Raw genomic sequence first — 56256 nt, 5'->3', positions numbered from 1 at the left:
TTCTGGACGTCTACCCGGCCCGCGAGGACCCCATCCCGGGCGTGACGAGCGAGCTGATCATCGCGGCGGCCCGGGCGGCGGGCGCCGACGTGCAGGCCGTCCACGACAAGGCGGAGGTCCCCGAGGCGGTGGCGGGAATGGTGAAGCCGGGCGACCTGGTTCTCACCATGGGAGCGGGCGATGTCACCGACCTCGGCCCGCACATCCTGGATCGTCTGTCGAAGTAAGGGGCTGACACAGCATGGCGTACGACGTCGAGAAGCCGGACGAGCAGTGGCGCGCGGAGCTCAACCCGTCCGAGTACGCGGTCTTGCGTCAGGCCGCGACGGAGCCCGCCTTCACCGGTGAGTACACCGACACCAAGACCAAGGGCGTCTACTCCTGCCGGGCCTGCGGTGCCGAACTCTTCACCTCGGGCACGAAGTTCGAGTCCCACTGCGGCTGGCCGTCCTTCTACGACCCGAAGGACACCGACGCGGTGGAACTGATCGAGGACCGCTCGCACGGGATGGTCCGCACCGAGGTGCGCTGCGCCCGCTGCGGATCGCACCTCGGGCATGTCTTCGAGGGCGAGGGCTATCCGACTCCGACGGATCAGCGGTACTGCATCAACTCGATCTCGCTGCGGCTGCAGCCCGACGAGGGCTGACACCGGACGGCTCGCGGCTCCCCCGGACACCGGGAGCCGCAGTCGTATCTGCGAGGCAGAAGGCCCTTCCCCTCTCGCAGGGGCCAGGGCCTTCCCGCTTCTCGGCGGGCGGATGCGTTTGTGGAGGGTCACCGCGTGGGTAGCGTTGCCCACGGAGGTGGTGACCCGTGAGCCCGTCCCCCGTGGGGCCGGCCGTCGGCACCGGACCGGCGGCGCAGCTCGCGCTGACCGGGGACCTCGCGCGTCCGGTCCGGCTGACCGTGCGCGACCTCGGCGCCTGGCCCCAGCACCGGGTAGGGGTGACCTTCGAGTGCGCCACCAGCGGCGTACGGCGACACCGGTTCACCGGCCCGCTGCTGTACGACGTGCTGTCCGCCGCGGGCCCCGGCTTCGACCCCGCGCGGCGCAAGGACCGGCTCCGCTTCCTGATCGCGGTGACCGGCGCGGACGGTCATCATGTGCTGTTGTCCTGGGCCGAGATCGACCCCGACTTCGGGCGTGCGCCCGTGCTGCTCGCGGGCAGCATCGACGACACCCCGCTCGACCGGGCGGGGCCCCAACTCGTGCTGCCCCAGGACCGCTGCGGGGCGCGGTACGTCAGTGGCGTGAACGCGATCCGGGTGGACGGCGCCTTCAGGGTGTGGGCCTGACGGTGACGGCGACGGCGGCCTTCCCGGCGTAGGGCTCGGGCCGACCGTCAGGTCACCCGCCATAGGGCCGCAACACTCGCCGTCTACACTCTCCCCGCAACGGTCCGTGCGACATCGGCCGGGGATCGGGCCGCTCCTGCCACACCCGAAGGGTATTCGGCGCTTTGATACGGATAGATTCAGTCACCAAGCGGTACCCGGACGGCACGGTGGCGGTCGACCGGCTGTCCCTGGAGATACCGGACCGCTCGATCACCGTTCTCGTCGGTCCCTCCGGCTGCGGCAAGACCACGACCCTCCGCATGATCAACCGGATGGTCGAGCCGAGCGAGGGCACGATCACCATCGACGGCGTCGACATCGGCCGGCAACCCGTGAACTCGCTGCGCCGATCCATGGGTTACGTCATCCAGAACGCGGGCCTCTTCCAGCACCGCACCATCGTCGACAACATCGCGACCGTGCCCCGGCTGCTCGGCTGGAGCAAGGACCGCGCCCGCACGCGCGCCCGGGAGCTGATGGAACGGGTCGGCCTCGACGCCTCGCTCGCCAAGCGGTACCCCTATCAGCTCTCCGGCGGGCAGCAGCAGCGTGTCGGCGTGGCGCGGGCGCTCGCCGCGGACCCGCCGGTGCTGCTGATGGACGAGCCGTTCTCCGCCGTCGACCCGATCGTGCGCAAGGGCCTCCAGGAGGAACTCCTCCGGATTCAGGACGAATTGGGCAAGACCATCGTCTTCGTCACCCATGACATCGACGAGGCGATCCGGCTCGGCACGATGGTCGCCGTGCTGCGGACCGGTGGCCGGCTCGCGCAGTTCGCTCCGCCCGCCGAACTGCTCTCCGCCCCGGCCGACTCCTTCGTGGAGGACTTCCTCGGCACGGACCGGGGCATCCGGCGGCTGTCCTTCTTCACCTCCGGCGAACTGGAGTTGACGAAGAACCCGATCGTCGCCGTCGACTCCACCGCCGAGCAGATCGCCTCCCGCGCCACCTCGCAGGCGCCGTACCTTCTCGTCACCGACCTCGACGGCAGGCCGCTCGGCTGGAGCGAGCCGGAGAAGCTGGTCGCGGGGGACATCGCGCCCGAGCGACTGCTGCCGTACGGGCGGCCGTTCGTCCATGGCAGGGACTCGCTGCGCGCCGCGCTCGACGGCGCCGTGCTCTCGCCCACCGGCTGGGCGGTCGCCGTGGACGGCGAGGGCCGGGTGGCCGGGGTCGTCTCGCAGCAGACCGTCGGCGAGGCCATCCGCAGCGCCCACGCCGCGGGCGCGCCGGTGGACGAGCGTGACGACGAGCGGGAGGACACGCGGAAGGAGAAGGCCGCCGGATGAACCGGTTCTTCGACATCCCGAGCGACCTCCAGCACAGCTGGCTCGGCCTGATCGGGCTGCATCTGCGCGAGGCCCTGCTGCCCGTCCTGGCCGGTCTGGTCGCGGCCCTCCCGATCGCCCAGCTCTGCGTACGGTTCCGCTGGCTGTACCCGCCGGTGCTCGGCGTGACGACCGTGCTGTACGCCATCCCGTCGCTGGCGTTCTTCGTCGTCCTCATCGACTACACCGGCCAGACCGAGCTGACCGTCATGATCCCGCTGGCCGTCTACAGCCTGGTCGTGCTGGTCCCGGCGATCGTCGACGGCGTGCGCTCGGTGCCGCAGGAGACCCTCGACGCGGCCGCCGCCATGGGCTTCGGGCCGCTGCGCCGCTATGTCCAGGTGCAGTTGCCGATCGCCGTGCCCGCCATCCTCGCGGGCCTCAGGGTGGCGACCGTGTCCAGCATCAGCCTGGTCAGCGTCGGCATGCTGATCGGCAACCAGGGCGCGCTGGGCAACCTGCTGAACGACGCGAACATCTACCACCGGCCCGAGCTGGCCTGGAACTCCGTGCTCACCACGGCGGTCCTCGCCATCCTCGCCGACGGCCTGCTGGTCCTCGTACGCGTCCTGCTGACCCCCTGGATGCCGCGGGGCACGGGCCGCGGGCGGGCGAAGGGCGCCGAGGCCCGGCCCGAACCGGCCCTGCCCGCCCTGGAGGGGACCGTCCGGTGAACGTACTCCACTTCGTCAACGCCTTCTTCAGCGACAGCGCCCACTGGCACGGCTACGACGGCATCCCGCACCGTCTGCTCGAACACGTCCGGTACTCGCTCATCGCGCTCGCCATCGCGGCCGCGATCGGGCTGCCGATCGGCCTGATCACCGGCCACACGGGACGCGGCGGCAACACGCTGGCCCTGATCGCCACCGCCGCCCGGGCGCTCCCCAGCTTCGGCCTGCTGGTGCTGATGTTCATCCTGCTCGGGTTCGGGCTGCTGCCCGTGATGATCCCGCTGGTCGTGCTCGCCGTGCCGCCGATCCTGGTGACCACCTACGAGGCCGTGCGCTCCGTCGACCCGTCGCCCGTGGACGCCGCGCGGGGCATGGGGATGACCGAACCGCGGATCCTCTTCCAGGTCGAGGTGCCCGTCGCGCTGCCGCTGATCCTGAGCGGTCTGCGCTCGGCGGCCATCCAGATCGTCTCCACGGCCACCATCGCCGCGTACGTCAGCCTCGGCGGCCTCGGCCGGTACATCGTGGACGGGCTCTACCAGCGCGACTACGAGAAGGTCGTGGGCGGCGCCACGCTGGTGGCCGTACTGGCGCTGGTGACCCTCGGTGGGTTCTGGGCCGTGGCGCGGACCGCAGTGTCGCCCGGGGTGCGCAGAGGCGCCTGACGACGCGCGCGTGGGCCCGGCGGGGACACCCCCCGGGCCCTCGTCCGTCCTGCTCAGGCGTCCGTGAGGGCCAGTGCCCGTTCCAGTACGACGAGCAGCGCGTCCCGCACCGAGCCGCGCTCCCGGGCGTCGAAGACGACGACCGGCACGTGCGCGGCGACGTCCAGCGCCCAGCGGACCTCGTCCACGTCGTACTCCACCTTGCCGTCGAAGGCGTTGAGGGCGACCGCGAACGGGATCTGCCGGTGCTCGAAGTAGTCCACGGCCGCGTAGCAGTCGTCGAGGCGGCGGGTGTCGACGATGACGAGCGCGCCGACCGCGCCCTCCACGATGTCGTCCCACATGAACCCGAACCGCTCCTGGCCGGGCGTGCCGAACAGATACAGCTTCAGGGTCGGGTCGACGGTGATGCAGCCGAAGTCCATCGCGACCGTGGTCGTGGTCTTGCGCGGGGTGTGCGTGAGGTCGTCCACGCCCGCGGCGACCTCGGTGATCGCCGCCTCGGTGGTGAGCGGCTCGATCTCGGAGATCGACCCGACGGCGGTGGTCTTGCCCACCCCGAATCCGCCCGCTATCACCATCTTGACCGGGAGCGGCGGCCGTACGGCGGTCTGCGTCCCGGCACCGCGGGTGACGGGTTCAGTCGGTGTCACGGAGTACCCCCCGGGAGTCGGGAACGGCCCGGAGGCCATCGATAACCCTGCGCAGAACGGATGCGTGGTGGATGACGTCGGCCTGCGGCACATGCACCGTCAACTGCCCGGCGGCGCGCAGGTCCTCGGCCAGCACCCGGACCACGTTCAGATGCAGCCGCAGCCGGGACGCGATCTCCGCGATGGACTGCGGCTGTCTGCACGCGGCCACGATGTCGTGCTGCTCGAACGACAGTCCATCGAGTGCCTCAAGGCCGGCGGCGGTGGCCACCACCTGGGTCTCGAGGGGGACCGGCCGGCCGGACACCGTGGGCGCCACCCGGCCGGCGGTGACCAGGAACGGCCGTACGGCGGGGGCGGGACCGACGGGCCCCGGCTCGCCTTCCGCGCCGGCACCGTGCGCAGTGCGGCCGTCCGCCATGGGCGCTACTTCCTTCCTCGACCGGGCGCAGACCGGTCACCCCGTCGACGCGGCGCCGACGCTGTTCTTCAGTTCCAGCACGAGCTGGGGGCTGAGCGCGGCACCGGCCCGGTTGGCGAACAGGGTCATCTCGTAGGCGACGTTGCCCAGCTTGGCCTCCTTGTCGGTGACCACGCCGAGCACGGCGCCGCTGCCGATGGCGGAGACCAGCACATGGCCGCCCTCCAGATCGATGATGACCTTGTTGAGACCGCCCAGACCGTAGTTGCCGGAGGCACCGGCGGCCAGGCTGGTGATGCCGGAGACGATGGCGGCGAGCCGCTCCGAGTCGGCCGGCTCGCGCAGTTCGGAGACGGCGATGAGCAGTCCGTCCGAGGACACCGCGATGGCGTCGACGACGCCCGCGGTCTCGGTGGCGAAACGGTTGAGCAGCCAGGTGAAGTCGGCTGCGGCGGCCTGGAGGTCGGCCGGCGTGGTGCCTCCTACGGGGGTGTCACCTGTCGACTCGCTCACTGCTCCGCTCCTTCCGGGAGGTGGTTCTCATCGTGCGGGTCCTGCGTGTGGTGCATGTCCTGCGTGCCGTGCGCACGGGCCGGGGCGGGGCTGTCGCGGTGCGCGCGTTCCACCGCGGCCTCGAACTCCTCCAGCGCGGCGCGGACGGCCTCCGCGTCGGTGGGCCGGGAGACCTGCCGTGCGGCCCGCTCGACGGCATCGGCCGTGGTCCGCAGCGTCGCACCCCGGACGCGACGGCGCAGCGGCCGGGGCGTGCCCGGGCCCGGGTCGGCGTCGCGGCGGGGGACCCTCCGGGGCAGGGACCCCGTCCCGTCCACGACGGCGGGCTCGGATCCCGGCGCTGTGGCGTCCCCGGCGACGATGCCGGTCCGTCGCGCGGGCGTCGCGTCCTTCGCGATCGCGGCCCGCGCGGGCACCGGCCCCGACACGGCGGACGCGGGCACCGGTGCGGAGGTGGGAGCGGCCGTCGGGGCGCTCACCGGGCTCATCCTCAGCAGCAGCGACGAGGGGATCTCGACCGTCGCCGTGACACCGCCGCCGGGCGTACGGGACAGCACGACCCCGACCTCCCAGCGGCGCGCCAGCGTACCCACCACGAACAGGCCGAGCACCTTGGTCGGGACGACGTCCAGGCGCTCGCGACGGATCAGCCGGGCGTTCTCCTCGGCCAGCCGCTCGGCGCTCATGCCCAGGCCGTGGTCGGCGACCGAGACCACCGCGCCCTCGGCGCCCGCGGCCACCGTGACCTCGACGGGGCTGCCCGCGGGCGAGAACGAGACGGCGTTCTCCAGGAGTTCGGCGACCATCAGGGTCAGATCGCCGATGATGTCGGGCTCCACCATGACATCGGTCCCGGCCCGCAGCCGCACCCGCTGGAAGCCCTCGATCTGGCCGAGAGCGGCGCGCACGACATTGGTGAGCGCCGTGGGGCCGGAGTCCAGGACCGTCTCGCGGATGCCGGCGAGCAGCATCAGGCTGTCGGCGTTGCGGCGCAGGCGCACGGCGATGTGGTCGATGGAGTAGAGGCGTTCCAGGAGCGCGGGATCGGTCTCGCCGCGCTCCACCGCGTCGATCAGGGACAGCTGGCGGGTCGTCAGGTTGCTGACGCGGCGGCCGACGCTGCCGAACATCTCGGCGACGTTGCGGCGGCTGAGCACCTGGCGTTCCAGCAGCGCGGCGGCGGTGGTCTGCACATGGTTGAACGCCTCGGCGAGTTCGCCGATCTCGTCGTGCGCGGTGACGGGCATCTCCCGCAGCCGGGACGGGCCGTCGTCCTCGGCGTCGTCGTCGGCCACCCGGGCGAGTTCGCGGCCGGCGACCTCCGCGACCTGATGCGCTGCGGCGGTGAGGGCCTGCACCGGGCGGACCACCGAGCGGCGTACCGTCACGGAGAAGGCGATCCAGACGACGAAGCCGATCAGCGCGAGGTCGAGCAGCAGTCCCGCCCGCCACTGCGCGGTGTTCGAGGCGGTCTCGGCCCGGTCGGCGATCTGCTCGATGAGCGAGGCGGTGATCCTGAGCCGGCTGTCGGCCTGCTTCGGAAAGGCGGGGTAGTCGGCCAGCGCGTTCTGGAACGTCTGCCGGACCTGCGCCGTCGTGCCGGCCTGCAGCCCGCTGGGGTCGATCTGGAGCTCGGCGTAGGCCTGCGTGATCTCCCGCTGGGCCGCGTTGTGTTCCATGCCGGACAGCTCGTCCGTCTGGTCGTCGGCGGCGAACCGGTCGAAGCGGTCGGCCTGGTAGGTGTACAGCTCGTGGGAGCCGACCGCGCCCGTGAACTCGATGAGCGCGTTGGCGTCCCCGGTCGTCGCCGAGAACACGCCGGTCTCGAAGGCCGCGTGGGCGGCATCGGCGCGCAGCAGGGAGTCGAGCAGATTGCCGGTGAAGCTCGTCGCGAGATCCGCGTTGCGCTCCAGGGCGAGTCCGTCGATCAGGCCCTTGGCGGCGTTGGTGTAGGCCGGGTCGATGCTGTCGGCGGCCAGATAGCTCTGCTCGACGCTCTCCCGCAGGCTGGTGAGGCCCTCGACCTGCCTCAGGGCCTGGTCCTCCGTCGCCGGCAGCCGGTCGCCGAAGGTGCTGCGCACGGTACGGATCTGGGCGTCGACGGCCCGCTGGGCGTCGCGGTAGGCGGACAGGGAGGGGGTGCCGCCGTCGAAGGTGGCCTCGTAGCGCACGGAGAGCAGGACGGCCTGCTGGTGCTCGGCCTCCACCCGGTCGACGAGCCGTGCGACCTGGGTGCTGTCCCGGACGAGCCGGGCCGCCGACTCGGCGCTGCTCGACTGCTGCAGCAGGTCGGTGATGAGGTAGGCGAGCAGTACGGCGACCACCGCGAGCGGGACGCCGACGAGGACGTTGAGCTTGCGCCGGAAGGGCCATCGGTCGGCGAAGGCGCGGATGCCGGTCCGCGGCGACGACGGCGCCGGCCGGGCCGGCGCGTCCACCTCGTTCGTGGACACCAAGCCTCCTTCGAAGGCCGCTCAGGCGCGCGAGGATTGCACAGGAAAGTGACAGTGATCGGTCGACCCGGGTCACCATCGGACCGGACGTGGTCGACACGGAACGGTATGCGGCGGCCTGGAACGCCGATGCCGGCCCGCACCGCAGCCCGTCGCCGACGTCCGGAGACTACCGTCTCCACAGGCCACGCAGCCGATCGCCCTACGTCAAGAATCCATTACAAAGAGCGCCTGGTTCCGTTCCGGTGCGTGCGTCACTCCTTCACAACCGGTCATTCACAACTGGCCCCGCTTCGAGGCCAATCGGTGACCAGAATGAGCTTGACTGACCGAGAACCGGCTGGATTGGATCGATGGGTGCGGTGCCCGCATCTCCGCACAGCTCTGCCATGCCCTGTCTCAACCCCCGAGCCCGGAACGGGAATCGTGACTTCTACCGCGAACGCCAGCACGTCCAGCAGGAGACTCCCCGGCGCGGCCGCCGTCGCCCTCGCCGCCACGGCGGCACTGCTCGCGGGGTGTTCCTCGTCCTCCGACAAGTCCGGCGACCCGCTCGGGGGCGGCCAGGCGGGCGGCGACAGTGTCGTCGTCGGCTCCAACAACTTCGCCGAGAGCATCCTGCTCGCCGACATCTACGGCGAGGCACTCAAGGCCAAGGGCGTCAAGGTCAGCTACAAGCCCAACATCGGCAGTCGCGAGACCACCTACGGCCTGCTCAAGAACGGCTCCCTCACGGTCCTTCCCGAGTACAACGGCGCCCTGCTGGCCTACCTCGACAAGAACGCCGCCCCGAAGACGGTCGCCGCCACCACGGCCGCGATCAACGCCAAGCTCGACTCCAAGCTGACGCTGCTCGACCCGGCGCCCGCGCAGGACAAGGACTCGGTCACCGTCAACGCGGCCACCGCACAGAAGTACCACCTCACCGGCAAGTCCAGCATCACGGACCTGAAGGGCGTCGCCAAGGACCTGGTCATGGGCGCCTCGCCGGAGTTCCAGACCCGGCACCAGGGCCTGGTCGGCCTGAAGGACGTCTACCGGCTGGAGTTCAAGTCCTTCAAGGCGCTCGACGCGGGCGGCCCGCTGACCCAGGCCGCGCTGCAGAAGAACACCGTGCAGGCCGCGGACCTCTTCACCACGGACCCGACCATCTCCAAGGAGAAGTTCGTCGTCCTGCAGGACACGGAGAACCTCTTCGGGTTCGAGAACGTGCAGCCGCTGGTCTACAAGTCGGGGCTGTCCCAGAAGGGCGTCGAGGCACTCAACGCGGTCTCGGCCAAGCTCGACACCGCGGCCCTGCTCGACCTGGACAGCCAGGTGCAGCTCGACAACAAGGACCCGCTCGACGTCGCCAAGGCCTGGCTGAAGTCGGCCGGCCTGGACTGACCGCACCGCCGTGGACACTGCCGCGGACGGACCGACGCGGGTGCCCCCGCCCCCCGGGGACACCGTCCCTCGCGTCGTCCTGGAGGGCAGTGGCCTCGACGTCGGCGGGGTGGTCCGCCTCGCCGACGGCACGGCCCAGCCCGTCGTGCCCCCCGAGGCGGACTGACCGCACCGCCGTGGACACTGCCGCGGACGGACCGACGCGGGTGCCCCCGCCCCCCGGGGACACCGTCCCTCGCGTCGTCCTGGACGGCAGTGGCCTCGACGTCGGCGGGGTGGTCCGCCTCGCCGACGCACGGCCCAGCCCGTCGTGCCCCCCCAGGCGCTGGAGCGCGCCCGCCGCTCCTGGCGCACGGCCCAGCGGCTCGCCGCCACGGGCCGGCTGTACGGCCGGGGCACCGGAGTCGGCGCTCACCGCTCGGTGACCGTCGCGGCACACGACGAGGCCGGCCATGGCCTTCGGGTGCTGCGCAGCCACGCGGGCGGGGCGGGTGCCCTGCTCCCGGCCCGTGAGGTGCGGGCCATGCTCGCCGTGCGCGCCAACCAGCTGCTGGCGGGCGGCTCCGGCATACAGCCCGCCTTCGTCGGCGCGCTCACCGAGGCGCTGCGTCTCGGTGTGCACCCCGCCGTCAACGAGTACGGCGGCATCGGCACCGGCGATCTGACGGCGCTCGCCCAGACCGGGCTGACCCTGATCGGCGAACGCCCCTGGCTCGGCGACCTGGCCGGCGGCCTGCCCGTCCCCGTGACCCCGGGGCCCGGCGACGCGCTCGCCCTGCTCAGCGGCAACGCCCTGGCGCTCGGCCAGTCCGCGCTGGCCTGCCACGAGCTGACGGTGCTGCTGCGTGCCACGCACGCGGTGGCCGCCCTGTCGCTGGCAGCGGTCTCCGGCTCCCTGGAGGCGTACGCGGCTCCCGTGCACGCCCTGCGCCCCTACCCGGGGGCGGTCCGTGTCGCCGCGGAGGTGCGCCGGCTGCTCGCCGCCCCCGACCGGCCGGGACGGGCGCCGGGGCGCATCCAGGACCCGTACGGCTTCCGGGCCTTTCCCCAGGTGCACGGCCCGGCCCTGGAGGCCGCGGACCGGCTGGCGGGATCCTCGAGGTCGAGATCAACTGCCCCTCGGAGAACCCGCTGATCGGCGAGGACGGCACCGCCCACCACCACGGCGGCTTCTTCGTGGCGCCGCTGGGTCTCGCCCTGGACGGGCTGTGCCTCGCCCTCCTGGTCACCGCCAGGCTGTCCATCGCACGGCTCACCGCGCTCGGCCGGCCGGGCCTCACCGGGCTGCCCGCGTTCCTCGCCTCGGGGCCCGCGAGCAGCTCGGGCACGATGATCCTCGAATACACCGCCAACTCGGCGCTCGCCGAACTGCGCGCCTGCGCGGCACCGGCTTCCGCGGGCCACGCGGTCCTCTCGCACGGCCTGGAGGAGGCGGCCAGCTTCGCCTCCCAGGCCGCTCGCCAGACCCTGCGGGCGGTCGATGCCTATCGCACCGTCCTGGCCTGCGAACTGGTCGTGGCCGTACGGGCGTTGCGCCTGCACCCCGGCCCGCCGGACGTCCCCGCGTTCACATCCGCCGCGGCGGCGCTCCCCGACGACACGGAGGACCGGCCCCTGACGGCGGATGTGACGGCGGCCGCGGATCTCCTGTCTGAGCTGGCGGAGTTGTAGCGGCCGCCGCGGAACTCACGGCTTGCGGGCGATCGCTCCGTACATCGCGATGTCCTCGTCGCGGATGCCCTGCTCGCCCGTGCCGTCCGGATGCCACTTGTGCACCTGCACGATGCCGGGCTCCATCAACTCCAGTCCCTCGAAGAACTCATGGGCCTCGTCGATCGTCCGCAGCCGCATCGGCATGTTGCGCGCCGCGTACTCGCGGGCGACCCGCCCCACCTCCTGGGGCGCGAACTCGGCCGTGCCGATGGTCATCGCCAGATGGCTGCCGGACGGCAGCGGATCCAGCAACCGCCGTACGATCCCCACCGAGTCGTCCTCGTCCAGCATGAAGTGGACGATGGCGATGACCGTGAGGGCGACCGGCCGGGTGAGGTCGAGGGTCTCGCGGAACTCCGGGGCCCCGAGGATCGCCTCCGGGTCACGGAAGTCGGCCTCGATGTACGCGGTCCTTCCCTCGGGCGCGCTGGCCAGCAGGCCCTGGGAGAGGGTGAGCACGATCGGGTCGTTGTCGACGTAGACCACCCGGGACTCGGGGGCCACCGACTGGGCGATCTCGTGGAGGTTGGGGGAGGTGGGGATGCCGGTGCCGATGTCCAGGAACTGGCGGATCCCCTCCCGCTCCGCGAGCCGGCGCACCGCCCGGTTCATCCAGTCGCGGTTGGCCCGCATATGGACGGGCAACGCGGGCCACTCCCGGGTCATGGCGTCGCCCGCCTCCCGGTCGGCCGGGTAGTAGTCCTTACCGCCCAGGATGTAGTCGTAGATACGCGCCGAATGGGCGCTCTCGGTGTCGATGCGGTCGGCCGGCCATCCGTTGTCGGACAACGCTGCCTCCTGTGTCGGGGGTGGTGGGGGTCAAGGGCGCCGGGCGCGTGGCAGGGCACACTGCTGCGTAGGGCTGCTGCACCTCACCACTCCTTGCGGATCGCGCCGAGGACGGCCTCGGTCTTCTTCGCGGGCGCTGCCTGCGCGCCCAGCCGGTCCAGGGCCTCGCGGTGGACGACGACATCGTCGGTCTTGTCGAGGTAGATCGCGCCCACGAGGCCGCTCAGATACACGACGTCCGGCAGCTCGGGCGCCCTGAACCGGAAGAGGTGGAACGCACCGGAGCGCAGGGCCGGGTGCGGGCCGTTGCCGAACGGCATGATCTGCACGGTGACATGGGGGAGTGCGTTCACCGCGCTCAGACGGTCGATCTGACCGCGCATCACCTCCGCGCCGCCGACCGGCCAGCGCAGCACCGTCTCGTCCAGCACGACCCACACACGCGGCGGCGCGGGCCGTGCCAGCAGCTCCTGGCGCCGCACGCGCAGCGCCACCCGCCGCTCGGTCGCCTCGGCCGGGGCATGCGGATCGGCGGCGCTCAGCTGGGCACGCGCGTAGTCCTCGGTCTGCAGCAGATCGGGCACGAACTCCGGCTCGTACGCCCGGATCTGCAGCGCCGCCTGCTCCAGGCTCAGATACGCGTCGAACCAGTCCGGGAGCACATCGCGGTAGGTGTGCCACCAGCCGCGTTTGTTGGCCTCGCGGGCCGACCTCAGAAAGGTGTCGATCTCCCGCCGGTCCGTGACGCCGTACGTCTGCAGCAGCTTCTCGGCGTCGGCGAGCCGCAGCCGGGCCACCCTGGCGGCCTCCATGCGGCGAATCGTGGAGTGGCTGACGCCGATCGCCTCGCCGGCCTGCTCGTAGCTCAGCCCGGCCCGGATCCGCAGCTCCTCCAGCTGCCGGCCGAGGATCATGCGCAGGACGGTGGGGGCGCCGCCCCAGTCGGTCTCCGCCGTCATGCCTACCCCCTCGTACGGGATGCACGGTCGCCGTCCGTCACGATCAGCCGCCGACCGAAGCAGCATGCACCTCTTGAATTGCAATTTTCAACTTGCCGGTTGCGAGCCGCTGTTGGCGGATGCCAGAGTGTTCCCGTCGCCGGAGACCGCTGAACGGAGCGGCTGAGCAGCCCAGTCGGGGGAGACGGGGCTGTGCGTCGGTATATGCGGAGCGAGGGACACGGGGCACGCGTCCGGGCGTCCGGCGGCGAGGCACCGGCCAGGGTGCCCAGGCAGACGAAAGGCGTACGGCGATGGCTCCGCCCTCCCTCCCCCAGTCCTCCGCCCGCCTTCCCGCGGGCGCATCCCCCCGTAGACCGGGTGTCTTCGACCTTCCGGCCGTCCCGTCCGCGGTCGGCGCGGCCCGCAGCAGTGTCCGCGGGCTGCTCCGCCGGTGGGGCACCGGCGCGGGCACGGGCGACAACGCGGTCCTGGTGGTCTCCGAACTCGTCACCAACGTGGTGCTGCACACCGCGAGCGAACGTGTCCTGTGCCGGGTGAGCACCGACGGCCACCGGCTGCGCATCGAGGTCGAGGACCAGAGCCTCAGCGGCACCGTGCCCGCCCGGAGCTGCCCCGGTCCCGACGACCAGGGCGGCCGTGGGCTGGTCCTGGTCGGCGCGCTGAGCGGCGACTGGGGCGTGCGGGACGCCCCGCACGGGTCCGGGCGCGTCGTCTGGGCCGAGCTGGCCCCGGAACCCGGCGAGGTGATCACGACCGACCCGCAGCCCTAGGGGGTCTGACAATTCCCGCCGTGCGTGCGACTCCCCCAGCCTGGCGGCTGGGAGGTGCCCCCTGCGCCAGACGCCGCGCGCTGATCCGGCGCGAATTGCCCGACACCCCCAGGCCCGTCCCCCACCCGGCCGACCGAGCCGACGGGGCGCACCGGTGGGGAGAGGGGAGCAGGCCCGGACCCCTCCACCCCGGCGCACCGCCCCGGAGGCGTACGAGCACCAAGGATTCCCCCCGATGAACCGACTGCACGCCTGCGATCTGCCGCCGCATCCGTCCCCCGACCGGCCGTCCGCCCCCTCCGGGCGGCTCGTCCTGCCCGATGCGCTGACCGCCGCCCTGGGCTACGACGCCGTGGGCATCCCCCGGGAACACGGCGAGAAGATCATGAACTCGCTGCCCCGCGTCGGCTGTGTCTTCGCCGACGACCTCCGCTGGTGGTGGATCGTCCCGGCGGGCTCGGACATCGGAGTCACCTGGCCGCCGTCGACGTCCTACGCGGTCGGAGCGCGCCTCGGGCCCTCCGCCGGCCCGGCGGCGGACGCGCCGCTCACCGACCCCTCCTGGAGCGGCCCCCGGCCGGGCCGGCCGCTGCTGATCCACCACCCGGGCGATGACTCTCCGTACACACCGCCCATCCCCTTGTACTTCCTTGCCTGCCGCCTGACCGGCTGCGTCCCGCACTGGTCCTCGGGGGTCGGCGCCTGAGGCGGTTCCGGGCCTCAGGCGCCCCGCCCGGTCCCCTCCGGATGACGTCCGGCCGCCGGTGGCGCATCCTTGCAGGGGCGCGAGGGTACCCGGATGCCCTGAGCGAGCGACGGGAGAGGTGGCCGGCGCCTCCCCCTCGAAACCGGGCGGTGTGTGGGCATGGCCAAGAACGAGACGAGCGGCAAGGGGGGAGTCTCCGGCAACACGGTCTTCGGCGCGCCGTGCTGGGTCAGTCTGACCACGCGCGACGTCGAGACCACGGAGGAGTTCTACCGGGCCGTGTTCGGCTGGGAGTGGCGGCCGAACAGCCTCGGCGACCGGTTCCGGGTCGCGCAGGTGGACGGCGTGCCCGTCGCCGGGATCGCGGCCGTGGCCTCGATGTGGCAGATGGCCGTGGCCTGGACCGTGTACTTCGCGGTCCAGAGCGCCGACGAGGTGGCTGCCCGCTGCCGAGAACGCGGCGGCACGACGGCCGTCGGCCCGCTCTCCCTGCCGCCGGGCCGGGCGGCCCTCCTCGCGGACCGCGACGGGGCCGTCTTCGGCATCTGGGAGGGGCGGCTCGTGACGGACTGGGAGAAGTGGCACGAGGCCGCCCCCACCTTCATAAGGCTGCACACCCGCAACGCCTTCGACGCCGCCATCTTCTACGGGGAGGTCCTCGACTGGGCCACCTCGCGCCAGGGCTGCTGCGAGGTGCAGTACGACGGTGACGAGGTCGTGCTGCGCAGCGGGGAAGTGGTGGTGGCGCGGATCCACTCGGGGGCGGTGGAGTCGGCGCCGGACCCCACCATCCGCCCGCACTGGCAGGTGAACTTCACGGTCGCCGACGTCGCCGCGTGTGTACGGACCGCCCGCACGCACGGCGGCGAGGTACTTCAGTGGGAGGCGGGCGCGGAGGAGGCGGTGCTCGCGGACCCGGACGGCGCCCGTTTCACGGTGACCTCCAGGGTCGAACGCTGAAGGGCTCGTCCCCGAGCGCATGCGCGGAACTCGGGCCTGGCTCCCCGGGGCCCCGGCGGGTGTGAACCGGCGTGGCCCCGTGGGGGGAGGGGGCTCAGGACGCGGCCGAGTCGGCGGTGGGGGACACCGACCGGCGGCGGCGCAGCACGCGCCGACGTGGCTCCTGGTCCGGCAGCCAGCCGAACGCCAGACAGCTGCCCGCCGCGCCCAGCAGCAGCCCGATCAGAAACCCGCCGAGGTTGGACGTGAGCCAGGTGCCGAGGGACACCAGGATGCCGACGAGCGAGTAGAAGAGCCGCTGGGCGGGGTTGAAGAGGACCAGCAGTCCGCACAGCAGCATCACCGTCGGCAGCAGATAGCCCGCCAGACCCTGGATGCCGATGTGCGTGATCACCTTCAACGGCGCCTTCTCGGTGAGGAGTATCTCCGCGCCGCCCAGCGCGAGCAGAAACCCACCCCAGAAGGGGCGGTTCCCCCGCCAGTGCCGGAAGGCGGACCTCGCCCGGCCGGACATCAGCACCCCGTGTCGTGGAAGCTGAGGTGGAGGTTGGGCAGCTTGAACACACCGGCCGTGGTGGCGTAGTTGTTCTGCCGCAGGTTGTCTATGTGCACGGTGTCGGCCTGCTGGCCGAAGACGCCCTTGGCACCCTGCACGCCGCCCTTGTCCAGGGTGCTCGCGTCGTTGCCGATCTCGATGCTGTGGAACTCGGCGTTGCCGGACATCGCGGTGGAGTCGGTGGTCAGATCGGTGGCGGTCACCTTCTCCTTGCCGTCGCCCGCGGTGATGTACAGGTTGGTCCCGCCCAGGTCGACGCTCTGGCACAGCTTGGCGAGGGTCGCGTTCTTCACCACGGAGGTGACGACCAGCACCTGACCGCCGGTGTCGCCGGCGTTGGGGCTGTCATCCGCCATGTAGTCGAGTTTGCCGAACTGCTCGAAGCCGGTGCCGTCCAGGCTGTCGGCGGTGACCGTGAAGGGCATGCCGGAGATCGAGAGCTGCACGCCCAGCGCCCCCTGGGCGGTCATGATCGCGAGACCCGCCGCGAGCGCGGTCGCAGGCACCGCCATCACCGCGGCGCGGCGCAGGCGGACCCGCCCGTGTCTTGCGGGAGACCCGGTGGCGGAACCGCTTTCCGGGTGCTCCGGGGTGGAATCGGGGGACGCCGTGGCATCCGGGGACGAGGCCATGTCTGCTCCTGGGCATAGGCAATGCGGGGAAGACTTCACCGGCGCGATGTCCTGGCGCGGACAGCGGCTGCCGCGCGACGCCTCCTCACACATCCCGTCGTGTGCAAGGGCTTTCTCGTGGCGCGGCAGTTACCGGCGAGAAAGTTACCCGGGGTTACATGAAGGGTCAAGGGAGTTGTGGCAGAAGAGTGCCGATTGTGTGACGCCTGCGCGGGAGGGGTTTCCAGACCTTGCCCCGGCCCACCCGTCCTCACCTGGCCCGTAACCGCGTGGCACGCCAACTCCCGTACTTCCTATTGACGTTGACGCCTCATCAGGTCTAAAACTTCGACTGTTTCCTACGGGTCCGTGGCGCCGGATCCGTGGCACCGCGCATGTCGCTCTCCCGGCCCCGTCCGCCCGGAACGTCCGCGACACCCCCATCCGTGTGCGGTGCGACGCGCGGATCCCTTCGCCTTCCGGCCGCGATCCGTTCTTTCTCCCCCGCGACACCGGCACGGCCGCTCACCCCTGCCGCGGTCCGTGCCGGTGGCCGACGGTCGCTGCCGGCCCGGCACGTACGGAGAAGGCGTACCGGGCCGGCAACGGCACCCATCACCCGCACACCTCCCCGTTTCGGAGAAGAGGCACCCCCCATGCGTACGACTCGATCCCTCCTCGCCCTCACCGGCGCCGCCGCGGCGCTCGCCGTGGTCGCGGCATCCCCCGCCTCCGCGGACAGCGCGGTGCTCACCGCCGGGGGCAACGCCGTCGCCGTCGGCGACGTGCTCAACGCCTCGCTGGCCAACGGCACCACCGCCACGCTCTACTCCAGCGCCACCGGCACCAGCGGCGTCTCCTGCACCTCGTCCGCGTTCACCGCCACCGTCACCGACAACCCCGCCGCGCCCGGCACCGCCACGGAGTCGCTGAGCGGCCACACCTTCACCAGCAGCAGCTGCACCAGCAATGTCACCGGTGTCCTGGGCGTCACCAGCATCACGGTGGACAACCTGCCCTACACCACGGCGGTCTCCTCCGACGGCACGGTCAACGTCACCCCGGCCGCCGGCTCCACCGTCCAGACCACGGTCAAGCTGCGCACCCTGCTCGGCTCGATCACCTGCGTCTACCAGGCCGCCGGCCTGACCGGTAAGACGGACAACACCGACAACAGCCTCGCCTTCACCAACCAGCAGTTCACGAAGTCCTCCGGCTCGTCCCTGTGCTTCGCGAACGGCTACTTCACGGCGAAGTACGCCCCGGTCACCGACACCAGCCAGTCGGGCAGCCCGGCGGTCACCGTCAACTAGGGCGCCTTTCGAGAGTCCCGTCTGGCCCGCGACGCCTGGTACGGCACCTCGCCGCGTCATCGGGATCGTCCGCGTACGCCCAGTACGCGGACGATGCTCCGCCTTGCGAGGCTCCCCCTGTCTGAAAGTCATGGGGGCACCCCAGCATCGGACGCCGCGAGCTTTCCGGCGAACCTCTCCGGCGAACCTTCCGGCCACAGCACCGGACGCTCCGAGCTCAAAGGCCGCCCCCGGTCCGTGTGGGACCGGAGGCGGCCCTTGCGGTCGTCTCACCCGCGCCGGCGGCGCAGCATCAGCGTGGCGCCCCCGGCGAGCGCCGCGAGCACCACGGCGCCACCGCCCGCGAGCAGCGTCATGGACGGGCCGCCGCTTCCGCCACGGGGCACGGTGGCCGCCGCCGGAGCACCGGACACGGTGGCCGCCGGTTCGTCGGGGGCCGGCGCGGGGGTCCGGGACGGGCGGGGCGTGCTCGGCGTGCCGGACGTCTCCGACGGGCCCTTCTTCTTGTCGGCCCCCGCAGCGCCCGATGCGTCCGAGCCGCCCGACGCCGGGAAGATCACGTCCGAGCACGAGTAGTACGTGTCGGTCGTGCTCGTGTTCCGCCAGATCGTGTACAGGACCTGGTGCCCCGAACGGTCCGCCGGGAGCGTCGCCTCGATCCGGTACCCGCCGTTTCGCAGCGGCGGGTCCTTGACCTCCGCGAACGGCTTGGCAGGGAGATCGGCCCAGGTCAGCGGCTTGGTGGGGTCGTACCCCTGCCTCGTCAGGTACAGCTCGAACGTGCCCGTGTGCGGGATCGTCGAGCTGTATGTCATCGTCAGCGCGGCCCCGGGCGTGAGCCGGGTCGAGGGCCAGTCGGCGCGTGCCAGGTCCAGGCCCCGGTAGGCGGGCAGTCCGCCGCTGCACAGCCGGCCGTCCGGGATCACCTGCCGGTCCCTGCCGTTCACATCCGGCACCCGCAGGTTGTCCCAGGCCGTGAACGGCGCGCCGTTCGCCGTGATCGCCGCCCGGCACGCGGCGGTGCTCTGCCGTCCGCCGCCGTCGGGCGAGCACGCGAACACCCGGCTGACCGGGTCGGTGGGTGCGCCGTGGGCGAAGGCCGGGGTCGCCGGCAGCAGCGTGATCGCCACGGCGACGGCGGCCGCGGCGGCGGTGCGGGGTGCGGTCATCCGGTCTCTCCAGCGCGCATCGGGTTCGGCAAGGCGTATGAAGAGGTACGGGGAAACGGCGACGCCTGTTCACCCCCGCTTTCGGCGTCCCCGCCCCGCCCGCGACGAGCGACGGCGGGAGCGGCCCCCGAACCCCCGGTCGGTCGGACCCGGACCGCGGAGGCGGTTAGCGTAGGGCCATGGCAACGGAGAGCGCCCCAGGGGCGGTCGAGGTGATATGTCCGGGCTGCGACTCGGCCGGGGCGCGAGCGGTACCGGAGGTCTGCGCCGAGCAGACGGCCCGGAGCGAGGGACTGGCCGACCGGCTGGCGCGCTCGCCGGAGGTGTCCTCGCGGTCCGACAGCCGGCTGCACTTCGCGGAGGGCATGCTCATGGCCGGTGTCGGCGTCGCCCTCGCCTCCGAGGGCTTCGTCGGCCACAAGCCGCTCTACACCGCGGGCGGCACCCTGCTCGCCGTGCTGGTGCTCATCGGCACGGTCTTCGTGGTCCGGAGCGAGGCCCGCGAGCGGGCCCTCGTGGCGGCCGGCGCGCCCCACGCCGACGCGCTGTGGCGATCGGCGTACTACTGCGCCGGATGCGCGTCGGTGTTCTGTCCCGGCGGCACTCCATGGCAGGGTCGGCTGACGCCGGAGCAGTTCAAGAAGCTGGTGTGGACCGAGGCCGGCTACGGACAGCAGCTCGAGGAACAGTTCGCGGACGTGGAGCTTCCGCCCGGCGTCCCGGCCGGCCCTGGAGGAAGCCCCGACCATGCCTGACGCCCCCGTGATCCTCGCCGACGAGCCGGGTTCCTTCGCGCACGGTGTGCTCGCCGCGCGCCACCCCGCCCTCATCCGCGCGGTACGGGACGCCTTCCCCTACGACCCCGGTCAGCGGCGGGCGCTCGACGCGCTGCTGACCAGCGCCACCGAGGGCGTCATCGAACCGCTCGGCACGGAAGCCGACGAGCAGTGGGCGGCCTGGGGCGCCCGCCGGTACCTCGGCCGCTCCTGGTTCGAGGTCCCCTTCCTGTGGTCCGAGAGCTACTTCTACCGCCATCTCCTCCAGGCCGTGGGCTACTTCGGCCCCGGCCCCTGGCAGGGCATCGACCCCTTCCGCCCCTTCAAGCTCGCCGAACTCGACGCACCGGAGACGGACGAGGAACTGGCCGCACTCGACCGGCTGACGGGACAGCCCGAGCAGGAGCAGGCACGGGCCCTGCTGCACGGCTCGCTCTGGGGCAACCGCGCGGACCTCGGCTTCCGGCTCTCCGTACCCGGCGCCACCACGACGGTCTCCCAGCTCGTCGCCGACGACAGTGAAGCGCTCTGGACCCTGCTGCCCGTCGACACCGTCTGCCTGGTGGCCGACAACGCGGGCCGGGAGCTGATCCCGGACCTGCTGTTCCTCGACCATCTGCTGCGCCACGGGCGGACCCGGCGGGCGCTGCTCCAGGTGAAGCCGTACCCCTACTACATCTCCGACGCCACGACGGCCGATGTCGTGGACGCGGTACGCCGGCTGACCGCGGCAAAGGGCGCGGCCGCCGACGCCGGGGAGCGGCTGTGGGCGGCGCTGGCCGACGGCCGTATCGACGTCAGGGCGCACCCCTTCTCCTGCGCCCCGCTGCCCTACGCGGACATGCCGGAGGATCTGCGTGCCCAGTTCGCCGCGGCGGACCTGACCGTCTTCAAGGGCGACCTCAACTACCGCCGCCTGGTGGGCGACCGGCTCTATCCGCCGACTACCTCGTTCGCGGAGACCACCGCCCACTTCCCCGGCCCCGTGGCGGCACTGCGCACCCTGAAGTCCGACGTGATCGTCGGCCTGGACGCGGCCACGGAGGAGGCCCTGGTCGCCGCCGAGGGCCGGCGGTGGCGCACGAACGGCACGCACGCGCTGGTCCAGGTCCGGCCCTGACCGCCGTCAAGCAACCCGCAGCACCAGCGACTTGACGCCGTTGATGAAGTTGGAGACGAGTCGTTCCGGCGGCGCGGCCGGACGGAGCGCGGGCAGGGCGCGCAGCGCCTCCTCGTAGAGCACCCGCAACTGCAGCCGGGCGAAGTGCGCGCCGAGGCAGACATGGGGACCGTCCCCGAAGGAGACGTGCGGGTTCGGCGTCCGGAACGGGTCGAGCCGGTTCGGCGCGGTGAAGACCCGCTCGTCCCGGTTGGCGGAGGCGTGGAAGACGACCACCTTGTCGCCCGCGCGGATGCGCCGCCCACCCAGCTCGGTGTCGCGGGCGGCGGTCCGCCGGAAGCTGAGCACGGGCGGATGCCAGCGCAGCAGTTCCTCGACTGCGAGCGGCAGCCGGCCGGGGTGCTCCCGCACCGCGTCGTACGCCTCCGGGTGCTCGGCCAGCGCCAGCAGTCCGCCCGGGGCGGCGGACCGTACCGTGTCGTTGCCGGCGATCGTCAGCAGGAAGAAGAACATCTCCAGCTCGGGGCCGGTGAGTTCGGGGTCCGTGGCGAGCGTGGTCATGATGTCGTCGGCCGGGTGCTCCCGCTTGTGGGCGGCCAGCTCCTGCGCATAGCCGAACATGTCCCGCAGGGCGGCCGGCGAGCGCGGATCCACGGGCCGGCCGCCGGCGTCGAGCCGTGTCTCGCCCGCCTCGTCCGGGTCCTGGTAGCCGATCACCCGCTGGGTCCAGCGCAGCAGCAGTTCCCGGTCGGACTCCGGCACCCCGAGCAGGTCGCCCAGATTGCGGACGGCGTAGTCGTCGGTGACGGCGGCGACGACGTCACAGGTGCCGTCACCGGCCCGCGCCCCCTCCACCGCTTCGGCGAACAGGGACCGCGCCCGGGCCTGCGCGACCGTCGCGAAGCGTTCGATACGCCGCGGAGTGAACGCACGGCTCACCAGCCGCCTCAGCCGCCCCTGCGCGGGCGGATCCTGATTGAGCATCATCCGCCGGATGAACGGCAGGTCCGCCGGATCGGGGTCACGGATCTGGGTGGCACCGAGATACGAGGAGTACGACGCCGAGTCCTTCAGCACGCGCACCACGTCCGCGTGCCGGGTCACCGCCCAGAAGCCGGGCCCCGCCGGCCAGCCGAGCACCTCGGGCTCCTCCTGCCAGGCGACGGGATGGTGTTCGCGCAGGATCCGGTACGCCGCGTGGGGCACCCCGTCGGCGTACCGCCGCGGGTCGAAGACATCGGGGACGGGCGGCGCCTGCCGTACGTTCACGCCGTGGTGTCCTCGGCCCGCAGGAAGTCCTCCACCGTGCGGATCAGGTCGAGGGGCGCCTCGTCCATCGCGTAGTGGCCGGCCGCCGGCAGTTCGACCAGTGCGCCGCCGGGGTACCAGCGCAGCCACGTCTCGCGCAGCAGCGCCGTCGTCAGCGCCGGGTCGAGCGCGCCCGTGACGGCCAGCGCGGGCACGGTCGCCCCCTTGACCTCGGCGTGGAAGTCCTCCCGGGCCCATGAGTCCAGCCACGCCCGGAACGCCGTCGCGTCGCTGTGCGCCAGCGATCGCGCGACCATACGGTCCAGCCAGGCGGCCGGGGCCCGGCCGCCGGTGGTGACGTCGAGGATGACGCGCCGGTTCGCGGGCTGATGGGCGGCCCCCGCGAACAGCTCCCACTGGTCGGCGGGCAATGCCATCCCGGAGGCCGGGACGGGCGAGACGCCGACGATCCTGCGCAGACGGTCGGGGGCGAGCGCGAGCAGCCGCTGTGCGACCGCGCCGCCCATCGAGTGCCCGATCACGGAGAACCGCTCCCAGCCCAGCCGGTCCGCCAGCGCCAGGAGGTCGGCGGCGGCCTCGGCGGTGCCGAACGCGCCGGAGGCGTCCCGCGCCGCCCCGTACCCGCGCAGATCCACCAGGGCGTAGGTGAAGGCGGCGCGGTCCAGATCCGGCAGCACGGTCGCGTACGCGGACCGGTCGGCGAACCAGCCGTGCACCGCGAACACCTTGTGGGCGCCGTCGCCGTGCACTTCATGAGGCAGCACGAAGGAGGTCATGCGCATACCGTGGCCCCGGGAAGAAGAGGCGGCAAGGGGGCGTGAGGTCCCTGTGCGCCGGAAAGTCCGCGAGGTCTGGGCCGTGGAGGGCGCCCGTGCCCCCGATTCACGCGATGGTGTGATCACCTCCCGTCACACGGATGGCCCGCTGAGCCGCCGGGTAGTGCCGGGCCATGACGCAGCCGTTCCAACTCCCGCACTTCTACATGCCGTATCCCGCGCGGCTGAATCCGCATCTCGACGAGGCGCGCTCCCACTCCACGGAATGGGCCCGCGCCATGGGCATGCTGGAGGGCTCCGGCATCTGGGAGGAGACCGACCTCGAAGCGCACGACTACGGGCTGCTGTGCGCATACACCCATCCCGACTGCGACGGCCCGGCCCTCTCCCTCATCACCGACTGGTACGTCTGGGTGTTCTTCTTCGACGACCACTTCCTGGAGGCCTTCAAACGGACCCAGGACCGCGACGCCGGCAAGGCCCACCTGGACCGGCTGCCGCTGTTCATGCCCACGGACCCGGCGACCCCCGTACCCGAGCCGGAGAACCCCGTCGAGGCGGGACTCGCCGACCTGTGGGCGCGCACCGTGCCGTCGATGTCCCCGGACTGGCGGCGCCGGTTCGCGGTCGCGACCGAGCACCTGCTCAACGAGTCGCTGTGGGAGCTGTCCAACATCAACGAAGGACGGATCTCCAATCCCGTCGAGTACATCGAGATGCGCCGCAAGGTCGGCGGCGCCCCCTGGTCCGCGGGCCTGGTCGAGTTCGCGACCGCCGAAGTGCCCGCCGCCGTGTCCGAGTCACGCCCGCTGCGCGTACTGATGGAGACGTTCTCCGACGGCGTCCATCTGCGCAACGACCTGTTCTCCTACCAGCGCGAGGTCGAGGAGGAGGGCGAACTCAGCAACGGCGTCCTCGTCCTGGAGACCTTCTTCGGCTGCACCACGCAGGAGGCGGCGGAGACCGTCAACGACATCCTCACCTCACGGCTGCACCAGTTCGAGCACACCGCGCTCACCGAGGTGCCCGCCCTCGCCCTGGACAAGGGCCTCACCCCGGACGAGGTCGCCGCGATCGGCGCGTACGCCAAGGGACTTCAGGACTGGCAGTCCGGCGGCCACGAGTGGCACATGCGGTCCAGCCGCTACATGAACAAGGAGGTCCGCACCGGGCAGCGCCCCGGACCGACCGGCCTCGGCACGTCCGCCGCCGACGTACGCGCACTGCTCGCCGGCGCGATGAGGACACCTCCCACGCCCTACGGGCAGTCGGGGAGAATGCGTCCTTACACTCACGTTCCCTTCCAGCAGGTCGGCCCCTCCCTGCTCCCCGACTTCCACATGCCCTACGAGCTGGCGCTCAGCCCGCACCTGGACGGGGCCCGCGACAGACTCACCGCTTGGGCGCACCGGGCGGGCATCCTCCAGGAGGGCGTCTGGGACGAGGACAAACTCCTCGCCTACGACCTTCCGCTGTGCGCGGCCGGTCTTGACCCGGACGCCACCCCCGAGGCGCTGGACCTCAGCTCCGCGTGGCTCGCCTGGGGCACCTACGGCGACGACTACTACCCGCTGGTCTTCGGTCTCCGGCGCGACCTCGCGGCGGCGCGCGCGTGCACCGCGCGGCTGTCGTCGTGCATGCCGCTCGACGGGGAGGAACTCCCGGTGGCGGCGGGCGGCCTGGAGCGCGGTCTGATCGACCTGTGGGCGCGCACCACCGCCGGCATGACCCTCGACCAGCGAAGCACCCTGCGCGCCGCCGTGGACACGATGACCGAGAGCTGGCTGTGGGAGCTGTCCAACCAGCTCCAGAACCGCATCCCGGACCCCGTCGACTATCTGGAGATGCGCCGCGCGACCTTCGGCGCCGACCTCACCAAGAACCTGTGCCGTATGGGCCACGGCCCCGAGGTGCCGCCCGAGGTGTACCGCAGCGGCACGGTCCGCGCCCTGGAGAACGCGGCCATCGACTACGCGATGCTGATCAACGACGTCTTCTCGTACCAGAAGGAGATCCAGTACGAGGGCGAGATCCACAACGCCGTGCTCGTCGTGCAGAACTTCTTCGGCTGCGACTACCCGACGGCCGTGCGGATCGTGGGCGACCTGATGACCCAGCGCATGCGGCAGTTCCAGCATGTCGCCGAGCGCGAGATCCCGGTGCTCTACGACGACTTCGACCTCTCGAGGAAGGCCAGGGCCGTCATGGACGGCTATGTCGTGGATCTGCAGAACTACATGTCCGGCATCCTGAACTGGCACCGCTGCTGTCGCCGTTACGGCGCCGCCGACCTGGCCCGGCGCACCCACGGGTTCGTCCCGGACCTGGCCTCGGCCGTCAGTCTGCGGCCCGAGCCGGTGCCCCGTTGACCACATGTGTGCCGGGCGGAGCCGAGGCGGTACGAACAGGAGGTGATCCATGGACCAGGCCGCGTCGCCCCCCGACCCGGCGCCGGGCCGGAGGACCGGAGAGGGGCGGACGCCGTCCGGCCCCGCGCGGCGTCCGCCCCCTGCACGGCGGGGCGGAGGCCTGACGATCGTGCTGTGCGTCCTGGTCGCCGGGACGTTCATGGTGCTGTCCGGGGTGGGGCTCGGCACGGTGGGCGCCACGGTGACCGGCATAGGCCGGTTCGCGCAGCTGAAGCGGCATGCGGTGGCGGCCGGGCGGTTCACCCCCTCGGTCGCCGGCGGCCGGTCGCGGAGCACCGGGCACGCCCCGGCGCACACCACCTCCGCCGCGGCCCGCGGCAGAGGTGGGGACCCCGCACCGGCGCCCCCACGGGCCACCCTCGGCGTCGAGGCCGTCGACGCCGGGGGCGGCGGTGCCCTGCTGGTCGGCGTGCATGTCCCGGGCGCCGGCCACTCGGCCGGGCTCGCGCGCGGCGATGTCGTGCTCGCGCTCGACGGGACGCGCCTGGGCTCGGCCGCCGACCTCGCGAGGGCGATCGCCGCCGTCCGCCCCGGCACCGCCGTCACCCTCACCGTCCGCCGTCCCGACGGCACCCGTGCCCACCTGACCGCGACGCCCGGGGTCCTCACCTGAGCCGTAGCGCCGCCGCACGGCCGCCATGGTCGCAATGGGCTCGCATCCGTCCCGGTGGAAGGGCAGGATGCTGCCCGTAGCCCCTGGGAGGATCCGGACCCGCGGAGGACAAGGATGACCGGCACGCCAGCGCAGCCCGACACAGGCGGACCCGCGCCCTTCACCGCCGGTGACTACGCGGCCCGAATGCGGCGCGCCGCGGAGGCCGCCGACGCGGCCGGCCTCGCCGGGCTGCTGATCGCGCCCGGACCCGACCTGGTGTGGCTGACCGGGTACCGGCCGGTGGAGACCGAACGCCTCACGCTGCTGGTGCTGCGGGCCGGACACGACCCCGTTCTCGTCGTGCCCACCCTGGAGGCGCCCGACGCGGCGGAGGCGGCCGGCGCGCCCGCGCTGACGCTGCGCGACTGGACGGACGGCCACGACCCGTACGCGGCCGCCGCCGGCGCGCTGCGACCCGACGGCCGCTACGGCATCAGCGACAACGCCTGGGCCCTGCATCTGCTCGGCCTGCGTGAGCGCCTCCCGGACGCCGGGCACATCGCCCTCACCCGCGCCCTGCCGATGCTGCGGGCCGTCAAGGACGCCGCCGAACTCGACCGGCTGGCGGCCGCCGGAGCCGCCGCGGACGCGGCCTACGAGGAGATCAGGAAGGTCCCCTTCGCGGCACGCCGGGAGCGGGAGGTCGCCGGGGATCTCGCCGATCTGCTGCGGCAGTTCGGGCACACACAGGTCGACTTCACCATCGTCGCCTCCGGTCCCAACGGCGCCAACCCGCACCACGAGGCCGGTGAGCGCGTCATCCAGCGCGGCGACATGGTCGTCCTTGACTTCGGCGGCCTCAAGCACGGCTACGGCTCGGACACCTCCCGCACCGTCCACGTGGGCGAACCGACCGACGAGGAGCGCACGGTGCACGACCTGGTGCGCGCGGCCCAGGAGGCGGGCTTCCGCGCGGTCCGGCCGGGTGCCGCGTGCCAGGACGTGGACCGGGCGGCCCGCGCGGTCATCGCCGACGCGGGGTACGGCGAGTACTTCATCCACCGCACCGGGCACGGCATCGGCGTCACCACCCACGAGCCGCCGTACATGATCGAGGGCGAGGAACAGCCCCTCGTCCCCGGCATGTGCTTCTCCGTGGAGCCCGGCGTCTATCTGCCGGGCCGCTTCGGCGTCCGGATCGAGGACATCGTGACGGTGACCGAGAACGGCGGACGCCGTCTCAACGACACCTCCAGGGAGATGGCGTTGGTCGACTAGCGCAGAGGGGCCGGCCGCCCGGCACCAGGAGTCCCCAGCACGCCCCCGAGACGACAACGGCGCGATCATGACCCAGGCACCGAGACCGACGGCGGAGACCGTCCGCCGACTGGTCCGCACCCTGCTCCCCGACCAGGGCGGACCGGAGGTGACACCCGCCGCCGAGGGCCCGGGGCACTCCACCTGGTGGGTCGGCACCCGCCATGTGCTGCGGCTGGCCACCGACCGCGACGCCGCCGCGCGCCAGCGGCGCGAACTGCGGCTGCGCACCCTGGTGCGGCCGCACACCGGGGTCGCCGTGCCGACGAGTGTCGCGCACGGAGAGTGGGCCGCCGGCCTCGGCTACACCCTCGACACCCGGCTGCCCGGCACCACCGGCGAGGCACCGGACGTCTCCGCGCTCGGCGAGGCGGACCTCGCGACGCTGCTCACCGGGTTGCGCGAGGTACCGGTACGTCAGGCCGAGTCCCTCGGCGTGCCCCGGGTCCCGCCTCGCTCCCTGGAGGCGCTCCGGACCGCCGCCGCGAGCGCCGCCGACCGCCTCGCCAAGGACGACGAGTTCGATCCCGCGCGCCTCGCCCAGCTCACCGCGCCCGCAGGCCGCCAACTGGTCCCTCAGCCCGGCGCCGCCGTCCTGGTCCACCACAACCTCGGCGGCGACCACCTCGTGGTGAGCGGCGAGGGGCGGGTGCGCGGCGTCCTCGGCTGGACCGAGGCGGTCGTCGGCGACCCGGCCGAGGACATCGCCTCCCTGGCGGTCGCCGTCGGCGCGCCCGCGGCGGTGCGCGCCGCGACCCTGGCGGGCTACGGCCCCCGCCCCTGTCTGCGCGGCCTCTGGCTCGCCCGTTGCGACACGCTCATCCGTCTCGCCGACGGACTCGAAGGCCGCGACCGCACCCCGCCGCCCGTCCTGCGCGCACGACTGCGACGCGCCTGGGAGGCGATCCTGCTGGAGCGGATCACCGAACTCCCGGACGACGACGCAACGTAGGGACCCCGGGCGCCTTGCCCGCACCGGGGCCCCGACGTCCCGTCACGCCTGCGTCAGCACCACGCACGACTCGCCGGGCAGATGCAGCACGCCCTCCTCGTCCGGCGGCTGCACCGGTTCCCACGCGGCCAGTACGCGCGCGTGCGGCAGACCGAGGTGGATCCGGGCGGGTTCCTCGGCGAGGTTCACGGCGACCCGTACGTCACCGCGGCGGAAGGCGAACCAGCGGGCGTCCTCGTCGTAGGCGACCTTCACTCCCTCCAGGTCGGGGTCCATCAGATCGGGCTGGGCGTGGCGCAGCGCGATCAGCTCGCGGTACCAGGCCAGCACGCGCGCGTGGGGCTCGCTCGCCGGCTCGGACCAGTCGAGGCAGGAGCGGTCGCGGGTCGCCGGGTCCTGGGGGTCCGGCACGTCCTCCTCCGCCCAGCCGTGGGCCGCGAACTCCCGGCGTCTGCCCTGCCGTACGGCCTCCGCCAGCTCGGGATCGGTGTGGTCGGTGAAGAACTGCCAGGGCGTCCCCGCGGCCCACTCCTCGCCCATGAACAGCATCGGGGTGAAGGGGGCGGTGAGCACCAGTGCCGCCGCGCACGCCAGCAGCCCGGGGGAGAGGGACGCGGAGAGCCGGTCCCCGAGGGCGCGGTTGCCGATCTGGTCGTGGGTCTGGGAATAGCCGAGCAGGCGGTGGGCGGACAGCCGTGAACGGTCCAGCGGGCGTCCGTGCCGCCGGCCGCGGAACGTCGAGTAGGTGCCGTCGTGGAAGAAGCCGCCCGTCAGGGTCTTGGCGAAGGCCGCGAGGGGCGCCCGGGCGAAGTCCTCGTAGTAGCCCTGGGACTCTCCGGTCAGCGCGGTGTGCAGCGCGTGATGGAAGTCGTCGTTCCACTGGGCGTGCAGCCCGAGCCCGTGCTCCGTGCGCGGGGTGATGACCCGCGGGTCGCCGAGGTCCGACTCGCCGATCAGGAACAGCGGCCGGCCGGTCTCGGCGGCCAGCGCGTCCACCTCCGACGACAGCTCCTCCAGAAAGTGCAGCGCGCGGGTGTCGTGGAGCGCGTGCACCGCGTCCAGGCGCAGCCCGTCGAGCCGGTAGTCACGCAGCCAGGCCAGCGCGCTGCCGATGAGATACGCGCGCACCTCGTCCGAGCCCGGCGCGTCCAGGTTCACCGCGGCGCCCCAGGGCGTGTGATACGTCTCCGTGAAGTACGGGCCGAACGCGGGCAGGTGGTTGCCGGAGGGACCGAGGTGGTTGTGGACCACGTCCAGCACCACCCCGAGGCCGAGTTCATGGGCCCGGTCGACGAACCGTTTCAGCGCCTCCGGCCCGCCGTACGGCTCGTGCACCGCCCAGAGACTGACGCCCTCGTACCCCCACCCGTGCCGACCCGGGAACGGGCACAGCGGCATCAACTCGACATGGGTGACGCCCAGTTCCACCAGATGCTCCAGCCGCTGCGCCGCCGCGTCCAGCGTGCCCTCGGGGGTGAACGTCCCCACATGCAGCTCGTACAGCACCGCACCGGGCAGGCCGCGCCCCGCCCACCTCGAACGCCATTCGTACCGCCCCTGGTCGACCAACGCGCTCAGCCCGTCCGGACCGTCCGGCTGGCGGCGCGACCGGGGATCGGGCAGCACCGGGCCGTCGTCCAGCGCGAACCCGTACCGGGTGCCGTCCCCGGCCTCCGCCTCACCGGTCCACCACCCCGACCGCTCCGGATCGCGCGCCAACGCGCGCGTGGCGTCCCCGCACCGGAGCGTCACCCGGGCTGCCTGTGGTGCCCACACCTCGAACTGCACGGACGGTTCCCCCTCGTCTGCTCATCGTGATGTAGCGCGTCCATGGTGCTTCATACGAGATCAATCGGCCGCCGGATCCACCCTTTTGACACGCCCGAAGGACCCCGTCGGCGCCGGCGGTCGTTCAGTCGTCTCCTGGACAGTGCGGGCCGACTGACCGACAATCACCTCCGTGACGTCGTCCTTCGAGTTCCATACCTACCCCGCTCGGCTGTCGGACGCCGAACGTGACAGGGCGCTGAAGGTGCTCAGTGACGGCGTCGCCATGGGGCGGCTGTCGCACGACACGTTCATGCGGCGGATGGAGCTGGCGCTGGTCGCCCGGGAGCCGCAGGAACTGGCCGCGCTCACGGCCGACCTGACCTCCGAGAAGCACTGGTCGCGTCATGTCTTCGGGGCCGTCGAGGCGGTCTCCGGCTTCACCGTGCGGCTGCGCCGGGCCTGGCAGGCCGAGCGGCTGCCGAAGCTGCTGCTGCCCCAGCCGGGCAACCCCTATCCGCTGCGGATCGGCCGTGACCCCGCGAGCGGCCTCCGGCTCAGCCACGAGACGGTCTCCCGGGTGCACGCCGAACTCCGGCACCAGGGCGGCCTGTGGGTGCTGCGCGACCTCGGCTCGACCAACGGCACCTCTGTCAACGGCCGCCGGGTGATCGGCGCCGCGGTCGTACGGGACGGCGACCAGGTGAGCTTCGGGTCGATGATCTTCCGGCTGTCCGCGCAGTAGGCGGCCGCCGTGCCGCCCCGGAGCGCGTCCCGCCGGGCCGCGCCGCGGCCCGTTCCGCCGTCGGAGTGCCGTCCCGTGTCCCGCCCCGCGCGCGTACCCGCCGTGGTGTTGACGTAGCTCCCGGGCCGTGACTGACTGTGCGTACGCCGTGCACATCAGGTGAACCGACGGCACCACACAGTGGAGGTGTGCCCTGTCGCCACTCCTCCGCTACCCCAGCGTGGACGAACTCGGCGCCCACGCGGCCGCGCTCGCCGCCCGCCGCCCCCGCGACGCCCGGCTGCGCCGCGTCGGGACCTCCCGGGGCGGCACCCCCCTGTGGCTGCTGTCCGTCGGCCACGGCGACCGCCACACCCTCGTCGTCGCCGGACCCCACGCCAACGAACCCGTCGGGGGAGCCACCGCCCTGCGCCTGGCCGAGCGGGTGCTCGCCGACCCCCGTCTGGGCGCCGAGACCACCTGGAACCTGCTGCTCTGCCTCGACCCCGACGGCGCGCGCCGCAACGAGGGCTGGATTTCGGGCCCGTACACCCTCGGCCGCTACTTCCGGAACTTCTTCCGGCCCGGCTTCCTGGAGCAGCCCGAGTGGCTGCCCGACGGCGCGGAGCGCGCCGCCCTGCCCGAGACCCGCGCCCTGCTCGACCTCCAGGACGAGTTGCGGCCCTTCTTCCAGTGCTCCCTGCACGGTGTCGACGTCGGCGGCGGATTCGTCGAGCTGACCCACGATCTGCCGGGCATGGCCCAGCGCGTCGCCCAGTGCGCGGCCCGCCTCGGCATCCCGCGCGAACTCGGCCCCTACGACACCCTGTACTGGCCGACCCTCGGGCCCGCCGTGTACCGCATCCCGCCACCCCGGCGCGGCGATCTGGCCGCGGCGATCACGGAGGCCGCGGTCGAGTCGACCTGGTTCCACCCGCATCGCTACGGCACCGTCACGGCGGTCGTGGAGGCTCCCATGTGGGGTGTGAGGGCCGTGGAGGACGCCTCGCCGCCCCCTGACCCCGAGGCGGTGCTCCGCGCCGTCAGCGCCACCCTGCGCCACGACACCGGGCTGCTGGCGGGACTCCTGGACCGGATCCGCCCCCGGCTGGCCGCCGTCCCGGACGCCGACCGACTGCTCGCCCCGGTGGACGACTATTTACTGGTCGGCCCCGGACTCGCGGACTCCTGGGACCCGGACGTCCACGCCGTCGGCCGGCGTACGCTGCCCGCGCTCGACACCGCCCGGCTGACCGCCCTCGGCATCTCCGGGCGCCGTGTCGCGCTGCGCACCGCCGGACTGCTCCACCAACTCGCCCGGGCCGCCGGGCGCGAGGCGGCCGGGGTGCTGCCGGAACTCGACGGGCTCATCGACGACTGGTGCGCCGACTACCGCGACGGCTACGGGGCGCGCTGGATCCCGGTCGCCCGGCAGGCCGAGTACCAGACGCGCGTGGTGCTCGCCGCCGTCGAGCTGGCCGGGCGGGAGGCGCCCGTGCGCTCCCGTTCGGGTGAGTCCGGCTGGGGCCAGCAGGCCGCGGTGCCGATGCATACGGAATGACGACGAAGACCACCCTGGCCCTGCGCGGCGTCCTGATCGCCGCGGCGGCCCTGCTCCCCATGACGCCGGCCCAGGCCGCTCCCCGCCCGGCCGCCACCGGCAACTGGCTCTATCTCACCGTCACCCACGGCGACGAGCGTTCCCGGGAGATCAACGGCACGCTGCTGCTGTGCGACCCGCCCCGGGGGTACTCCCGCGCGGCCGAGGCCTGCGCGGAACTCCGGGCGGTGCAGGGGGACATCGCCCGTATCCCGCCCGGCCACTCGTTCTGCCCGATGCTCTACGCCCCCGTCACGGTGACCGCGCGCGGTGAGTGGGACGAGCGCCAGGTGGAGTACAGCCACACCTTCGCCAACGCGTGCGAGCTGCAGGCGAGGACCGGAGCGGTGTTCGCGATCGCGGACCGGGCGGATCCGGCCGGCGTACCGCACCGGTCGACCCCGGGCGTCCCGCACCGGCCGGGTGCGGACCTACGGCACTGAGCCGCACCCCGCGCGCGTGCCCGGCGTCACGGCACGCGCGCGGGGCGTCGGATGCCTGTCCTCACTCCCCGGTGACCCGCTCCAGCAACGCCACCGGCAGCCGCGCGAAGAGCTCCGCCACGCGCGTGTGCCCCTCGAACCGGCGCTCGGGGGCGAGTACATCCACCCACCGGCCGGGCGGCAGCGTGAGGGACGTGTCGCGCCAGCCGCCGGTCTCCGCGAGCCGCAGCGACAGCCGGGTGACCGCCGTGAGCACCTCCCCGGACCGTACGAACGCCACCCAGTGCGCGGCGGCCGGGCCCTCGGCCGCGAGCGGTGTGTACGTGCCCGACGCGCCGAAGACCTCCGGGCGGCGGCCGCGCAGCCGCAGCGCCGCCCCGGTCAGGTCCGCCTTCTCCGAGGGCGCCTCTTGCGGCGCGAACGGCCGCCGGTTGTCCGGGTCGACCAGCGTCCGGTACTCGCCCTCCGTGCCCTGGTAGAGGTCCGGCACGCCCGGCATCGTCAGCTGGATCAGCGCGGCCCCGAGGACGTTCACCCGGATGTGCGGCGCCAGCGCGTCCCGTGCCTGTGTCACGAGCCGCCCCGGTGCTCCGCACACCCCCTGGGCGACGAACGCCGCCACGGCCTCCTCGTAGGCCGGGTCCTGCTCGGTCCAGGTGGTGTGCAGCCCCGCCTCCCGTACGTGCTTCAGCAGCGCCCCGCCCAGGCGTTCCGGGTCGGCCTGCCCGAGTCCGAACAGCGTCTGCCAGGCGACCCACACCAGGTGCGGATCGGGCCCGGGGTCGCCCGCGCGGGTCACCTCGGCCAGCACGTCGGCCCAGCGCTCCGGGCACTGGGTGAGCACGGACACGGCGGCCCGAACGTCCGCGCTGCGCTTGGTGTCGTGCGTCGACAGTGCCGTCCCGGTGGCGGGCCACTCGCGCTGCACGCGCGCGCAGTACGCGTGGAAGTCCTCCGGGGCGACGGCCGGGGCGCCGGGATCGCCGCCCACCTCGTTCGCCGACAGCAACGGCACATAGCGGTAGAACGCCGTGTCCTCCACGGACTTGGCGCGCAGCGCCGACGCCGTCTGGGCGAACCGGGCCCGGAACTCGGCGTGGCGGGGCCCGTCCCCGGCGCGTCCGAGCGCGAGGTCCCGCACGACGGGCACCGCGTGCGCCTCCTCGGGCACGGTGAAGGCCGCGCGTGCCTCGGCGGCGGCCTCCTCGGTGAGGACCGCGGCGGCGTCCTCGGGGGTGTACGGCCGGTACACCTCCAGGCGGACGAGGAGTTCGCACAGCGCGGTGCGCAGGGCCCACGGCGCGTGGTCGTGCAGCGCCGGGTCGGGGGAGGTCTCGCACAGACGACTCGCCAGGCGGGTGAGACGGTCCACCTCGGCCGCCAGCTCATGGGTGACCACCCGGTACGCGGCGTGGCGCACGGTGGAGGCCCAGTGCCCGCCGCGGTCGCCCGGCGGGGCCGCGAACCGCCGGTAGTGGCCGAGCAGGTCCGCGGCGCCCGCGGGGTCCGTGAACAGCCCGTCCAGCCGGTGCAGGGCGTCGTATCCGGTGGTGCCCGCGACCGGCCAGGCGGCGGGCAGGCGCTCGTGGGCGGCGAGGATCTTCTCCACCACGGTCCAGCGCCCGCCGGTGGCCTCGTGCAGACGGCGCAGATACCCCTCGGGGTCGGCCAGTCCGTCCGGGTGGTCCACGCGCAGACCGTCGATCACCCCCTCGCCGAGCAGCCGCAGCAGCGTCGCGTGGGTCGCCGTGAAGACCTCCGGGTCCTCCACCCGCACGCCGATCAGCTCGGAGATGGTGAAGAACCGCCGGTAGTTCAGCTCCGTCCGGGCCAGCCGCCACCACACCGGGCGGTACCACTGCGCGTCGAGCAACTGCGGCAGCGGCAGCGCCTTGGTGCCCTCGCGCAGCGGGAACACCTGGTCCTGGTGGCGCAGCACGTCCCCGTCGACCTTAAGCTGCCCGATCTCCTCGCCGAGCCGGCGCCCGAGCACCGGCAGCAGCAGCTGCCCGCCTCCTGCCTCCCAGTCGATGTCGAACCAGCGCGCGTACGGCGATCCGGGCCCCTCGCGCAGCACCTCCCAGAGGGCACGGTTGTGGCGCGGGGCGGCGGCCATGTGGTTGGGCACGATGTCCACGACCAGACCGAGCCCGTGCTCCCGGGCGGTGCGGGCCAGGGCGCGCAGCCCCGCCTCGCCGCCGAGTTCCTCGCGTACGCGCGCGTGGTCGACGACGTCGTAGCCGTGCGTCGACCCGGGGACGGCCTCCAGGACGGGAGACAGATGCAGATGCGAGACGCCGAGTGCGGCCAGATACGGCACGGCCGCCTCGGCCGCGCCGAACGGGAACTCCGGCTGCAGCTGGAGTCGGTAGGTGGCGGTGGGCACCGGCGGGACGGGGCGCTCAGGTGTCATGCAGACCTACGTACCCGCCCCGCCGGCTTTCGTGCCGGAAACGCGCCGCCGGGTGCCGCCCCGGCTCGCTCAGGCGGGCCGCTGCAGCACCACCAGGCTCCGGTCCACCAGGGTCAGCCGGCCCCCCGCCGCGACCTTGTCGCCGGTGCCCGGCGTCACCCCCTCCGGGACGGAGGTGTCGACGACCACCTGCCACTGACGCCCGTGGTCGACGGGCACCACGAACTCCAGTGGCTTCGGCGAGGCGTTGAACAGCAGCAGGAAGGAGTCGTCGGTGATCCGCTCACCGCGCGTGTCGGGCTCGGAGATCGCGTTGCCGTTCAGGAACACGGTCAGCGCGCTCGCCTGCGCCGACGTCCAGTCCCGCTGGGTCATCTCCTGGCCCCCCGGGGTGAACCAGGCGATGTCGGACAGTTCGTCGTGGGTGCCCTGCACCGGGCGGCCGTGGAAGAAGCGGCGCCGGCGGAAGACGGGGTGGTCCCGGCGCAGCCACACCATCGCGCGCGTGAACTCCAGCAGCGCCCCGCCGCCGTCCTCGGGCCACTCCACCCAGGACAGCTCGTTGTCCTGGCAGTAGGCGTTGTTGTTGCCCTGCTGGGTCCGCGCGTACTCGTCGCCGTGGCTGAGCATCGGCACGCCCTGGGAGAGCATCAGCGTCGCGATGAAGTTCCGCATCTGCCGGTCCCGCAGCTCCAGCACCGCCGGGTCGTCGCTCTCGCCCTCGGCCCCGCAGTTCCAGGACCGGTTGTAGCTCTCCCCGTCGCGGTTGTCCTCGCCGTTGGCCTCGTTGTGCTTGTCGTTGTACGCGACGAGGTCGTGCAGTGTGAAGCCGTCGTGGCAGGTCACGAAGTTGATCGAGGCGAGCGGCCGGCGGCCGTCGTCCTGGTAGAGGTCCGAGGAGCCGGTCAGCCGGGAGGCGAACTCCGCGAGCGTGCGGGGCTCGCCGCGCCACAGATCCCGCACGGTGTCGCGGTACTTGCCGTTCCACTCGGTCCACAGGGCGGGGAAGTTGCCCACCTGGTAGCCGCCCTCGCCCACGTCCCAGGGTTCGGCGATCAGCTTCACCTGGGAGACCACCGGGTCCTGCTGGACCAGGTCGAAGAACGACGACAGCCGGTCGACCTCGTGGAACTGCCGGGCGAGCGTCGCCGCCAGATCGAAGCGGAAGCCGTCCACATGCATCTCGGTGACCCAGTAGCGCAGCGAGTCCATGATCAGTTGGAGCACGTGCGGGGAGCGCATGAGCAGGGAATTGCCGGTCCCCGTCGTGTCCATGTAGTAGCGGGGATCGTCCGTCAGCCGGTAGTACGAGGGGTTGTCGATGCCCCGGAAGGAGAGCGTCGGGCCGAGGTGGTTGCCCTCGGCGGTGTGGTTGTAGACGACGTCGAGGATGACCTCGATGCCGGCCTCGTGCAGCGCGCGCACGGCCGACTTGAACTCCAGGACCTGCTGGCCGCGGTCGCCCCAGGAGGCGTAGGCGTTGTGCGGGGCGAAGAAGCCGATGGTGTTGTAGCCCCAGTAGTTGGCGAGGCCCATGTCCACCAGACGGTGATCGTTGACGAACTGGTGTACGGGCATCAGCTCCAGTGCGGTGACGCCCAGCTCGGTCAGATGTTCGATGATGGCCGGATGGGCAAGTGCCGCATAGGTGCCGCGCAGTTCGTCGGGCAGTGCCGGATGGCGCATCGTCAGGCCCTTCACATGGGCCTCGTAGATCACCGTGCGGTGGTACTCCGTGTGCGGGCGGCGGTCGTCGCCCCAGTCGAAGTAGGGGTTGATCACCACGGACGCCATGGTGTGGGGCGCCGAGTCGAGGTCGTTGCGCTTGTCGGGGGAGCCGAAGGGATAGCCGTACACCTCCTCGCCCCAGGTCACGCTGCCGCTGACGGCACGCGCGTACGGGTCGAGCAGCAGCTTCGCCGAGTTGCAGCGCAGCCCGCGCTCGGGGGCGTACGGGCCGTGCACCCGGAACCCGTACCGCTGCCCCGGCATCACCCCGGGCAGATACGCGTGCCGTACGAACGCGTCGGTCTCCCGCAGCTCCACCGCCGTCTCCGAACCGTCGTCGTGCAGCAGACACAGCTCGATCCGGTCGGCGGTCTCCGAGAAGACCGCGAAGTTGGTCCCTGCGCCGTCATAGGTGGCGCCGAGCGGATATGCCTCTCCAGGCCAGACCTGCATGGATACGACTCTCCCAGTTGTCCCGGCCCCGAGGGGCGCCCTGAAGCCGAGTCTTCCCCGAAAGTCGGGGAACCCCCTACGACTTATGCCCCTCTTAACAGCCGACCAGTGCATACGTGTCAGAGCGCAACCGCTCGTGCGACCGCGTATGCCGAACCGGTGGGGCTCAAACCACCTCCGTGACACAGGGGGGTAGGGGGAAATGTGCGCAGAATAGTGCGCCGCCATCTGGGCAAGGTGGTGGCGGGTACGGCCATCGCGGTGACGGGGACCGCAGTGATGGTCGGGATCACGCTTCCGGGCTCGGTGGCGGCCGAGGAGTCCGGAGGCCGGGGCGGCGCGGTGGCCGCCCGTCAGGACGGGGGACAGGGACAGCAGGCGGTGGCGCCCGGCGTCGTCGAGCAGGCACCCGCCGAGGGGGCGAAGGGCACGGGCGACGACCCGCTGACCGACGACGAGATCAAGCGCGTCGAGACCATCGCGCTGACCCGTCAGCAGTTCACGGCCGGCGAGGACGTCGAGGGCAGGAAAGGTCTGCAGCGGCTGAGCGTCGACGTCGCCGAGCCGGACCCGGACCACGTGGACGATCCCCACGCGCCACGCCGCGCGGACGTGACGTTCTACGACTACAAGGACGACAGCGTCATCTCCAAGACCGTCAACCTGGACACCGGGAAGGTCGAGCGGACCGGCACCCGGCACGGAGTGCAGCCGCCGCTCGGCCCCGAGGAGAACGCCGAGGCGGCCGAGCTGTTGATCGCTGACCCGCTCGGCGCGGGCCTGAGGGCCGACTACAAGGACGCCACCGGCAAGGACCTCACCTCCCCGGATCAGCTGACGCTCACCAGCATCGTCTACCGGGCGGTCCCGGGAGCCCAGCCGTCCGTCCTCGACCAGTGCGGCCGGCACCGCTGTGTGCGGCTCCTTCCGAAGATCCCGAACGGTGCCTGGATCGACAGCCGTTCCTTCGTGGTCGACCTGAGCAACCGCAAGGTCGGCAGGCTCGCCTGAGCCACGCGTCCCCCGCGCGCCGGACAGCACGTCCTCCGGGACCGCGGGCGCGCCGTCCCGCCGTCCTCATCTCTCATCTCCGTCCTTCTCGCTTTGTGCGATGTGTGCAAGAGGAGTCTCTTCGTCATGCGCGTGAACAGAAACAGCCGCGCCCGCAGGGGGGCCCTGACCGGCCTGGTGGCGGCCGGGCTGGCTTTCGGGGGCACGGCTGCCGCACCGGCCGTCGCCCAGCAGCCTCGTGCCGCGGCCCAGCCGGCCGCCGAGTGCGGTGCGGCGTACCGGATCGAGCAGAAGCTCTCCACCGGCACCACCTGGCGGATGTGCTGGCGCTACGACACCTACGCCGGCCTCGTCCTGGAGCACGTCTCCTACCAGCCGCCCGGCGAGGCCCGCCCGATCAAGGTCCTCAACAGTGCCCGGCTCGCCCAGATCGACGTGCCCTACGACGACGGCTCGGTCGAGTACAGCGATCTGACGGGGGCCGGCTTCGCACAGGGCCTGTCCGCCATGACGCCCGCCGAGTGCCCCGGCGGCACCATCAAGCCGGTCAAGGTGCCGGCCGCCATGGACCCGCGGCACCCCAACGTCAACGGTCTGTGCACGACCACCCGTTCACGCGGCCACGCCTATCGCATGCAGAGCGACACCGGGAACAAGGTCTACCAGACCCAGGGCAAGGACCTGCTGGTCTACACCGTCAACAAGGTCGGCTGGTACGAGTACATCACCGAGTGGCGCTTCCAGGACGACGGCACGATCGACATGAACATCGGTGCGACCGGCAGCCTTTCGCCGTTCGACTACGACGCCGGTGACGGCCGCGGCTGGCCGATCGGCAAGGGCGCCAGGGCGTACGCCACCAGTCACAGCCACAACGTCTTCTGGCGGCTCGACTTCGGCCTCGACGGCTCGTCGAAGAACCGCGTCGAGCAGTACGACTCCCAGGTCAGCCCGCCGGCTCGCGGTGGCCAGGCCCCGACCGCCAGGACCACGCTCACGAAGATCACCAAGGAACTCGCGGGCGACGCCGGGAACATGCGCTGGTGGCGGGTCGTCAGCGACACCGGAAAGAACAAGGACGGCCACGCACGGTCGTACGAACTCGTCCCCGGCGCCAGCACCAAGTACCTCGGGCACGACTTCACCCGCCACGACGTCTACTTCACCGAGTACAACGGCTGCGAGCAGTTCGCCAGTGACAACCTCGGCAACTGCGGTGCGCAGGCGGGCAAGTCGGTGGACAAGTGGGTCAACGGGCAGACGCTCACTCACCCGGTGGTGTGGGTGAATGTGGGCTTCCACCACATCGCGCGTGACGAGGACCAGCAGCCCATGCCGGTCCACTGGCAAGGCTTCTCGATTGCTCCGCGCGACGTCACGGCTATGAATCCCCTCACTCCGCCCGCCCTGGCGGGCCAGAACGGGCATGCACGATTCGGTAGTTGAGAAACGACCCTGTGCATCCGGCTGCATCTCGCTGCTCTCCCGGAGTACTCTTCCTTGATCGTTGGCTGGGGCCTGGCCCCTGAGGTGGCTCGGGGGAGCGGAAGGCGGTGCGCGGGTGGGCTCGGGAGGGCTGGAGCTGCCCCCTGGTGACGAGGGTCACGAGGGAAACTCCACGGATGTCCCGCCCGGGGCGGTGTCCCTGGCACGGCCGATGGAGATGGGATCCATCGGACCGGAACTGGACTGGAACGCCGAGGCATGGCGCGAGGTGCGGACCCGCGCCCAGCGGGCCGGCCGCGCCTACATCTGGCTGAATCTGGTCGAACAGCGGCTGCGCGCGGTCGTGGCCGCTGTCCTCCGTCCCATCTACGAACCCGTCCACGGCGACGACTGGGTGGTCGCCGCGGCCGGGCCGGCCGGCCAGGAGTGGGTGCAGCGCGCGGTCGCCGTCCGCGAGGTCAGCCGCCGGAAGGGGTATCTGCTCGACCCCGCCGACGACAACGTGCTCAGCTTTCTGACGCTGCCGCAGCTGCGCGAGCTGATGGTGCAGCACTGGCCGTGCTTCGAGCCGTACATAGACGAGCGCCGTGACGTCGAACTCGCCCTGGACGAGCTCGAAGTGACCCGGAACGTGGTCTCGCGCAACCGGGCCCTGTCGGAGACGGTGCTCGCCCAGGCCGAGCGCGCCTCCGCCCGGCTGCTGGAGATCCTCGGCGCGGGCGGCGACGTGCCCTCCGCGCGCCGGCTGCCCGTGGACGCGGTCGAGGACCTGGTGGGCGACCGGTACGCGGACGTGGTCGCCGTCCACCCCGACCGGGTACGGCTGCTGCGGCAGTTCCCCGCCGAGGACATCTTCGGCGGCGCCCGCCGCCTCGACGCCATCGGCATCGGCCTCAATCTGCTCGTGCAGAACTTCTCCGGGCGCCGGCTGGTGCGCCTCGCGGAGTCGGGAGCCCGGCTGCGTCTGCTGTTCCTCAATCCGGCCTCCAGCGCCGTCAAACGGCGCGAGCGGGAACTGGGCATCAAGAAGGGCGAGCTGAGCCGGGCCGTCGAGATGAACATCCTGCACATGCGCCGGGTACGCGCCCGGCTCCGCGACCCGGGCGCCTTCGAGATCCAGGTCTTCGACGAGACCCCCCGCTTCACCGCGTACCTGGTGGACGGGGACGGCTCCGACGGGGTCGCGGTGGTGCAGTCCTATCTGCGGCGCAGCCGCGGTATGGAGGCACCGGTGCTGGTGCTGCGCAACGGCAGCCGGGTCGTCAAGTCGGACGAGGCCGTCGAGGGTGGTCTCTTCCCGACCTATCGCGAGGAGTTCGAACAAGCTTGGGCCGATTCGCGACCCGTGTCCTGAACTGTCCCGAAGTGGATGCCGGCCGGGGGCCGAGCGGAGCACGCTCCCCGGATTGTCAGTGGCGCATGCGAAGGTGGAGACCACTGGGGGAAAGCACCACTGAGAAGGGGGGCCGCCATGGCCTGGCACCGAGAGCTGCTCATCGGATTCGACCTGGAGACGACCGGGACGGATCCGTATGAGGCGCGCATCGTCACGGGGGCGGTGATCGAGGTCAAGGACGGGGAGCCGCTGGGCCGCCGCGAATGGCTGGCCGATCCCGGTGTGGAGATCCCGGCGGACGCTGTGGCGGTGCACGGGGTCAGCAATGAGCGGGCGGCCGCCGAGGGCAGCCCGGCCGACCGGGTCGCGGACGCGATCGCCGACGTCCTCACGGGGTACTGGAAGACGGGCGTCCCGGTCGTCGCGTACAACGCTTCCTTCGACCTGACCCTGCTCACGGCCGAGCTGCACCGGTACGGACTGCCCTCACTGAGCGAGCGGCTCGGCGGCCCGGAGCCCGCGCCCGTCATCGACCCGTACACCATCGACCGCCGGGCCGACCGCTACCGCCGGGGCAAACGCACCCTTCAGGCGGTCTGCGAGGAGTACGGCGTCCCGCTGGACTCGGCGCACAACGCCGCCGCGGACGCCCTGGCCGCGGCCAGGCTCGCCCGCGCGATAGCCGGCCGCCACCCGAAGATCGCGGGGCTCGGCCCGGCGGAGCTGCACCGCCGCCAGATCGAGTGGCACGCGGACTGGGCGGCGGACTTCCAGGCGTTTCTGCGCCGCAAGGGCGACACGGAGGCCGTGGTGGACGGCGCGTGGCCGCTGCGGGAGGCGGCGCAGCACACGGTCTGACCGGGCCTCGCGGGATCAAGGGGCAGGGCTCAGAAGGGATACCAGCGGACGGTCTCGTCCCCGTCCCGCAGGGACGCCACCCGCCGCTCGAACTCGGCGAGTGCCCTGGGGTTGCTCGGCGCGTGCTGTGCGACCCAGGCGCAGCTGGCGGTCTCGCGCGCGCCGCGCAGCACGGAGCAGCCCTCCCAGGCGCGCACGTCCCAGCCATAGGCCCGGGTGAAGGAGTCGTAGGCCTCGGCGGGCAGCCCGTAGCGGTCGCGGGACAGGGCCATGACCACCAGGTCGTGCTCGCGCAGATCCGCGGCGAAGGTCTCCAGGTCCACCAGGACCGGTCCGTCCGGGCCGATGTGCACATTGCGGGGCAGCGCGTCCCCGTGGATCGGGCCCGGCGGCAGATGCGGTGTCAGGGCCGCCGCCGCGGTGGCGAACCCGTCCCGGCGCTCGCGCAGATACGCCGCGTCCGCGGGGTCGATCGCGTCGCCCGCCAGCCGCAGCCAGCGCTCCACACCGCCCAGCAGATCGCGGGGCGGCAGTGCGAAGGAGGGGGAGGGGAGTGCGTGCACGATCCGCAGCAGTTCGGCCAGGTCCCGCGGCTCGGCGGGGCGTACGGGATCGGGCAGCCGGTGCCACACCGTCACCGGGTGGCCGTCCACGAGGAGCGGCCGGGGCTCGGCGGCCCGCACGGCGGGGACGCCCTCCTCGGCGAGCCAGACGGCGGCGTCCAGCTCCCGCCGGGCGCGGTCGAGGAGTTCGGCGTCGCGGCCCACCTTGACCACCAGGTCACCGGCGGCGAACACCGCGTTCTCGCCCAGGGCGAGCAGCCGTGCGTCCCCGGCCCGCCCGGGCAGTACGCCTGCCGCCGCCAGCAGGTCGCGCGCCTTCGCCTCGTCCATGTTCGCCTCCGTGCCTCGACGCGGTCCTCGATGTCCTCGTGAGCGGCCGCCGAGCCCGTTCCCGAGCAACACGCCCCGGAGTGCATGCCCCGGGCGTCTCCCCGGCCGTCCGCCCGTCAGTGTCGCATTCCCCCAGGTCGCACCGTGTCCGCGGGGCACGGGCCAGGTCCCGCCGCCGGGGGCCGGTGCAACGACAGCGTGGCCGGGACGTGCATCCCGGCCACGCAGGCCCGCGGTGTGCTCACCGGCAGGGATCAGACGCCTGCCTTCTCCCCCTCCGGCGCCGGAGGCCGGGGCGGCGGGGACGCCAGGGCCGACTCGTCGTGCGTCAGGTCGGGCAGCCGGTGCAGCCACTTCGGCAGATACCAGTTGCGCTCGCCGAGCAGGGCCATCATCGCCGGGAGCAGCACGCCCCGGATGACGGTCGCGTCGATGAGCACCGCGGCGGCGAGGCCCACGCCCATCTGCTTCATGGACTGCATCGACAGCGTGCCGAAGATCGCGAAGACGGCCACCATGATGACCGCGGCGCTGGTGACGACCCCCGCCGTGGTCACCACGCCGTGCGTGATGGCCTCCTTCGTGGAACGGCCGCGCAGCCGCGCCTCGCGGATCCGGGAGACCACGAACACGTGGTAGTCCATCGAGAGCCCGAACAGGATGACGAAGAGGAACAGCGGCAGCCAGGTCACGATCGCGCCCACGCCATGGGCGCCCACCAGCGACGCGCCCCAGCCGTGCTGGAAGACGGCGACCAGGATGCCGTACGCCGCCCCGACCGACAGCAGGTTGAGCACGATCGAGGTGATCGCGACCGTCAGCGAGCGGAAGGACACGAGCATCAGCAGGAAGGCGAAGACCACGACGAACGCGAAGACCGGGACCACCGAGCCGACGAGCTGGTCGTTGAAGTCGTGCGAGCCCGCGACCTGCCCGGTGATCGGCGCCTGTACGCCGTCGACCTTGCCGAGGGTGTCCGGCCGCACCTTGTCGCGCAGCAGTTCCAGGCTCTTGCCCGCCCGGTCCAGGTCCGAGCCGCCGACCAGCGGGACGGAGACCACGGCCACGTTCTGCGCGTCGTGCAGCCTGATGTCCACCGGGCCCCGCGAGGCGCCCGAACTGATCGCCTGCGCCCGGAAGTCGGCGAGCGCCGCCTTCACGTCGGGGGCGTTGATGTCCTTGGCCCGGACGACGACCTGAGCGGGCTCGGAGCCGCCGGGGAAGGCGTCGTTGACCCGGTTGTACGTGGCCACGATCGGCAGCTTGTCGCCGAACTCCTGGTCCATGGTCAGGTTCTGGGTCTTCATGCCGAGCGCGGGCGCCGCGACCGCCAGCAGGGCGCCCGCCGCGACCACCAGCGAGACGGCGGGCCGGGCGAGGACGACCTTGAGCACGGCGGCCCACAGCCGGCTGCCCTCGGCGGAGGAACGGGCGCCGGCACGGCGCCGGCGGTCCGGGTGCAGGAACGGAAGACGCCCCTTCTCCACCCGTGCGCCGAGCAGGGACAGCAGCGCGGGCAGCACGGTCACCGAACCGACCATGGCCACCGCCACCACCATCAGAGAGGCCAGGCCCATCGCCTCGAAGGTGGCGATCCCCGTGAAGAGCATGCCCGCCATGGCGACACACACGGTGACACCGGAGACGATGACGGCGCGCCCGCTGGTCGCGGCCGCGATCCGCAGCGCGGTGCCCGGGTCCCGGCCGGCCGCCCGCTCCTCACGCTCGCGCCGCAGATAGAACAGGCAGTAGTCGACGCCGACGGCCATGCCCACCAGCAGCATCACGGAGTTGGCGGTGTCACTCATCGGCTGCAGATGGCTGACGATGCCCATCAGACCCATCGTCGCCATGATCGCGGTGATGGCCAGTCCCACCGGGAGCAGCGCGGCGACCAGCGCACCGAACGCGATGAGCAGGATCCCGAGCGCCACCGGCACCGCGGAGTACTCGGCCTGCTTGAAGTCGTCCCCGAACGCGTCGGAGAACGTCTTCTGCATACTGGCGCCGCCGATCTCCTCGATCCGCAGCCCGCCGTGCTCCTTCTGGACCCCGGCGACGGCCTTCAGCACCGGCTCGACCCGGTCGCCCGCGGTGTCCGCGTCCCCGCGCATGTCGAACCGCACCAGCGCGCTGCGGCCGTCCCGGGAGATGGTCCTGGTGTCGTACGGAGACATCACGTCCGTCACCCGCCCGGTGCCCTCGACGGCCCGTACGACCGCGGTGACGGCGGAGCGGAACGCCGGGTCCGTGGTGGTGGTCCGGCCGTCCTCGGCCTGGATCAGGACGGTCTCACCGGCCGGCTGCTCGATGCCCGCGTCTTGGATGATCTGTGCGGCGGTGTGTGTCTCGCCCCCCATCTGGTCGCTGTCCTTGACGTCGACGCGGCCGGCCGCCGAGCCGACGGCCATCGCCAGGACGACGAACAGTACCCAGATGCCGACGGCAGCCCAACGGTGCCGGGCGCTCCAGCCGCCGGCCCGCGCGGCGATGCCCCGCACCCGTGTGTCTCCGTTCCCCATGACGGGCGTGCCCCCCTCGTGTGCACGTGCCGGCTCCCTGCCGTCACCGTTCGCTTCGACGGTAGGGGCGGGCGGGGGAGCCTCACCTCGTGCTGGCCGGTGAACCGCGCACCGTCCGGCTCCTCCCCTCGGACACCGTCGTCTCACCATCGGGGAGGAGGGCGCCCCTTACACCTGTTCGGGGTTCTCGGGGGACCGGCATCAGGGTCCGTGCGGCCGTAGGGTGTGCGGATGACGACGACGTACGCGGCGCTGCTGCGCGGGATCAACGTGGGCGGCAGCAAGAAGGTTCCGATGGCCGAACTGCGTACCCTGATGGAGGGTCTCGGCTACGCCGGCGCCCGTACCTATCTCCAGAGCGGCCAGGCCGTCTTCTCCTGCGACCACGGTGGCGAGGAGTTTCTCGCCGCGGAGCTCGGCGGGGCGATCGAGAAACGATTCGGTTTCTCCGTCGATGTGATCGTGCGCGACCACGCCTATCTGGCGTCCGTGCGCGACGCCTGTCCGTTCCCCGCGGACCGGCTGGAGGGCAGGCAGCTGCATCTCACGTACTTCTCGGAGCCGGTCGACGCCGAGCGGTTCGCCGAGATCGACCCGGCCGTGTATCTGCCCGAGGAGTTCCGGCTGGGCGACCGCGCCCTCTATCTCTACGCTCCCGACGGACTCGGCCGCTCCAAGCTCGCCGAGCACCTCGCCAGGCCCCGGCTGGCCAAGGGCCTGATCGCCACCACCCGGAACTGGAACACCGTCGTCAAGCTGGTCGAGATGACCGCGACCGGAGAATGACCTCCGGCGAGCCCCGCAGGCACGTCCGGCCCCGGGGAGAGGGCAACCGGGGCATGTGCGAGGCTCGTTGGCATGCGCTACATCATCATCGGAGCAGGGGCGGTCGGCGGGACCATCGGCGCCCGGCTCGCCGAGGCGGGGCACGACGTGGTCCTGGTCGCGCGCGGCGCGCAGCTCACCGCGCTGAGGGAGCACGGACTGCGCTTCCACGGCCCGGAGGGCGAGCGGATCCACCGGCTGCCGGTCGTCGACGGGCCCGACGCACTGGGCGAGTTGCGTCCGGACGACGTGCTCATGCTGACGGTCAAGACCCAGGACAGCGAGGGCGCCCTGGACACCTGGGGCCCGGCGCCCGTCGCGGGCGGCGGCACGGCCGCCGCGGACCTGCCCGTGGTCTGTCTGCAGAACGGGGTGGAGAGCCCCCGGATCGCCCTGCGCCGCTTTCGCCGGGTGTACGGGGTCTGCGTCTGGCTGCCGTGCACCTATGTGGAACCGGGCGTGGTCTCCGCGGCGGGCACCCCCCTCACCGGCATCCTGCACCTCGGCCGCCACCCCCACGGCACCGATGACACCGTCCGCCGCATCGCCGCCGATCTGGAGAGCGCCCGGTTCGAGGCACCCGTCGTGCCGGATGTGGCGCGCTGGCAGTACGCCAAGCTGCTGGCCAACCTCGCCAACGCCGTCGAGGCGGTGAGCGGGCCCCTGGCCGACGAGGAGGCGCAGCGGCTGCTGGAACGGGTACGCGCCGAGGGCGAGTCGGTGTTCAGGGCCGCCGGGATCCCGAACGCGAGCACGACGGAACAGAAGGAGGCACGCGGGGACAAGATACGTCTGGTGCCGCTCGACGGGGCCGTGCGGGGCGGTGGCTCCTCCTGGCAGTCGCTCACCCGCGGCACCGGCACGATCGAGGCCGACTACCTCAACGGCGAGATCGTGCTCCTCGGCCGGCTGCACGGCGTACCCACGCCCCTGAACGAGCTGCTGCAACAGCTCGCGACCACGTTCGCGCGTGATCGGCGGCTGGCCGGGTCGCTGCCGGTGGCGGAGCTGGTGCGACGCGCCGAGGAGGCGGAGCAGGCGGTCCGGGCCACCGGCGCGGACCGGACCGCCGAGGATCAGCCGAGGTCGTAGTCGAAGGTGTAGGGGAAGGACGACTCGCCCGGTGCGTAGGTGAAGGCGCCGGTGCCGGTGAGACCGGTCAGTTCGCCGGTGCCCGTCCCCGGCACCACCTCGAAGGTGCTGTGCACGGTGCCGTCGGCCGCGAAGGTGCCGCGCTGCTCCACGACGAAGCTGCCCTCCCGTCCCTCCAGCCGCCCGGCCAGCAGCTCCATGCCGGTGAAACCGCCGGTCTTCTCGGTGCCGTGGACGATGGTGTACTCGCAGGTCGTGCCGTCCGCCTCGATGCCGCCGCTGAAGGTGTTGGTCACGGAGGCGCGGGCGAGCCTCGGCGTCGTCCCGGCCGGCCCGGCCGGGAGCTCCTTCCAGTCGGCGGAGGTGATGTGGCCGGTGATGTGCGCGGGCATGGGGATCCTTTCGGTCGGCCGCCGAGGGGTCAGCGGTGCGGTGACCAGCCTGACCGCCGTACCTGACACCTTCTGTCAGGTACGGCGGCACAATGGCCCCCATGCGTGCCGACCGGCTTCTCTCGCTGCTCCTGCTGTTGCAGAACCGCGGACGGATGACCGCGCCGGACCTCGCCGCCGAGCTGGAGGTGTCGGTCCGCACGGTCTACCGCGACATCGAGGCGCTCATCGTCTCGGGCGTACCGGTGCGCGCCGACCGCGGACCCGCCGGCGGCTACCGGCTGATGGACGGATACCGCACACGGCTGACCGGGCTCACCGACGCCGAGGCCGGCGCCCTCTTCCTCGCCGGGGCACCCGGCCCGGCGCGGGATCTCGGTCTGGGGCCGGTGCTGGCGACCGCTCAGCTGAAGCTCAGGGCCGCCCTGCCCGCCGAACCGGCCGCGCGCACCCGGCTTGTCGAGGAGCGGTTCCATCTCGACGCGCCGGCCTGGTTCCGGGACGCCGACCCGGTCCCGCATCTGGCGCCGGTCGCACAGGCGGTGTGGGAACAGCGTGTGCTGCGCGCCCACTACCGGCGCTGGCGCGGCGAGGTCCACCGGGAGCTGCGCCCGCTCGGCGTCGTCCTCAAGGGCGGCATCTGGTACCTGGTGGCGCTCGTGGACGAGGCGCTGCGGACCTACCGGATATCGAGGTTCCTGGCGGTGGAGATCACGGACGAGGTCTTCGCCCGCCCGCCCGCGTTCGAGCTGGCCGCCTACTGGGCGGAGTCCTCCCGGCGCCTGGAGGACGCGTGCCACCAGGGAATCGCGCGGGTACGGCTCTCTCCCCGCGCACAGCGGCTGCTGCCCATGCAGTTCGGCACGGCCGGCAGACAGGCCCTCGAAACCGCCGGAGCGCCGGACCACGAGGGCTGGGTCCAGGTGGAACTGCCGGTCGAGGCCCAGGCGGTGGCCGTGGGTGATCTGCTCCGGCTCGGTGCGGAGGCCGAAGTGCTCGGCCCGCCGGAGCTGCGCCGGGCCCTCGCCGAGACCGTGGCCGCCCTGGCCGACCGGTATGCGCCGGAACTCTGAACGCCCTTCCAGGACTCAGTCAGAGATGTGACCACTGCTCGGATGAATCTGAGTACGGGTAGCCCCCAGTAGGGACCTCTTTCGGCAAGATACGTCACTTCAATTGACTGAGTCGCTCAAGTGCTCCTACCTTTCCCGCCGTTGGGTACAGGTTAAGCCCACGGGAGGGTTCCATGCCCATGCACCGAAGAGCCGCCCTCGTCACCCTTGTCTGCGCGATCCTGGCCGCCGGCGTCCCGGGCGCCGTCGCCCAGGACCGGCCCGCGTCCCCGGACGTCTATGTGTCCCCGTCCGGGAACGACCACGCCGACGGCACCGCCCGCCACCCGGTCCGTACCCTGGAACGCGCCCGCGATCTGGCCCGCCCACGCGTCGCGGATCTGCGGGCCGATCTGACGGTCCATCTCGCGTCGGGTACCTACCGACTGACGGACCCCCTCGTCCTGGACGCCCGTGACTCCGGTACCCATGGCCACCGCGTCATCTGGCAGGGCACGGGCGACACCGTCGTGAGCGGCGGCCGCCGGGTCACCGGCTGGCGGCCGGTCCGGGGCCGGCCGGGCCTCTGGTCCGCGCCCGCACCCCAAGGGCTCACCGACACACGGCAGTTGTACGTCGACGGGGTGCGCGCCCAGCGGGCCCGGGGCGCCGTCCCGGTGACCCTGACCCAGACGGCGACCGGCTACACGGCGTCCTCCGACACCATCGCCCGCTGGAAGCGACCCTCCGACGCCGAGTTCGTCTACACCTGCGGCGAGGCGCTGTGGAACATCGAGCGCAACGGCCTCGGCCAGTGGACCGAGCCCCGCTGCCGTATCGCCTCCGCCGAGGGCACCACCATCACCATGGCCCAGCCGTGCTGGGACAACTCCAACAAGCGGGTCGAGTTCCCGGACATCCCCGGTCGCACGGTCAGCATGGTCGGGCCGGGCCGGCTCACCAACAGCGGCAAGGCGACCTACGTCGAGAACGCCTACGAACTCCTCGACCAGCCCGGCGAGTGGTACCTCGACCGCGGTGCCCACCGCGTCTACTACCTGCCGCGCAAGGGCGAGAACCTCGGCCGGGCCGACGTCGAGGCGCCCGCCGCCGAGAAGCTGGTCGACGGCCGGGGCACCGCCGACGCGCCCGTGCACGACATCGTCCTGCGCGGACTGCGGTTCAGCTACGCGACCTGGCTGACCCCGTCCGGTCCCGAGGGCTTCTCCGAGATCCAGGCCGGCTACACCCTCACCGGCGACCGCGGCTGGGCCACCCAGGGGCTGTGCCACTACGTCGACGGCGGCACCTGCCCGTTCGCCTCCTGGACGAAGATGCCCGGCAACGTGTCCTTCACCTACGGGCAGCGCATCGCCTTCGCCGACGACGTCTTCGCCCATCTCGGCGCCTCCGGACTCGACCTCGGGGCGGGCAGCGAGGACTCCACCGTCAGCGGCAGCGTCTTCACCGACATCTCCGGCAACGGCCTGGAGATCGGCGGCGTGGACGGTCAAACCCCCGTCTCGGGCGTCCAGGTGACCGACAATCACCTCTACGGCCTGCCCCGTGAGTACCACGGCGGCGTGGCGATCCTCAACGGCTACACCGAGCACGACACCATCGCCCACAACCAGATCGACCATGTCGGCTACAGCGCCGTCTCGATGGGCTGGGGCGGCTGGCCCGACAAGATCGGCGACCCGGCGACCCCGAACCCCAGCCACGACAACGCGGTCCGCGACAACCTGATCCACGACTACATGCAGATGCTCGACGACGGCGGCGGCATCTACACCCAGGGCCTGACCGGCACGTCGATGGCCGACGGAGAACAGGTCACCGGCAATGTCATCCACGACCAGTGGGGCCTCGGCAAAAGCGTCTACACCGACAACGGCTGCACCTACGAGACGGTCCAGGGCAACGTCCTGTTCCACGCCTCGTACGCCAACGTCGCCTCCCGCCACACCGACTACCGCGACGACCTGGGCAGCAACGACCCGACCCTGGTCAAGGACAACTGGTGGGAGGAGGGCACGGCCGACAGCGACAACAAGGGCCTGGTGACGACCGGGAACAAGATCATGACGGCGCTGTCGGACGTCCCGTCCGAGATCGTCGCGGGCGCGGGTCTCGAACCGGCCTACCGCGGACTGCTCCACCGGGAGGCCGGCGGAGCCTCCGCCCCCGACGCGCCCTCCCGCGTCGGCACGAGCACGGCGGGCGCGGACGCCTTGTACGTCACCTTCAACCCGAGCTTCGTCGAGGGGAGTTCACCGGTGACGGGCTACACCGTCCGCGTCCACGACACCACCGGCCGGCAGGTCGGCGAACAGTCGGTCACCGCCGCGGACTTCCGGCGCACCGCGCTCGTCCGGATCGGCGGACTGCCCTCCAGCGGCGGCCCGTTCACGGTGACGGTCACCGCGGCCAATGCCCACGGCACCAGCGCCCCGTCCCTGGCCTCGCTCCCGCTGACCCCCACCGCCGCCACCGCGCCGCCCGCGGCGCCGACGGGTCCGAAGCTGCGGACCCAGTCCACGGCGGCCACCCTCGCCTGGACCCCGCCGACCGCGACCGGCGACGCCAAGGTGATCGGCTACCGGGTGACGGTCTCCGACGGCCGCGACCCGATCGAGGTGACGGGCCGGGACGTCCTGGTCACCCAGCCGTCCGCCAAGGGCATGTTCCGGGTGATCGGCGGTCTGCGGCCCGGCACCTCGTACACGGTCACGGTCGCCGCGGTGACGGCCGCGGGCACCGGCCCGGCGGCGACGGTGACGGCGCGGACCGCGCCGTGACCACCCGCACCTCTCCCGCGGGCACCGGCTGACCGCCCACGGGCGCCCACGGGCGGTGGGCGCCCGTGGCGTGTCCGTGTCTCAGGCCCCGAGGGCCGTCAGCAGCGGCAGCCGGGCCTCGTCGTAGCGTTCCAGCACCACGTCGGCCACCTCCGGCGCGGGTCCCAGGACATCGGCCAGCACGTCCGCCTCGGCGGCGCCCCGGGCGATGCGGTCCGGCAGAAAGCCCGGGGCCAGGACGTACGGCGCCACGGCCACCCGTGCGCAGCCCGCCGCCCGCAGTTCCCGCACCGCGTCCTCGGTGCGGGGCAAGGATGCGGAGGCGAACGCAGGCCGCACGGCGCACCAACCGGTGTGCCGCCACTCCCGCGCGATGTCAGCGATCACTGCGATCGCCTCCGGGTCCGTCGACCCCGCCGAGGCCAGCACGACCCCGGTCGAGGACTTGTCGGCGGGGGTCAGCCCCGCCTCGTACAGCCGCCGCTCCAGCGCGTCGAGCAGCAGCGGCGAGGGTCCGAGCACCTCCGCCTGCCGGATCCGCAGCCCGGGCGGAGCCTCCCGCAGGACCGCCGGGATGTCCGCCTTCGCATGGAACGCCCGCGTCAGCAGCAGGGGGAGCGCCACCACGTCGCGTACTCCCTCGGCCGCCAGCGACTCCAGGACCCCCCGCACGGAGGGGACGTTGAAGTCCAGGAAGCCGGTCTCCACACGCAACCCGGGCCGCAGCGACCGTACCCGCCGTACGAGGGCGTGCACCGTCGCGGCGTGCCGCGGATCGCGGCTGCCGTGGGCGACGACCACCAGGACGGGGCGGACCGGCTTCGGATGCATGGGATGTCAGCCCTTGACGAGAAGACCGCGACTGCGCAGCACCCACCGCTCCAGCGGACTGAAGATCAGCAGGTCGATCGCGATACCGACGATCAGGATCAGGATGACGGCCTCGAAGACCATGGACATGGAACTGGCGTTGCGGCCGTTCTCCAGCAGCGCGCCCAGTCCGATGCCGAGGTCGGGCGAGGAGGCGATGATCTCCGCCGCCATCAGCGAGCGCCAGGAGAAGGCCCAGCCCTGCTTCAGACCCGCCAGATAGCCCGGCAGCGCGGCGGGCATGACGATGTGCCAGGTGCCCCTGAGCCCGGTCGCACCCATCGTCCGGCCCGCCCGCAGGAAGAGCGGCGGCACCTGGTCGACCCCCGACACCAGGCCGTTGGCGATCGACGGCACGGCACCGAGCAGGATCACCGCGTACATCATCGAGTTGTTCAGGCCCAGCCAGATCACCGCCGGCGGCACCCAGGCCACCGACGGGAGCGACTGGAGGCCGGACAGGATCGGGCCGATGGCCGCGCGCACGAACTTCACACGGGCCACCAGCAGGCCCAGCGGGGTGCCGATCGCGAGGGCGAACAGGAAGCCCAGCAGACCGCGCGAGACGCTGGTCCAGATGTAGCCGAGCAGCTTGCCCTGGAGCCAGGCGTCCTCCACCTCGCCCCACACGTCACCGGGGGACGGCAGCTTGGTCGGATCGTCGACGACCTTGAAGGAGACCAGTGCCTGCCAGACCAGCACCACGAACGCGATCGCGAGGAGCGGCGGCAGGATCTTGTTGACGAAGGTCTGCCGGAAGGGCGTCCGGCCGGTGGCGGAGACCTCCAGGGCGTCGAGGCCCGCCTCCAGGCCGCCCAGCCCGGCGCTGTCCCTGACGGAGGAGTCCGCCGTCGGGTCGGTGGTCTCAGTGCTGGCCATGACGGCGGATCTCCCCACGCAGTACTTCGGTGATCTCGACGGACAGTTCCGCCACCGGGGCGTCCTCGATACGGCGCGGCTGCGGAATGCCGACCGTCCACTCCCGCGCCACCCGGCCCGGACGCGAGGACAGCAGCACGACGCGTTGCGCCAGCCGCACCGCCTCACGCACGTTGTGCGTGACGAACAGCACGGACAGGCCCGTCTCCGCCCAGATCCGGGTCAGCTCGTCGTGCAGCACGTCCCGGGTGATCGCGTCGAGCGCCGCGAACGGCTCGTCCATCAGCAGCAGTTGGCTGTCCTGCGCCAGGGCGCGGGCCATGGCGACACGCTGGCGCATACCGCCGGACAGCTCGTGCACCCGCTTTCCGTACGAGCCCTGGAGACGGACGAGTTCGAGCAGCTCCTCGGCCTTGCCGCGCCGTTCGCTCTTCGGAACGCCCCGGAGCTTCAGGGCGAGTTCTATGTTCTTGCCCGCGGTCAGCCAGGGGAACAGGGCGTGTTCCTGGAACATCAGGGCCGGGCGCCCCTGGGTGGTGATGCTGCCCGCGGAGGGCTCGTCGAGCCCCGCGACCAGGTTGAGCAGGGTGGACTTGCCGCAGCCCGAGGCCCCCAGGAGGGTGACGAACTCACCCGGGGCGACATCCAGGGTGATGTCGTCGAGGACGAGCTGCTGTCCGGCGGGCCCGGCGAAGGACTTCGAGACATGCTCGATGCGCGCGGCGTGCTCCACCGACGCGGCGCCTTCGGCGGCCTTGGCGAGAGCGGTGGCCATGGTCGTCACCTCCTGGGAACTCTTCGGGACCGGGCTTACTTGGCGCCGAGGCCGGCGTCGTCGACGGCGCTCTCGCCCTCGTCCTTGAGGACCGTGTTCAGCAGGGTCAGGTCGTAGATGCCGTCCAGCTTCGGGTCCTTCAGCAGACCGGACTTGACCGCGTGCTGCGCCTCGGTGTTCAGGGTCGAGGCCAGCGGGTCGTCGGTGATCTGGATCGACTTCCACGCCGGGTCCAGCACGTTCGCCGGCAGGGCCTTGCCGGAGTCCGCCTCCAGCTGCTTGTTCGCCGCGGCCTTGGCCTCGTCCGGGTTGGCATTGATCCACTTGTTGGTGTCGACCGACGCCTTGAGCACCGCCTCCACGGCCTTCGGGTGCTCCGTGAGGAACTTCTGCGACACGATGATGTTCGTGATCACGAACTTGTTGCCGGGCCACAGCGACGACTCGTCCAGCAGGACCTTGCCGCCCTCCGCGACCAGCTTGGACGCGGTCGGCTCGGGCACCCAGGCGCCGTCGATCGAGCCGGACTTGAAGGCGTCAGGGGTGACCTTGTTGTCGGTGCGGACCACCGAGACATCGCCCTTGCCGCTCTCCGGGTCGACCTTCCAGCCCTGCTCCGCGACCCAGTTGAGGAAGGCCACGTCCTGCGTGTTGCCGAGCTGAGGCGTCGCGATGTTCTTGCCCTTGACGTCCTTCAGCGACTTGATCTTCTTCGGGTCGACGACGAGCTTCACCCCGCCGGACGCCGAACCGCCGATGATGCGCAGACTCTTGCCGTCGGACTTGGTGTAGCCGTTGATCGCCGGGGAGGGGCCGATCCAGCCGATGTCGATGGCACCGGAGTTGAGGGCCTCGATCTCGGAGGGACCGGCGTTGAAGATCTGGTACTTGGCCTGCGTGCCGCCGAGCGACTTCTGGAAGAAGCCTTTCTGGACGCCGACGAGTGCGGTCGCATGGGTGAGGTTGCCGAAGTAGCCGATCTTCACGGAGTCGAGACCGTCGATCTTCTTGGCTCCGGCGGCGATCTTCTGGCTGGCGGAGCCGTCCTTGGCCTCGGACCCGTAGCCGCAGGCGGCGAGGGTGAGGAGGGGAAGGGCGGCGAGTGCGGCTGTCGCGCCGCGAAGCAGTGAGCGGTTGGCAGGCACGGGAGGCTGTCCTCTCGTTGGCCCGGCGGTCACGGTCTCTCAGGTCGTGGCCGGGAGTTCGGCTAAAGGTCTTCGTCGCTGCTGGGACGTCAGGTGGGGGGACAGGGCGCGCAGGCAGTGCGCGTACGTCATCGCGCACATCGCGCCACTCCGCCCTGCCCGCTCCCGAGGGCACCGCTGCCGACGCGGCCGCCCTCCTTCGCGAACATCGAGTAGAAGCAGGTGGTGGTCATGATCAGAAGTCCCACCCGTCGCCGTCGGCGTCGTCCTTCACCGGCTCGGGCGCGGCGAACGACTCGCCGACCATGCCCGCGGTGAGCGTGGTGCCGTCGGCCGGGTCGATCAGGATGAACGATCCGGTGCGGCGGGAGTCCGCGTACGCGTCCACCGGCAGCGGCTCCGCGGTACGGATCTTCACCCGGCCGATGTCGTTGGCGACGAGCTGACCCGGGTGCGGGTGCAGGGACAGGTCGTCCAGGGTGAGGCGGGACGGGATGTCCTTGACGACCGCCTTGACCGTGCGGGTGCCGTGCTTGAGCAGCACCCGGTGGCCGACGGTCAGCGCCTGGTCCGCGACATGGCAGACCGTCGCCTCGATGTCCTGGGTGGTCGCCGGCGCGTCCTTGCTCGGCACGATCAGGTCACCGCGGGAGATGTCGATGTCGTCCTCCAGCAGGAGGGTCACCGACTGCGGGGTCCACGCCACGTCGACCGGCCTGCCGAGCAGGTCGATCCCGGAGACCTTCGTGGTCCGGCCGGAGGGCAGCACGGTGACCTGCTCGCCGACGCGGAAGGTGCCGGCCGCGATCTGGCCCGCGTAGCCCCGGTAGTCGGGGTGCTCGGTGCTCTGCGGGCGGATCACGTACTGCACGGGCAGCCGCGCGTGGCAGTGCGCCAGGTCGTGGCTGACCGGGACCGTCTCCAGGTGCTCCAGGACGGTGGGGCCGCCGTACCAGTCCATGTTCGCGGACGGCTCCACCACGTTGTCACCGGCCAGCGCCGAGATCGGGATCG

The 56256-nt window shown here is 72.2% G+C and carries 51 protein-coding genes and 1 pseudogene (2 of these 52 cut by a window edge); 30 read left to right on the top strand and 22 right to left on the bottom strand.

Annotated elements, in window-relative coordinates; translation table 11 throughout:
- From murC to ACFY2Z_RS04055, 6 genes are all read left to right on the top strand, one after another.
- Nucleotides 1–227 carry the end of a UDP-N-acetylmuramate--L-alanine ligase gene (gene murC, locus ACFY2Z_RS04080; RefSeq protein WP_390742610.1) on the top strand. The gene continues 1162 nt to the left of window position 1, outside the view, so the window shows 227 of its 1389 coding nt (coding positions 1163–1389); its start codon lies off the left edge, out of view; its stop codon occupies nt 225–227.
- A gap of 14 nt (nt 228–241) precedes the next feature.
- Nucleotides 242–649, top strand: coding sequence for a peptide-methionine (R)-S-oxide reductase MsrB (gene msrB / locus ACFY2Z_RS04075; protein WP_355906064.1), 408 nt, complete (start codon nt 242–244; stop codon nt 647–649).
- Between the two features lie 167 nt (nt 650–816).
- Nucleotides 817–1299: a molybdopterin-dependent oxidoreductase gene (locus ACFY2Z_RS04070; RefSeq protein WP_390742609.1), complete on the top strand. Its 483-nt coding sequence runs from the start codon at nt 817–819 to the stop codon at nt 1297–1299.
- A gap of 164 nt (nt 1300–1463) precedes the next feature.
- Nucleotides 1464–2630: an ABC transporter ATP-binding protein gene (locus ACFY2Z_RS04065; RefSeq protein WP_390742608.1), complete on the top strand. Its 1167-nt coding sequence runs from the start codon at nt 1464–1466 to the stop codon at nt 2628–2630.
- A complete protein-coding gene (locus ACFY2Z_RS04060; protein ID WP_390742607.1) occupies nt 2627–3343 on the top strand; it encodes an ABC transporter permease in 717 nt (238 codons plus the stop codon). Before ACFY2Z_RS04065 ends, ACFY2Z_RS04060 begins: the two co-directional genes overlap by 4 nt.
- On the top strand, nt 3340–4008 hold the full coding sequence (locus ACFY2Z_RS04055) for an ABC transporter permease (RefSeq protein ID WP_390742606.1): 669 nt from the start codon (nt 3340–3342) through the stop codon (nt 4006–4008). The genes ACFY2Z_RS04060 and ACFY2Z_RS04055 overlap by 4 nt, the downstream gene beginning before the upstream one ends.
- 53 nt (nt 4009–4061) lie before the next feature.
- On the opposite strand, the gene ACFY2Z_RS04050 is transcribed toward ACFY2Z_RS04055, so the two are convergent.
- The 4 genes from ACFY2Z_RS04050 to ACFY2Z_RS04035 are packed head-to-tail and all read right to left on the bottom strand — an operon-like array spanning nt 4062 to nt 8048.
- Nucleotides 4062–4661: an ATP/GTP-binding protein gene (locus ACFY2Z_RS04050; protein ID WP_390742605.1), complete on the bottom strand. Its 600-nt coding sequence runs from the start codon at nt 4659–4661 to the stop codon at nt 4062–4064.
- On the bottom strand, nt 4648–5082 hold the full coding sequence (locus tag ACFY2Z_RS04045) for a DUF742 domain-containing protein (RefSeq protein ID WP_390742604.1): 435 nt from the start codon (nt 5080–5082) through the stop codon (nt 4648–4650). The genes ACFY2Z_RS04050 and ACFY2Z_RS04045 overlap by 14 nt, the downstream gene beginning before the upstream one ends.
- Nucleotides 5083–5118: 36 nt before the next feature.
- Nucleotides 5119–5595 (bottom strand): roadblock/LC7 domain-containing protein, encoded by a 477-nt coding sequence (locus ACFY2Z_RS04040; protein ID WP_390742603.1) that lies wholly within the window; start codon nt 5593–5595, stop codon nt 5119–5121.
- On the bottom strand, nt 5592–8048 hold the full coding sequence (locus ACFY2Z_RS04035; protein WP_390742602.1) for an ATP-binding protein: 2457 nt from the start codon (nt 8046–8048) through the stop codon (nt 5592–5594). The genes ACFY2Z_RS04040 and ACFY2Z_RS04035 overlap by 4 nt, the downstream gene beginning before the upstream one ends.
- 426 nt (nt 8049–8474) lie before the next feature.
- Here ACFY2Z_RS04035 and ACFY2Z_RS04030 point away from each other — a divergent pair, with 426 nt between their 5' ends.
- The 3 genes and pseudogenes from ACFY2Z_RS04030 (at nt 8475) to ACFY2Z_RS04020 (ending at nt 11105) form a co-directional block, all read left to right on the top strand.
- Entirely contained in the window at nt 8475–9434 is a 960-nt protein-coding gene (locus tag ACFY2Z_RS04030; RefSeq protein ID WP_390742601.1) for an ABC transporter substrate-binding protein, read from the top strand.
- Between the two features lie 10 nt (nt 9435–9444).
- Entirely contained in the window at nt 9445–9600 is a 156-nt protein-coding gene (locus tag ACFY2Z_RS04025) for a hypothetical protein (protein ID WP_390742600.1), read from the top strand.
- A 40-nt stretch (nt 9601–9640) separates the two neighbouring features.
- Nucleotides 9641–11105 (top strand): annotated as a pseudogene (locus tag ACFY2Z_RS04020) (aromatic amino acid ammonia-lyase).
- A gap of 15 nt (nt 11106–11120) precedes the next feature.
- Here the strand turns inward: ACFY2Z_RS04020 and ACFY2Z_RS04015 are convergent.
- Entirely contained in the window at nt 11121–11936 is an 816-nt protein-coding gene (locus tag ACFY2Z_RS04015; RefSeq protein ID WP_390742599.1) for an SAM-dependent methyltransferase, read from the bottom strand.
- A gap of 83 nt (nt 11937–12019) precedes the next feature.
- Nucleotides 12020–12895 (bottom strand): helix-turn-helix domain-containing protein, encoded by an 876-nt coding sequence (locus ACFY2Z_RS04010; protein ID WP_390742598.1) that lies wholly within the window; start codon nt 12893–12895, stop codon nt 12020–12022.
- A gap of 293 nt (nt 12896–13188) precedes the next feature.
- Between ACFY2Z_RS04010 and ACFY2Z_RS04005 the strand changes: the two genes are divergently transcribed.
- From ACFY2Z_RS04005 to ACFY2Z_RS03995, 3 genes are all read left to right on the top strand, one after another.
- Nucleotides 13189–13668: an ATP-binding protein gene (locus tag ACFY2Z_RS04005; protein ID WP_390742597.1), complete on the top strand. Its 480-nt coding sequence runs from the start codon at nt 13189–13191 to the stop codon at nt 13666–13668.
- Nucleotides 13669–13903: 235 nt separating this feature from the next.
- A complete protein-coding gene (locus tag ACFY2Z_RS04000) occupies nt 13904–14374 on the top strand; it encodes a hypothetical protein (protein ID WP_390742596.1) in 471 nt (156 codons plus the stop codon).
- Between the two features lie 159 nt (nt 14375–14533).
- Complete coding sequence (locus ACFY2Z_RS03995; RefSeq protein WP_390742595.1) at nt 14534–15334, top strand: VOC family protein; 801 nt, start codon at nt 14534–14536, stop codon at nt 15332–15334.
- A 94-nt stretch (nt 15335–15428) separates the two neighbouring features.
- Here ACFY2Z_RS03995 and ACFY2Z_RS03990 read toward each other — a convergent pair whose 3' ends face one another.
- Entirely contained in the window at nt 15429–15848 is a 420-nt protein-coding gene (locus tag ACFY2Z_RS03990; protein ID WP_390742594.1) for a DUF6114 domain-containing protein, read from the bottom strand.
- The gene (locus ACFY2Z_RS03985; protein WP_390742593.1) at nt 15848–16522 is read right to left on the bottom strand and encodes a DUF6230 family protein; all 675 of its coding nucleotides are present in this window, start codon (nt 16520–16522) and stop codon (nt 15848–15850) included. The genes ACFY2Z_RS03990 and ACFY2Z_RS03985 overlap by 1 nt, the downstream gene beginning before the upstream one ends.
- A gap of 635 nt (nt 16523–17157) precedes the next feature.
- On the opposite strand from ACFY2Z_RS03985, the gene ACFY2Z_RS03980 reads away from it, so the two are divergent.
- Nucleotides 17158–17814 carry a Tat pathway signal sequence domain protein gene (locus tag ACFY2Z_RS03980; protein WP_390742592.1) on the top strand — a complete coding sequence of 219 codons (657 nt, stop codon included), beginning with the start codon at nt 17158–17160 and terminating at the stop codon, nt 17812–17814.
- A gap of 269 nt (nt 17815–18083) precedes the next feature.
- Here the strand turns inward: ACFY2Z_RS03980 and ACFY2Z_RS03975 are convergent, their stop codons facing one another.
- Nucleotides 18084–18983, bottom strand: coding sequence for a lytic polysaccharide monooxygenase (locus ACFY2Z_RS03975; RefSeq protein WP_390742591.1), 900 nt, complete (start codon nt 18981–18983; stop codon nt 18084–18086).
- A 179-nt stretch (nt 18984–19162) separates the two neighbouring features.
- Here ACFY2Z_RS03975 and ACFY2Z_RS03970 point away from each other — a divergent pair, with 179 nt between their 5' ends.
- Together ACFY2Z_RS03970 and ACFY2Z_RS03965 are read left to right on the top strand one after the other, a co-directional pair.
- On the top strand, nt 19163–19738 hold the full coding sequence (locus ACFY2Z_RS03970; RefSeq protein WP_390742590.1) for a hypothetical protein: 576 nt from the start codon (nt 19163–19165) through the stop codon (nt 19736–19738).
- Complete coding sequence (locus tag ACFY2Z_RS03965) at nt 19731–20879, top strand: damage-control phosphatase ARMT1 family protein (RefSeq protein ID WP_390742589.1); 1149 nt, start codon at nt 19731–19733, stop codon at nt 20877–20879. The genes ACFY2Z_RS03970 and ACFY2Z_RS03965 overlap by 8 nt, the downstream gene beginning before the upstream one ends.
- 6 nt (nt 20880–20885) lie before the next feature.
- Here ACFY2Z_RS03965 and ACFY2Z_RS03960 read toward each other — a convergent pair whose 3' ends face one another.
- Both ACFY2Z_RS03960 and ACFY2Z_RS03955 read right to left on the bottom strand, forming a co-directional pair.
- Nucleotides 20886–22148, bottom strand: a complete 1263-nt coding sequence (locus tag ACFY2Z_RS03960) for a cytochrome P450 (protein WP_390742588.1) — start codon at nt 22146–22148, stop codon at nt 20886–20888.
- A complete protein-coding gene (locus ACFY2Z_RS03955; RefSeq protein ID WP_390742587.1) occupies nt 22145–22924 on the bottom strand; it encodes an alpha/beta fold hydrolase in 780 nt (259 codons plus the stop codon). The genes ACFY2Z_RS03960 and ACFY2Z_RS03955 overlap by 4 nt, the downstream gene beginning before the upstream one ends.
- A 173-nt stretch (nt 22925–23097) precedes the next feature.
- Here ACFY2Z_RS03955 and cyc2 point away from each other — a divergent pair, with 173 nt between their 5' ends.
- The 4 genes from cyc2 to ACFY2Z_RS03935 all read left to right on the top strand — a co-directional run bounded on the left by cyc2 (nt 23098) and on the right by ACFY2Z_RS03935 (nt 28217).
- Nucleotides 23098–25293, top strand: a complete 2196-nt coding sequence (gene cyc2 / locus ACFY2Z_RS03950) for a germacradienol/geosmin synthase Cyc2 (protein WP_390742586.1) — start codon at nt 23098–23100, stop codon at nt 25291–25293.
- 49 nt (nt 25294–25342) lie between these two features.
- Complete coding sequence (locus ACFY2Z_RS03945; protein ID WP_390742585.1) at nt 25343–25966, top strand: PDZ domain-containing protein; 624 nt, start codon at nt 25343–25345, stop codon at nt 25964–25966.
- Between the two features lie 114 nt (nt 25967–26080).
- Nucleotides 26081–27226 carry a M24 family metallopeptidase gene (locus ACFY2Z_RS03940; RefSeq protein ID WP_390742584.1) on the top strand — a complete coding sequence of 382 codons (1146 nt, stop codon included), beginning with the start codon at nt 26081–26083 and terminating at the stop codon, nt 27224–27226.
- Nucleotides 27227–27293: 67 nt separating this feature from the next.
- A complete protein-coding gene (locus tag ACFY2Z_RS03935; RefSeq protein WP_390742583.1) occupies nt 27294–28217 on the top strand; it encodes an aminoglycoside phosphotransferase family protein in 924 nt (307 codons plus the stop codon).
- Nucleotides 28218–28259: 42 nt separating this feature from the next.
- Here the strand turns inward: ACFY2Z_RS03935 and treZ are convergent, their stop codons facing one another.
- On the bottom strand, nt 28260–30005 hold the full coding sequence (treZ, locus tag ACFY2Z_RS03930) for a malto-oligosyltrehalose trehalohydrolase (RefSeq protein ID WP_390742582.1): 1746 nt from the start codon (nt 30003–30005) through the stop codon (nt 28260–28262).
- A gap of 172 nt (nt 30006–30177) precedes the next feature.
- On the opposite strand from treZ, the gene ACFY2Z_RS03925 reads away from it, so the two are divergent.
- From ACFY2Z_RS03925 to ACFY2Z_RS03915, 3 genes are all read left to right on the top strand, one after another.
- Nucleotides 30178–30729 carry an FHA domain-containing protein gene (locus ACFY2Z_RS03925; protein ID WP_390742581.1) on the top strand — a complete coding sequence of 184 codons (552 nt, stop codon included), beginning with the start codon at nt 30178–30180 and terminating at the stop codon, nt 30727–30729.
- A gap of 220 nt (nt 30730–30949) precedes the next feature.
- Nucleotides 30950–32269 (top strand): M14 family zinc carboxypeptidase, encoded by a 1320-nt coding sequence (locus ACFY2Z_RS03920; RefSeq protein ID WP_390742580.1) that lies wholly within the window; start codon nt 30950–30952, stop codon nt 32267–32269.
- On the top strand, nt 32266–32751 hold the full coding sequence (locus ACFY2Z_RS03915; protein ID WP_390742579.1) for an SSI family serine proteinase inhibitor: 486 nt from the start codon (nt 32266–32268) through the stop codon (nt 32749–32751). The genes ACFY2Z_RS03920 and ACFY2Z_RS03915 overlap by 4 nt, the downstream gene beginning before the upstream one ends.
- 61 nt (nt 32752–32812) lie before the next feature.
- Here the strand turns inward: ACFY2Z_RS03915 and treY are convergent, their stop codons facing one another.
- Nucleotides 32813–35164 (bottom strand): malto-oligosyltrehalose synthase, encoded by a 2352-nt coding sequence (gene treY, locus ACFY2Z_RS03910; RefSeq protein WP_390742578.1) that lies wholly within the window; start codon nt 35162–35164, stop codon nt 32813–32815.
- Between the two features lie 69 nt (nt 35165–35233).
- Nucleotides 35234–37345, bottom strand: coding sequence for a glycogen debranching protein GlgX (gene glgX / locus ACFY2Z_RS03905; protein ID WP_390742577.1), 2112 nt, complete (start codon nt 37343–37345; stop codon nt 35234–35236).
- A gap of 204 nt (nt 37346–37549) precedes the next feature.
- Here glgX and ACFY2Z_RS03900 point away from each other — a divergent pair, with 204 nt between their 5' ends.
- The 4 genes from ACFY2Z_RS03900 (at nt 37550) to ACFY2Z_RS03885 (ending at nt 41996) form a co-directional block, all read left to right on the top strand.
- The gene (locus ACFY2Z_RS03900; RefSeq protein WP_390742576.1) at nt 37550–38356 is read left to right on the top strand and encodes a Tat pathway signal sequence domain protein; all 807 of its coding nucleotides are present in this window, start codon (nt 37550–37552) and stop codon (nt 38354–38356) included.
- Nucleotides 38357–38482: 126 nt separating this feature from the next.
- A complete protein-coding gene (locus tag ACFY2Z_RS03895) occupies nt 38483–39802 on the top strand; it encodes a copper amine oxidase (protein WP_390742575.1) in 1320 nt (439 codons plus the stop codon).
- A gap of 115 nt (nt 39803–39917) precedes the next feature.
- Nucleotides 39918–41156 carry an SAV2148 family HEPN domain-containing protein gene (locus ACFY2Z_RS03890; protein WP_390742574.1) on the top strand — a complete coding sequence of 413 codons (1239 nt, stop codon included), beginning with the start codon at nt 39918–39920 and terminating at the stop codon, nt 41154–41156.
- 117 nt (nt 41157–41273) lie between these two features.
- On the top strand, nt 41274–41996 hold the full coding sequence (locus tag ACFY2Z_RS03885) for a 3'-5' exonuclease (RefSeq protein ID WP_390742573.1): 723 nt from the start codon (nt 41274–41276) through the stop codon (nt 41994–41996).
- A gap of 29 nt (nt 41997–42025) precedes the next feature.
- On the opposite strand, the gene ACFY2Z_RS03880 is transcribed toward ACFY2Z_RS03885, so the two are convergent.
- Both ACFY2Z_RS03880 and ACFY2Z_RS03875 read right to left on the bottom strand, forming a co-directional pair.
- Nucleotides 42026–42889, bottom strand: coding sequence for a phosphotransferase enzyme family protein (locus ACFY2Z_RS03880; protein ID WP_390742572.1), 864 nt, complete (start codon nt 42887–42889; stop codon nt 42026–42028).
- A gap of 254 nt (nt 42890–43143) precedes the next feature.
- The gene (locus tag ACFY2Z_RS03875) at nt 43144–45411 is read right to left on the bottom strand and encodes an MMPL family transporter (RefSeq protein WP_390742571.1); all 2268 of its coding nucleotides are present in this window, start codon (nt 45409–45411) and stop codon (nt 43144–43146) included.
- Between the two features lie 231 nt (nt 45412–45642).
- On the opposite strand from ACFY2Z_RS03875, the gene ACFY2Z_RS03870 reads away from it, so the two are divergent.
- Both ACFY2Z_RS03870 and ACFY2Z_RS03865 read left to right on the top strand, forming a co-directional pair.
- The gene (locus tag ACFY2Z_RS03870) at nt 45643–46197 is read left to right on the top strand and encodes a DUF1697 domain-containing protein (RefSeq protein WP_390742570.1); all 555 of its coding nucleotides are present in this window, start codon (nt 45643–45645) and stop codon (nt 46195–46197) included.
- 72 nt (nt 46198–46269) lie between these two features.
- Entirely contained in the window at nt 46270–47328 is a 1059-nt protein-coding gene (locus ACFY2Z_RS03865) for a ketopantoate reductase family protein (protein ID WP_390742569.1), read from the top strand.
- On the opposite strand, the gene ACFY2Z_RS03860 is transcribed toward ACFY2Z_RS03865, so the two are convergent.
- Nucleotides 47313–47720 carry a DUF3224 domain-containing protein gene (locus ACFY2Z_RS03860; RefSeq protein ID WP_390742568.1) on the bottom strand — a complete coding sequence of 136 codons (408 nt, stop codon included), beginning with the start codon at nt 47718–47720 and terminating at the stop codon, nt 47313–47315. The two genes, ACFY2Z_RS03865 and ACFY2Z_RS03860, sit on opposite strands and share 16 nt — an antisense overlap.
- Nucleotides 47721–47821: 101 nt before the next feature.
- Here ACFY2Z_RS03860 and ACFY2Z_RS03855 point away from each other — a divergent pair, with 101 nt between their 5' ends.
- Both ACFY2Z_RS03855 and ACFY2Z_RS03850 read left to right on the top strand, forming a co-directional pair.
- Entirely contained in the window at nt 47822–48793 is a 972-nt protein-coding gene (locus ACFY2Z_RS03855) for a helix-turn-helix transcriptional regulator (protein ID WP_390742567.1), read from the top strand.
- A gap of 173 nt (nt 48794–48966) precedes the next feature.
- Entirely contained in the window at nt 48967–51573 is a 2607-nt protein-coding gene (locus ACFY2Z_RS03850; protein WP_390742566.1) for a fibronectin type III domain-containing protein, read from the top strand.
- An 81-nt stretch (nt 51574–51654) separates the two neighbouring features.
- On the opposite strand, the gene ACFY2Z_RS03845 is transcribed toward ACFY2Z_RS03850, so the two are convergent.
- From ACFY2Z_RS03845 to ACFY2Z_RS03825, 5 genes are all read right to left on the bottom strand, one after another.
- Nucleotides 51655–52404, bottom strand: a complete 750-nt coding sequence (locus tag ACFY2Z_RS03845; RefSeq protein WP_390742565.1) for a sirohydrochlorin chelatase — start codon at nt 52402–52404, stop codon at nt 51655–51657.
- 6 nt (nt 52405–52410) lie between these two features.
- Nucleotides 52411–53322, bottom strand: coding sequence for an ABC transporter permease (locus tag ACFY2Z_RS03840; RefSeq protein ID WP_390742564.1), 912 nt, complete (start codon nt 53320–53322; stop codon nt 52411–52413).
- The gene (locus ACFY2Z_RS03835; RefSeq protein ID WP_390742563.1) at nt 53309–54097 is read right to left on the bottom strand and encodes an ABC transporter ATP-binding protein; all 789 of its coding nucleotides are present in this window, start codon (nt 54095–54097) and stop codon (nt 53309–53311) included. Before ACFY2Z_RS03835 ends, ACFY2Z_RS03840 begins: the two co-directional genes overlap by 14 nt.
- A gap of 35 nt (nt 54098–54132) precedes the next feature.
- Nucleotides 54133–55242: an aliphatic sulfonate ABC transporter substrate-binding protein gene (locus ACFY2Z_RS03830; RefSeq protein WP_390742562.1), complete on the bottom strand. Its 1110-nt coding sequence runs from the start codon at nt 55240–55242 to the stop codon at nt 54133–54135.
- Nucleotides 55243–55477: 235 nt separating this feature from the next.
- Nucleotides 55478–56256 carry the 3' portion of a GTP-binding protein gene (locus ACFY2Z_RS03825; protein ID WP_355905935.1) on the bottom strand. The gene runs 550 nt beyond the window's last position, so only the last 779 of its 1329 coding nucleotides appear in the window; its start codon lies beyond the right edge, outside the window — the gene reads right to left on this strand; its stop codon occupies nt 55478–55480.

It is taken from the genome of Streptomyces sp. NPDC001222 (genome assembly GCF_042896945.1).
In the GTDB taxonomy this organism is placed as follows: domain Bacteria; phylum Actinomycetota; class Actinomycetes; order Streptomycetales; family Streptomycetaceae; genus Streptomyces; species Streptomyces gibsoniae.
This window is presented reverse-complemented; position numbering and strand designations above follow the sequence as displayed.

Coding starts and splice junctions, on each gene's coding strand:
- msrB (WP_355906064.1), top strand. CDS start 242: ATGGCGTACGACGTCGAGAAGCCGGACGAGCAGTGGCGCGCGGAGCTC.
- ACFY2Z_RS04060 (WP_390742607.1), top strand. CDS start 2,627: ATGAACCGGTTCTTCGACATCCCGAGCGACCTCCAGCACAGCTGGCTC.
- ACFY2Z_RS04045 (WP_390742604.1), bottom strand. CDS start 5,082: ATGGCGGACGGCCGCACTGCGCACGGTGCCGGCGCGGAAGGCGAGCCG.
- ACFY2Z_RS04010 (WP_390742598.1), bottom strand. CDS start 12,895: ATGACGGCGGAGACCGACTGGGGCGGCGCCCCCACCGTCCTGCGCATG.
- ACFY2Z_RS04005 (WP_390742597.1), top strand. CDS start 13,189: ATGGCTCCGCCCTCCCTCCCCCAGTCCTCCGCCCGCCTTCCCGCGGGC.
- ACFY2Z_RS04000 (WP_390742596.1), top strand. CDS start 13,904: ATGAACCGACTGCACGCCTGCGATCTGCCGCCGCATCCGTCCCCCGAC.
- ACFY2Z_RS03995 (WP_390742595.1), top strand. CDS start 14,534: ATGGCCAAGAACGAGACGAGCGGCAAGGGGGGAGTCTCCGGCAACACG.
- ACFY2Z_RS03990 (WP_390742594.1), bottom strand. CDS start 15,848: ATGTCCGGCCGGGCGAGGTCCGCCTTCCGGCACTGGCGGGGGAACCGC.
- ACFY2Z_RS03985 (WP_390742593.1), bottom strand. CDS start 16,522: ATGGCCTCGTCCCCGGATGCCACGGCGTCCCCCGATTCCACCCCGGAG.
- ACFY2Z_RS03980 (WP_390742592.1), top strand. CDS start 17,158: ATGCGTACGACTCGATCCCTCCTCGCCCTCACCGGCGCCGCCGCGGCG.
- ACFY2Z_RS03975 (WP_390742591.1), bottom strand. CDS start 18,983: ATGACCGCACCCCGCACCGCCGCCGCGGCCGCCGTCGCCGTGGCGATC.
- ACFY2Z_RS03970 (WP_390742590.1), top strand. CDS start 19,163: ATGGCAACGGAGAGCGCCCCAGGGGCGGTCGAGGTGATATGTCCGGGC.
- ACFY2Z_RS03965 (WP_390742589.1), top strand. CDS start 19,731: ATGCCTGACGCCCCCGTGATCCTCGCCGACGAGCCGGGTTCCTTCGCG.
- ACFY2Z_RS03955 (WP_390742587.1), bottom strand. CDS start 22,924: ATGACCTCCTTCGTGCTGCCTCATGAAGTGCACGGCGACGGCGCCCAC.
- cyc2 (WP_390742586.1), top strand. CDS start 23,098: ATGACGCAGCCGTTCCAACTCCCGCACTTCTACATGCCGTATCCCGCG.
- ACFY2Z_RS03945 (WP_390742585.1), top strand. CDS start 25,343: ATGGACCAGGCCGCGTCGCCCCCCGACCCGGCGCCGGGCCGGAGGACC.
- ACFY2Z_RS03940 (WP_390742584.1), top strand. CDS start 26,081: ATGACCGGCACGCCAGCGCAGCCCGACACAGGCGGACCCGCGCCCTTC.
- ACFY2Z_RS03935 (WP_390742583.1), top strand. CDS start 27,294: ATGACCCAGGCACCGAGACCGACGGCGGAGACCGTCCGCCGACTGGTC.
- ACFY2Z_RS03915 (WP_390742579.1), top strand. CDS start 32,266: ATGACGACGAAGACCACCCTGGCCCTGCGCGGCGTCCTGATCGCCGCG.
- treY (WP_390742578.1), bottom strand. CDS start 35,164: ATGACACCTGAGCGCCCCGTCCCGCCGGTGCCCACCGCCACCTACCGA.
- glgX (WP_390742577.1), bottom strand. CDS start 37,345: ATGCAGGTCTGGCCTGGAGAGGCATATCCGCTCGGCGCCACCTATGAC.
- ACFY2Z_RS03895 (WP_390742575.1), top strand. CDS start 38,483: ATGCGCGTGAACAGAAACAGCCGCGCCCGCAGGGGGGCCCTGACCGGC.
- ACFY2Z_RS03885 (WP_390742573.1), top strand. CDS start 41,274: ATGGCCTGGCACCGAGAGCTGCTCATCGGATTCGACCTGGAGACGACC.
- ACFY2Z_RS03880 (WP_390742572.1), bottom strand. CDS start 42,889: ATGGACGAGGCGAAGGCGCGCGACCTGCTGGCGGCGGCAGGCGTACTG.
- ACFY2Z_RS03875 (WP_390742571.1), bottom strand. CDS start 45,411: ATGGGGAACGGAGACACACGGGTGCGGGGCATCGCCGCGCGGGCCGGC.
- ACFY2Z_RS03870 (WP_390742570.1), top strand. CDS start 45,643: ATGACGACGACGTACGCGGCGCTGCTGCGCGGGATCAACGTGGGCGGC.
- ACFY2Z_RS03865 (WP_390742569.1), top strand. CDS start 46,270: ATGCGCTACATCATCATCGGAGCAGGGGCGGTCGGCGGGACCATCGGC.
- ACFY2Z_RS03860 (WP_390742568.1), bottom strand. CDS start 47,720: ATGCCCGCGCACATCACCGGCCACATCACCTCCGCCGACTGGAAGGAG.
- ACFY2Z_RS03855 (WP_390742567.1), top strand. CDS start 47,822: ATGCGTGCCGACCGGCTTCTCTCGCTGCTCCTGCTGTTGCAGAACCGC.
- ACFY2Z_RS03850 (WP_390742566.1), top strand. CDS start 48,967: ATGCCCATGCACCGAAGAGCCGCCCTCGTCACCCTTGTCTGCGCGATC.
- ACFY2Z_RS03845 (WP_390742565.1), bottom strand. CDS start 52,404: ATGCATCCGAAGCCGGTCCGCCCCGTCCTGGTGGTCGTCGCCCACGGC.
- ACFY2Z_RS03840 (WP_390742564.1), bottom strand. CDS start 53,322: ATGGCCAGCACTGAGACCACCGACCCGACGGCGGACTCCTCCGTCAGG.
- ACFY2Z_RS03835 (WP_390742563.1), bottom strand. CDS start 54,097: ATGGCCACCGCTCTCGCCAAGGCCGCCGAAGGCGCCGCGTCGGTGGAG.